The organism is Sorangium sp. So ce363 (assembly GCF_051520435.1).
Classification (GTDB): Bacteria; Myxococcota_A; Polyangia; order Polyangiales; family Polyangiaceae; genus Sorangium; species Sorangium cellulosum_B.
In genome coordinates this window covers 7164803-7222473 of the sequence record NZ_CP150333.1, presented here as the reverse complement: position 1 = coordinate 7222473, position 57671 = coordinate 7164803, and the positions used below count along the sequence as shown (strand labels likewise).

The window sequence follows — 57671 nt, the reverse complement described above, 5'->3', positions numbered from 1 at the left end:
GCGACGATAGCGAAGAAATCCGAACCCCGACACAAGGGACGGCCGCGTGTGGGCGCATGTGCGTCTGCGGCGCCAGCGGCAGGTGTGCAGGTAGGTCGTCGCGAGCGTGTGTCCTCCGCGGCGCGATGTGCTCTGTGGTCGCAGGTAGTCGGTAGAGGAGGGGGAGTGTGCGCCGTCTTCGCAGGTCGCCGATCGCAGGGCGGCCCATCACGGGCGGATTCCGCGGATGACGTCCGGCGCGCCCCCACGCGACCTCTCTGCTGACGAAGCGCTCGGGCGTGGTGATTCCGCGCGTCGCCGGCCGTCGTGATCGGTGAGGCGCGCGCCGGCGGACCGCCCTGCGAGTCGACTCTTTGGCTCAGGCGCGGGACATGCACCCTCGCGCTCCGATTCTCACGGATGCATGAACCTGGAGGAGCGTCGATGGAGAAGCGTGTTCCGCAAGGGAAACTTGGACGCCGGCAATTCGCCGGCGGCGCGATGGCCACCGCGGGGGTCTCGCTGCTCGCAACACCGAGCCTCGCGCTGCCCGACAAGAGCTACGCGGTCTGCGAGTCGATCGGGCCCCTCGCCCTCCCGGCAGGGGCCGCCTACACGCCCGGCATCTCGGTCGACCGGCGCTCGAGGAAGCCGGTCTTCCTGCCCGGGCCGGGCGCCGGCTATGCAGCGCACGCCGTCTCGGAGGTCCTCTTCTGGACGGACCAGCTGATGGAACATGCGTTGTTCATCACGCTGCTCATGCCCGGCGATCACCTCCGCGGGCCTCGGGACGAGGCGCGGCAGTACCAGAACCTCTTCGCCAGGCACTTCCTCGCGGCGCGCGACCGGGGGTATGGCGATTACGGGATCTCCTCGCTCCTCGCCTCGACGCGGTCGAGCGTCCAGCGCTTCATCGAGTACAAGCGCCGCATGCAGCGCGCGCAGGAGAGCGGCTCGCTCCGGAGCCTCGTCTGGCCGCTCTTCTTCGACCACATCGCGCGGGAGGCCGAGCGCTTCGTCGCCCGGCTCGATCGGCTCGCGTACGGCGACATCTCGCTCCAGAGCGACGAGGTCTCGGCGTTCTGGACGACGATCATGGCGGATCACCTCGAGTTCATCGCGCACCTGCTCGACCCGCAGGAGCGCGCGCTCATCGATCAGGCGACCGCGCGCGCCGGGCAGCTGTACCAGGCGCACGCGTTCCGCGTCGACAACGCGCAGCTCGCGACGATGGCCGACGAGGTCATCGACTTCAAGTCGGCCGCGGAGCAGGGCATCGAGACGGGACAGATCAAGAGCATCATCGATCCCGCGCTCGCCGATCACGTGCTCCGCGAGGCGGTGAGGTTCTCCGACGAGGTCAGGCGCGCCCAGTGACGCCCTGGGCGTCGCGTGGCGGGGGCGAGCCCGGCCCCTCCTCCTGCTCGCCGCGCGATGCCTGTACAGCGGCCGCCCGCCGGGATTACCCTGGTCGCGGGTCGAGCGGAGCTCTCCGCCGAGCCCGCGGCGCAGAGGCCGTGTCGGAGGGATGCCATGGATCTGACGGTGGTCGACGAGGGCGGTGTGCAGTTCGTGGAAGGGCCGCCGGACCACGGGCTCATGGAGAGCGTTCGCGACGTCGACCGGGTGATCGAGGCCTGTTTCTCGGGCGGCGTGCGGTGTGCGCTCCTCCACCCGGCGAACCTGACGGCGGCCTTCTTCGACCTCAGCTCAGGGGAGGCCGGGGAGATCCTGCAGAAGCTGAGAAACTACTGGATCCGGCTCGCGGTGGTGTGCCCTCCGGGGGCCGCTGATTTCAGCAGCCGGTTCGGGGAGATGGTGGCCGAGGAGCGCCGCGGCCAGCATTTCGGCGTGTTCGAGACGCGTCACGCCGCGGTCGAGTGGCTCGGCCAGACGTAGCCATGGCGGCCTGGCCGACAGCGCATTGGGCGCCGTCGCCGCCTCCGGCGCAGGCAGACCTCGAGCTCGATCGCTCACCACGCACGCGGGATCACCGGCCGCGGTCGAGGAAGTCCATCAGCCAGGCCATGGCCGGCCGCATCGTGCCGTCCGGGTGCATGAGGCCCGTGTTGTCTAGCCAGGTAGAACCGACGATGTAACCGTAGAAGGTGATGCCTTTGACGGCGCTCTGGTTGTAGAGCATCGTGAACTGCTCCTCCATCACCCTGCGCTGCTCGTCGTCGTCCGCGAGGTCGCCGACCTGAAGCATCCCCCCCCCGAATTTCGGGAAAATTCACAGGGAGGCGGGGAGACGGGGAGAAAAATCCAACCAATCTCCCCGCCTCCCTGTTCAATTCCTCTCGCAAGCTGAACGATCGTGGCCGGCGATCGCCATCGAGCCGGCCGCGCGTCACCGGGGCGCCTCTCTCAGCGCGGAGGCGGGGTGCAGGTGAAGCACCCGCCGCACTCGTAGTGCTGCGTCGTGGCGCCCCACGCGATCCGGTTGTTGCAGCAGTCGCGGCCGTACTGGCCGACGACGGTGGTGTAGCTCTCGTCGCTGTAAAAGGTGCAGTTTCCCCCGGGCGCCGCCGCGCTCGAAGGGACCAGCAGGGCAGTGGTGCCCAACATCGCTGCGCCTGCCGTCAGGGCAGCGAAGAAGTAACGAACGCGGGCAGCAGGGCTGAGACGACGCATGGACGCTCCTCTTGCAATGGGGGCCTGTTTCGGCCTCCGAAGCTATGCGAGACAGCTTAGACCGCTTGCTCGGCTCGAGCAAGCGCTCCGGCCGGAGTGGCCTTTGCGGAGTTCTGCAAAGTTTCATTCGGCGGTGGGAGGCGGCGAGCTCGTGAGCGCGGTTCACGAAGGCAAAAGAGGCATCCTGCTCCGAGGCCGGTGGAGTGATTGCGGTGTCAAGGAAATTCAGTCGCCCCGATCGGGCTGGGCCGGCGTATCGACGCGGTACGTATCGAGAGGGTCGTTGAGACGAGCAGGCGACCGTACCCGGCGTGGCGGCGCCGAGGATGGCTGGACTCGGCCGTGGTAGAAAAGCAGGTGTCCCCCATGACGAGACAGCGCACCGGCCAGCGCGACCGCGTCGAGGAGCGGACCGGCGTGGGGCGCGTCGAGGAAGCGAGCGCCGGGGCTGGGCCGGATCCGGCCTTCGGCGCCCTCGCGGGCGGCGGCGAGATGGGGGCGCTGATACGCTCGATCGACTGGTCGCAGACGGCGCTGGGCCCGGTCGAGGCGTGGCCCCAGTCGCTGCGGACGGCGCTGTCCATCCTGCTCTCGTCCGAACACCCCATGTTCCTCTGGTGGGGTCGGGAGCTCATTCAGTTTTACAACGACGCCTACCGCCCGATCCTCGGATCCACGAAGCACCCGGCCGCCATGGGCCAGGCGGGCCGCGAGTGCTGGCAGGAGATCTGGGAGATCATCGAGCCGATGATCGAGAAGGTCTTCGCGGGAGGGGCCACCTACGTCCGCGATGGCCTGCTCGTCCTCGATCGGCACGGATTCATGGAGGAGTGCTACTTCAGCTACGGTCAGAGCCCCATCCGGGACGAGAGCGGCGCTGTCGCGGGTATCCTCGTCGCGTGCTCCGAGAGCACAGGGTACATCCTTGGACAGCGACGGCTGCAGGTCCTCGGGGCGCTGGCGGCGAGAGCGGCTGACGCCAGGAGCGTTCAGGACGTCTGTCGGGTGATGACGGAGACCCTGGCAGAGGCCGGGCGCGACGTGCCTTTTGCCCTGATCTATCTCGTGGACGACGACGGCGCGCCCGCCCGACTCGCAGGGACCGTCGGGCTCGACCCGAGCCACGCGGCGGCGCCGGCGGCGGTGGAGCTCGGCGCGGCGGCCGGCGCGGTGTGGCCGCTGCACCGCGCGCTGCGCGGGGACGTGGAGGTGGCTCTATCGGAGCTGCCCGCGCGCGTCGGCCCCCTTCCGGGAGGCCCATGGCCGGACGCCCCTCGCCAGGCGGTGGTGCTGCCGCTCCCCCGCGCCGGCGCTGGAGGCCGCCCGGCCGGATTCCTCGTCGCGGGCGCCAGCCCCCGGCTGGTGCTGGACGACGATTACCGCCGCTTCCTGCGGCTCCTGGCCGGCCATGGCGCGGCGGCCCTGCAGAACGCCCGGGCCAGCGAGGAGGAGCGGCGCAGGCTGGACGCGCTCGCCGAGCTCGACCGCGCCAAGACGGTGTTCTTCAGCAACATCAGCCACGAATTCCGCACGCCGCTCACGCTGATCCTGGGCCCCGTCGAGGACGGCCTCTCGGACGCCGAGCACCCCTTGCCCGCGGCGCAGCGCGACCGCCTCGCGATCATCTACCGCAACAGCCTCCGGCTCCTCCGGCTCGTCAACACGCTGCTCGACTTCTCGCGCATCGAGGCGGGCCGCATCCGGGCCAGCTACCAGCCCACCGATCTCGGCTCCTTCACCGCGGAGCTCGCGAGCTCGTTCCGCTCGCTCATGGATCGGGCCGGCCTCGCCCTCACGGTGGAGTGCCCGCCCCTCTCCGAGCCGGCCTACGTCGACCGCGAGCTCTGGGAGAAGATCGTGCTCAACCTCATCTCGAACGCCTTCAAGTTCACCTTCTCGGGGGGCGTCCGGGTGACGCTGGAGGAGACCGGGGGGCGGACCGTCCTGTCGGTCGAGGACACGGGCACCGGCATTCCGGAGGAGGAGCTGCCGCGCGTGTTCGATCGGTTCTACCGCGTCGAGGGGGTCAGGGGCCGCAGCTACGAGGGCAGCGGCATCGGCCTCGCGCTGGTGCGAGAGCTCGCGAAGCTTCACGGCGGCAGCGTCGCCGTGGAGAGCCGCCTCGGCGCGGGCAGCCGCTTCTCGGTCGCGATCCCGCTCGGGAAGGCGCACCTGCCCGCGGATCGCATCGACCTCGCCCCGGCGCCGGCCGCGGAGGGGTGCGGCGCGGCGCCCTTCCTCGACGAGGCCGCGCAGTGGGAACGCGACGTGCCAGCGCCGGATGCCGTGCCGGCGGAGGAGCGCCCGGCCCCGAAGCAGCCGGGGCGCATCCTCGTCGCGGACGACAACGCGGACATGCGCGATTACGTGCAGCGGCTGCTCCTCGCCGAGCGGTGGACGGTGGAGGCCGTGGCCGACGGTCAGGCCGCGCTGGAGAGCGCCCGCGCCCACGTCCCCGACCTCGTGCTCACCGACGTAATGATGCCGCGGCTCGACGGCTTCGGCCTGCTCAAGGCGCTGCGGGCCGACGAGCGCACCCGCGGTGTCGCCGTGATGATGCTCTCCGCGCGCGCGGGCGAGGAGGTGCGCCTCGACAGCCTCGGGGCCGGCGCCGACGACTTCCTCGTGAAGCCGTTCTCCGCGAGGGAGCTCCTCGCGCGGGTCCGCATCCACGTGGAGCTCGCGCGCCGGCGGCGGGAAGCCGAGGGGCAGCGCCAGTACCTGAACGACCTCTTCATGCAGGCCCCGGGGCCCATCGCGATCCTCCGCGGGCCGGAGCACGTCTTCGAGGTGGTCAATCCGCTCTACCAGCAGCTCGTCGGCGGACGAGCGCGCGTGGGGAAGCCCATCCTGGCCGCCCTGCCCGAGCTCGAGGGGCAATCCATCCCGGACCTCCTGGATACCGTGATCCGCACCGGCGAGCCCTTCGTGGGAAAGGAGCTCGCCGTGCGGCTCGATCGCAAGGGCAATGGCACGACGGAGGAGTGCTTCTTCAACGTCGTCTACCAGCCGATGCGCGACCGCGACGGTGCCGTGGAGGGCATCTTCGTGTTCGCCTTCGAGGTGACCGATCAGGTGAGCGCCCGCCGGCGCGTGGAGGCGCTCGTCGAGGCGCTGAGGCTCGCCGATCAGCGCAAGGACGAGTTCCTCGCGATGCTCGCGCACGAGCTCCGCAACCCCCTGGCCGCCATCAGCCTGTCGCTCACGCTGCTCGGCGATCTGGCGGGCGAGGCGCCCAGGTCGGCGCGCTACCGCGAGATCGCCCGGCGGCAGGTGGGCAACCTCGTGCGCCTGGTGGACGATCTCCTCGACGTGTCGCGCATCACGCGCGGCACGGTCGAGCTGCGCCTGGAGGACGTCGATCTCGCGGCGGCGGTGCGGAACGCCGCCGCCGCGGTGAGCCCGGCCGTAGAGGCGCGGCGCCACGCGCTCTCGGTCGAGGTCGGGCCGGGGGACTTCGGCATGCGGGCCGACGCCACGCGGCTGGAGCAGGTGGTCACGAACCTCCTGACGAACGCCGCGAAGTACACGCCGCCGGAGGGAGCCATCTCGGTGCGGCTGACCCGCGAGGCGGCGGGCGCCGCGCCCGAGGCCGTGCTGCGGGTGCGCGACACGGGCCGCGGCATCCCGGCGGCGATGCTCGAGAGGGTGTTCGATCTCTTCACGCAGGTCGATCAGACCATCGACCGCGGCACGGGCGGGCTGGGCCTCGGGCTCACGCTGGTGCGGCGGCTGGTGGAGATGCACGGCGGCAGCGTCGTCGCGGAGAGCGCCGGACCGGGCCAGGGCAGCGAGTTCATCGTGCGCCTTCCGCTCGGCCGGGGCGCGGCGCCGCCGCTCGCGCCCGGGGCGGCGCTCCCGCTCGCGCCCGGCGCCGAGCCGCCCGCCGCCCCGCCGCCGGCGGAGACCGCCGAGCGGCGCCGGGTGCTCGTCGTGGAGGACGTGGAGGACGTGCGCCGGGTGATGAGCGAGTTCATCGAGGCGCTGGGGCACGAGGTGACGGTGGCGGTGGACGGGCCGGACGGCGTGACGAAGCTCCTGGAGCTGCGCCCCGAGGTGGCCTTCATCGACATCGGCTTGCCGGGCATCGATGGCCACGAGGTCGCCCGCCGGGCGCGGGCCGCGCCCGGGGGCGGCGCGCTCTACCTGGTGGCGATCTCGGGCTACGGTGGACCCGAGGACCAGGCCAGGTCGAGGCAGGCCGGCTTCGACCTGCACCTCACGAAGCCCGTGGGCGGCGCGACGCTGCGTCAGGTGCTCGCCGAGCGGCGCGCGTGAGCGAGCGCGCGCCGGCAGGGCCGCGCCCGCTCGCCGCCGGCCGGTCAGCTCATCGCTGCTGCAGCTGCGCGACCAGATCTTCGAGGCGGTCGTAGCTGAGGCCCGCGCCCTTGGGCATCCCGGACGCGAGGACCATGTCGCGCACTTCCGTCGACGGATAGCGCACGGTGGCCGTGAGCCGCGTCTTTGTGCCCTCTTCCGTGTAGGTCGCCGTCACCACCGAGACGGTGTCCGGGAACTGCTCGAAGATCTCGGTGAACACGAGCCGGCTCGGCGGCGTGATCTCCTGGTTCTCGCCGTGGAAGGCGGCCTCGCCGCCCGGGTGGCGGTTCACGAAGCGCCACTTGCCGCCCGGCCGGAGGTCCATCTCGCAGACGGGCACCGAGTAGCCCTCGCCCAGACAGCCCCACCACCGCTTGATGTGCTCGGGCCTCGTCATCGCCTCGAACACGAGGTGCCTCGGCGCGTCGAACAGGCGCGTCATGCGGACCTCGTCCGCCGACGGCGTCGTGACCTGGAAGCTATCGCTGTTCGCTGTTTGGCTCTCGACCATGGCTCTCCTCCTTCTCCTTCGTCGAGGCGCCGGCTACGACTGGATCGCCGCGGGGTCCATCCAGACGACCTCCCAGTGGTGACCATCGACGTCGTAGAAGCTCCAGCCGTACATGAAGCCGTGATCCTGCGGATCCATGGCGTGCGACCCGCCCGCCGCGATCGCCTTCTTCACGATCTCATCGACCTCGGCCCGGCTGCTGCACGAGAGCGCGAACATCCCCTCCGTGTGCGTGCTCGTGTTGCAGATCTCCCGCTTCGTGAAACCCTTGAAGAACGGCTCTGTGAGGAGCATCACGAAGGCTTCCTGGCTGACGATCATGCAGGCGGCGTTGTTGTCCGTGAACTGCGGGTTGAACTCGAAGCCGAGCTTCGCGAAGAACTCCATCGACCGCTTCAGGTCGCGGACGGCCAGGTTGACGAAGATCTTGCGAGCGCTGTTCGTTGTCATGGTCCTCTTCTCCTGTTCGAGCATGGATGCCGGGTGATGCCGGCCACGATCGCGGCCACGGGGGCCGTCGTGCCGGAGTTCACCCCATAGACCCGGGCGCCCGCTGGGACTCATCGGTCGACCGGAAAAAAGATCGCCGCCCCGATCCGGCCGGGCGCGGGGGCTACGCGGGGAGCTCGAGAGGCAGGCCGAACCGCGGGAAGATCGTCTCGGTGTCGAGGAAGGACGTCATGCTGGCGATCCGGTCCCCCGCGAGATCGAGCACGATGAGCGCCCAGGCCCGGTGGCCGCCCTCCGGCGCCGGGCGGTACTGGGCGAACGCCGGCGAGCCGCAGGCGGCCGTCGGCACGAGCCGCGACCCGCGGCAGCCCGCGCCCCGGCCCAGCAGCCACGCGCGGATGGCGTCGGGGCCGCGGAGCCAGAGGGTGAAAGGCGGCATCGACAGGGTCGCGTCCTCGTGCAGCAGCGCCGCGAGCCGGTCCACGTCGTACTGCTCGAAGGCGGTGACGTAGCGGTCGAGCAAGGTGGACTGCGGCTCCGGCAGCGTGGCGCGCACGTCGCCGAGATCGCGGCTCGCGAGCGTCGCCCGCGCGCGCTGGAGCGCGCTGTTGATCGCGGCGACCGAGGTGCTGAGGCTGTCGGCGACCTCCGCGGCGGACCACCCGAGCACCTCCGTGAGCAGGAGCGCGGCGCGCTGCTTCGGCGGCAGGTGCTGGAGCGCCGCGACGAACGCGAGGCGGATGCTCTGGCGGAGCACCACCCGCTCCGCGGCGTCGATGTCCGCCGGGAGGGCGTGCGCGTCGGGGACGGGCTCCAGCCAGTGCGTGCGCGGGCGCGTCTGGAGCTCGTCGTCCACGGTGCCGACCGGGCCTTCCTCGATGGGGCGCGCCCGGCGCGCGCGATCGGCCCGCGCGTCGAGGCAGACGTTCGTCGCGATGCGGTACAGCCAGGTGCGCAGCGACGACCGCCCGTCGAACTTGTCGAGGCTCCGCCAGGCGCGCACCATGGTCTCCTGGACGGCGTCGTCGGCGTCGACCACGGAACCGAGCATCCTGTAGCAGTGCCCGGTGAGCGCCGCGCGGTGTTCCTCGAGCTGGTCCACGCTCCCCGACATCGCGGCGACGGTACCATCGGTTTTCGGGCGGATCCACGGTCACGCTCCCTCGCCGCGCGGCCCGCGCGGCGAGGGCAGGGCGCTGGTGTCGACTCGGGCACTTTTGTCGGCCTGGTCGGTCTGCGGCCGCGCTCGGCCGGCGACACACCCGGGACGGCACGCCGAGCGTCGCGCGGTCACGTCGACGTCGCGCGGTCACGACGCCACGGCCCATCGGCTAGGATGGGCGATGGTCAGGGCGGTGCTGGGTCGCCGCGAGGACTCCGTTCAGCAAATTAGCAACCCTGATACCGGATATGGACGACCAGGAACTGCAGCGCAGAGTTGGCACAGTATTGTGCGGGAAGTGGACGATCGAGCGGTTGTTGGGCTCGGGCGGCATGGCCGCTGTCTACGTCGGCGCGCACAAGATCGGGCGGCGAGATGCCATCAAGATCCTCCACCCCGAGATCGCGCGCATGCCCGAGCTGCGTGCGCGGTTCGATCAGGAAGCGCAAGCCGTCAATCGATTCGTCCATCCCGGCGCGGTGGAAATACGCGATATCGACACGACAGCGGACGGCTGCCCGTTCCTCGTCATGGAGCTGCTCGATGGTGAGTCGCTCGCCGGGTACGCCAGGCGCCTGGGCAGGATGGACATGGCCGAGCTGCTGGCCATGGTGGACGGGCTGCTGGACGTGCTGGCAGCGGCCCATGCGCACGGCATCATCCACCGCGACATCAAGCCGGACAACCTGTTCCGCCTCCGCGACGGGCGCATGAAAGTGCTCGACTTCGGCGTCGCCCGTGTCAGGCAGGCCGCGGCCGACTACGTTCGGACGCGCACAGGAACGACGCTCGGCACGGTCGCCTACATGCCACCGGAGCAAGTCAGAGGCGACGAGATCGATGCGCGTGCCGACCTGTTCGCGGTCGGAGCGACGATGTTTCGTCTGATCACGAAGCGGCGCATCCATGACGCGAGCTCTGACACCGATCTGGTCGTCAAGATGGCCACGCTGCCTGCGCCGCCGCTCGCGAGCGTCGCTCCGGAGACCCCGCAGTGGGTGTGTGCCGTCGTCGATCGCGCGCTCGCGTTCGACCGAGGCGAGCGCTACCCGAGCGCGACGGTCATGCAGCAGGACGTGCGCGCGGTCCTGGCCGGTCAACCGCCCGCTTTTGCTCTGCGGTTCGGCGCGGCCGGGGCCCCCGCGGCAGATCCGCTCAGCACCGCCACGACGGTGTGGATACCACAGGGGCTCGCCCCTTCATCGGCCGTCTCGGTGCGCGCCTCGGGCGCCGGTGGCCTGCATCCCGCCCCGCCGCCGGCAGGTGACATGGGGAGTGTCATCCGCGATGTCTCCGTCGTCAGCGTCCCGAATACGTCGAGCGCGCCGGGCGCCCCGGGCGCGCCGGGCGGCGGATCGGCCGTCGCTCCGGCTCGTGCCCCCGCACCGGCGGCATCGGCGTTCACCCAGGCGACGCAGTGGACGGCGACCACGGTACGTGGACGGAGGCTGCGATGGGCCGTGCTGGCGTTCCCGCTGCTCGCCGCAGGCGTGCTCGCCGCCGTGTATCTGCGTGCGGTGAACGTCGAGTCCGACGCGAAATCGCCGGGGGCGACCGGCGCGCAGCGACCGGCGGCCTCACCGCCCGCCAAGGTTCCCGGCGGCCCGGCGGCGGATCGCCTCCTGGCAAAGGCTCCGGATCCCGGCCCCGAGAAGAAGGGCGACACGAGAGCTCGCCTCCCTGGCTCACCGAGCCGCGGCCCCGAGGAAGGGCGCGGCGCGTCGCAGCGGGCCAGCTGTATGCTGACAAACGACTGCGATCACGTGTGCGATGAAGCTTGCCAGATTGCTTGTCAGGACGGGAGCGTCTGCGACATCGGAGCGCGCCGAGACGCGCTGGTCAACTGCATGGGATCGGGGATGCACAAGATCTGGTGCGAAGGCGATTGCTCGGTCAATTGCATGACGAGCGCTCCATGTTTGGTGTACTGCCCGCCTGGCTCCGATTGCGTCATCGGCACGTGTCTCGGGCAGATAGAAGCGTGTCCTGGCAACGTCATGGCATGCGGGGCCCCGTGCCCCGACTGATCGTCGCGTCGCGCTCGTGCGCTGCTCTCATGGCGTCTGCGAGGAGGGCGCCGCGGCACGCACGCTCAGCCCGCGCCGCGGAGGAGTTGGATGGATATGGACAGGTTCGGCCGTCGTGACGACCTCGCGTCCCCCGCGCAGCGCGGCGAGGATCCCCGCCGCGACGATGCGGAGGTGAAAGAGCCCGCGACACAGCTCTGGGTGCGCTCGCCGCAGGCCACCCCGCCGATCCCCGAAGAGAGGGCTGGCCAGGCCGGACCGGAGCGACAGACGCTGCCGTGGTCGCCGCCGCCCGGGGGCGGCGCCGCACGGTCGTCGCCGGCCGATGCCTCCGCCCAGCCGACCGTACAACGCGCGCTGCCGGCGCGACGGCTCGCGAGGGCCGCTGGTCGGATCGCATCGGCGCTAGGTGCTCTGGCGAGAGCGCTCGAGCGCGCCGTGGCGGTCCGCCGGGCGCGGGATCAAGGGCATCCGCGCTCGCGAAAAGTCCATTGGAGACGACGCTTGCGGCGATGGGCGTGGCGCATCGCGATGGCCGCTTCGACGCTGCTGGGCCTCGGTTTGCTGATGTTTGCGGGGCTCATCTGGTACTACGGCCACGACCTGCCGCGGACCTCGGAGCTGAGGAGCTATCATCCGCCGGAGGTCACGCGCATCCTCGCGCGCGACGGGACACCGCTCGCGGAGCTCTTCGTCGAGCGACGCACCGTCGTTCCGATCTCGGCGGTGCCGACGAGCATGAAGCTCGCCGTTCTGGCCGCGGAGGACGCGAACTTCTACAAGCACGAGGGGCTGAACTACCTCGGCATCCTGCGGGCGCTCCTCGTGAACCTGCGGTCCGCGCAGGCCCGCCAGGGAGGCAGCACGATCACCCAACAGGTGATCAAGAACGTGCTCCTCACGCCGGAGCGCACCTTCGCGCGCAAGATCCGTGAGCTCATCCTCGCGCGCCGCATCGAACAGGAGCTCACGAAGGACGAGATCCTGGAGCTCTATCTCAACGACATCTATTTCGGGCACGGGCGCTACGGCGTCGAGGAAGCCGCGCGGTACTACTTCGGGAAGAGCGTTCGAGACGTGCAGCTCGCCGAAGCGGCCCTGCTCGCAGGTCTGGTCAAGGGTCCCAGCGTCTACTCGCCGCGCGTGGATCTCGCCCGCGCCGAGGAGCGGCGCAGCTACGTGCTCCAGCAGCTGGGCGATAAAAAGTTCGTAGCCCGCGCCGACGTGGACGCCGCCGCTCGCCAGAAGATCGTCCTGGCCCCCCCGCCGGAACACGCTTCCGAGCTGGCGCCCGAGGTCGTCGCCGAGGTCGAGCGCGCGCTGGTCGCCGCGGTCGGCCCGCAGGCCAACCGTGGTGGGTACACCGTGACGACCACGATCGATCCGCAGCTGCAGAGGGCCGCGAGAGCGGCGGTGCGCAGCAATCTCGATGCGTACGCCGCGCGGCGCGGGCTCATCGCTCCGCTGAAGCGTGGCAAGGGAGATCCGGCCCCCTTCGAAGGAACGCCCACGCAGGGCAGCGAGCGCGTCTACCACGGCGTGGTCACGAAGGCCGACGACGCGGCAGGCACGCTCACCGTGCGCGTGGGTACGGCGCAAGGCGTCGTGAAGCTGGAGCGAGCGGCGCGCTACAATCCACGCAACCTGCCCCCGAGCCAGTTCGCCGAGATCGGCAAGGTCGTGCGCGTCACCTTTGCCGGCGGCGACCCGCGCAGCGGACGGCTGGAGCTCGCGCTCGGGCCCCAGAGCGCGCTCGTCGCCCTCGACGTCCGAACGGCCGAGGTGCTCGCGGTCGTCGGCGGCTACGACGCGGCGCGCGGCGCCCTCAACCGGGCAAGGTCGGCGCGCCGCCAGCCCGCCTCGACGTTCAAGCCGATCGTGTACAGCTACGGGATCCAGACGCGGGCATTCACCGCGGCCTCCATCCTCGAGACCCATCCGTCCGCGCTCGGAGGGAAATACAGGCCCGACAACTACGACGAGAGCGACGGACAGGCGCCGCGCCGGCTGCGCGAAGCGCTCGCCCAGAGCGTCAATGTCGCCGCGGTATGGGTCCTCGATCGGCTCGGCCCGGCCAAGGTCGCCGAGTGGGCGCAATCGCTCGGAGTCACGTCGAAGCTCGGCGCGGATCTGTCGTTGGCGCTCGGCGCTTACGAGGTGACGCCGTTCGAGATGGTCGGTGCGTTCAACGTGTTCGCCGCGGGCGGCACGTACCGTGATCCAGCGATCATTCGCAGCATCATCGGCCCGGGCGGCCAGCCGCTGCCGCTGCCCAGCGCGGCGCCAGCGCGCCGGGTGATGGGCGAAGCGGAGGCGTACATCATGACGAGCCTCCTGCGTTCCGTCGTCGACTCGGGGACAGCCAAGCGCGCGCGATCCATGAGCACACCGGTCGCGGGCAAGACGGGCACCTCGAACGCCGCGAAGGACGCGTGGTTCGTGGGCTACTCGACCGACATCGCGTGCGCCGTCTGGACGGGCTACGATGACGCCTCTCCGCTCGGCCCCGGCGAGACGGGCGGCGCGACCTCCCTGCCGGCCTTCATCGCGTTCATGCAGGACGCGCACAAGGCGAGACCGCGCACCGACTTCGCCGCGCCGGACGGGCTCGTGCGCGTGCTGATCGACGCCACGACCGGTCAACTCGCGCTGCCGGGCGCCGCGGGGGCGACCGAGGAGGTGTTCCTTGCAGGCACGGAGCCGGCGGCGTACGCCGAGCTTCCGTCGAGCGGCGAGGCTCCTCGCATCATGTGGCCATTTTGAGCCTCGGTCGGCTCGGGGGCTGCCTGCTACACCCCGTCTGTCGTGCACACCGCGCCAGGCTCGCAGTGGACCACGCAGTCTCCCGAGCCGGGGCACCGCACGTCGCAGTCGCCCCTGCAGACCACATCGCAGTCGCCCGACCCGGTGCAGTCCACGGTCGAGCCATGGCCGACCGTGAGCGTACAGTTGCCCGACCCGGTGCAGGCGATGTCGCAGTCAGGGCCGCAGTCGAAGTCGCAGCTTCCGGAGCCGGCGCACTGGAGACCGCAATCGGCGGTACAGAAGATCGCGCAGTCGCCGGACGAGGGGCAAATGCATTCAGCGCCGTTGCACTCGCACGTCGGGCCCTCGTTGGGATCGCCGATCGTGCAGTCGTCGGGGTCATCGCCGCATGCGGCGATTCCGCCCCAGAGGAGGGCGAGGAGCGATAGAGCGACGACGTGGTGGGTACGAATGTGCTGGCGCATGGATCCTCCGATCGGCGTGGATGAATGCAGGGGCGGAACCGACGACGTCCGCCGAGCTTCGGTGGAGCGGCGCGTTCCTCTCGTCGTGTGGTCATCTGGAGTCTTGGTCCACCCGGGGCCGCGGGCCGCGTTGCACGATCACTCGCGCTGCTCAAGGGTTGGCTCGGGTGCGCTCGCGCCGTTCTCTCCAACGTTGACAACGTACGCGGAGCAGTCTTGCTCGCGAGCTCGCGCCGACATTCGTCCGAGCGAGAGGGTCGCCCAGAAGATCGCGAGCGCGAGCGTGGTAATGGCGATATAGCCAAGATGCGCGCCGATGTAGGCGAGGACGAACGGTACGAGCGCTGCGGCGACCCATACAATTATCTTGAGGCGTGTGCTTGACATGACGTGCCTTCACTTGACAGTTGCGCCAACTGCGCGGCTCGCGGCTTCGAGGATGGGCAGTGGCCGCGTACCCGATTAGGCCAGCGTAGAGGTGCTGGTGCTCTCGATCAGCTCCGGCTGATGAGAGGCTCTCGATCTCAGAGCGCCCGCAGCCGCGGTCAGTCGCACACGACGGGTGGCAGAGCTTCCAGCGGCGCGACACCGTAGTTGTCGAGCAGCGTCGCGTTGCTCGAGGGCACCACCGTTTCACTGCAGAATACGTTTCGTACGAACGCCCCCGCGTTGCCCATGATGCTGACATTGCCCCGGACGAGCGAGAAGCTGATCCCGAAATTGTTGCCTCTCGAGGTGAGATCGCCCGTGATCGTCAGGCCTCGCAGCCGTACCTCCTCGCCTTCCGCCGTGATGCTGCCGTCGATGACCACCGCGCGATCGAGGAAATCCTCGCCGTAGAGGAGCGTGCCCCGCCCGGTGATCGTGATGCTGCCGACGTACGTACCCGGGCGCAGCACGACGACCCGATCGTCCTCGGCCAGGTGGCCCTCGATGTCTGCCAGGGGCACCGACGGATCGAGGAAGATGGCGCCCGATGCCTCGCTGACAGCGTAGCGGATGGGCGTGTTGTCGAAGAAGGCCGCAGCCGAGCCGGAGAACGCGACAGGCGCATCCACGACATCGCCCTCTGCCTGGACTGTATGCGCGATGCTGGCTCCCGAGACATCGAGCTCGATGCCGCCGGGCGCCACGCCCACGACCGCGACGCCGTCCGCTGTGACGTCGCTGTCGCCCGGCGTGGCGGTCACCGTGAGCCCATCGCGCGCGTCCCCGAGCTCGCCGGGAACTCCCGTCGTGTGGGGCGTGTTCACCACCGGGTTGACGATCGCCACGATCGCCGTGGCGCCGGCCGCGACGTCGACATCATCAGGAGTTCCCGTCGCGTCATCACCGCCGCAGCTGACGGAGCCGATGCACGCGAGCGCGAACAGGGCTCGTCGTGCAGAGAGGGCGCGCGACGGGATCGCGCCGCCGAAGCCAGCTTTCTCCTCACATGCGTCGTTTTGTCCAGTCATGGCGAGATGTCCCTCCGGGTGAAGACCTTCACTGCGTGATCGCGCGAACGTGGATCGTCAAGCGGGCCGCGGCGCGGCGCGCTTTCATCATCACTTTCAGCGCCATTTGCCCTTGCCCTTCCACTTGCCCTTTCCCTTGCGGACGACGATGACCCGGCGGCCGTCGTCGTCATCGTCGTCGTGCACCACCACGGTCGGCTTGACGTTGACCTTCACGGCCCACGTGGTGGCCACCAGGATGCCGAGCACGGGCGCGCTCGGGCCGACCACGATCACCGCGCCTGGGTGATAGTTGCAGAGGACCACGTGCGTGTGCCCGCCGTCCTTGAGCACCACCGTGATCTTGGTCGGGTTGACCTTCACCTTCAGCTTGCCCGTGAAGTAGAGCCGATCGGGGCCGGGCGCGAGCACGAGCACGTCCGGGCCCGACGGCGTCTGGATCGCGAGCTTGATCTCGCGCTGGCCGATCGGGACCGGCTTGAGGTCGAGATCCAGCACATACACGCGCACGTCGCCCGTCGCCTTGTCAGCGACGATCTCCACGATGTCGTCCCCGACGGGCTGGAGCACGCCCCCGTTCGGGCCCTTCTTCCCCTCGAGCTTGATCGCCTGGCTCTCCTTTGCGCTCTCCTGGAGCTCCCGGGTTCCGCCGCGCGGCACGTGCAGCGCCCCCTTGAACGGCTCGCCCTTGACCTTGAGCTCGTAGCTGACCTCCGTGAGCTCGTCCTCGAGCGGCGGGATCTTGGCGACCAGGACTCCCCCCGCCTTGGGCTCCGGCACGAGCTCTGCCGTCGCGGGGGCTCCATCCTTGCCAGGCACCTTGACCGTGAGGTTGCCCGACACGCCCTCCTCGATGGGCTTGCCATCGCGGTTCTTGACGAGCGCCGTCACCTTCCCATCCTGGGCTACCGTCATGACGACCGAGCCGGGCTCGTGCTGCTCCGTCAGCGCCCAGTTGTCCTCGATGCTCTCCGCCGTGATCTGCGGCGACTTGCTGCAGGCAGGCGAGGCGAGCGCCATGGAGGCGACCGCGAATGAAAAGAGCACGGATCGGAGACAACGTTGGATTCGCATACAACCCTCTCTGGCAACACCTTGAAGGCTTGATCGCCTCACACCTGCTTGCGCGTCACGGACCAGATGAAGCCGTCGTACCAGAAGTGCAGCAGGGCGACGGTCTGCGTGATCGACCACAGCGCGCGGTCGTCCGCCGGCGCGAGCTCGGCCCAGGCCCCGTAGACGAGGACGCCCCCGAGAAAGACGGCCACCGCGATCGGCTTGCCAGCCCGGAGCGCGTCGAGGCGCAGCCGGCGGCGGAGGCGGCCGCCCTCCGACCACCAGACGAGCGCGAGGTACTGCACGGCGTGGAACAGGTTCATGATGAAGAAGGCCTGTCCCCACGGGTTGAACCCCCACGTGTAGATGGAGCAGAGCCCCGTGCTCACGAACAGCCACACCTTGGGGAACGACACCTGATAACCTCGCCTGTACAGGGAGCGGTAGGCGAGCGCGTAATAGACCAGGAACAAGGTCCCTGCGGCGATGATGGTCCAGCTGATGACGCGGTGGTGGGACTTCATCAGCGCCGGGACGGCGGTGAAGAGGGCGGCGCCTACGTCCTTGAACGCGTCGAAGCTCTCGAAGTGGAGGAGCATCGTCGCGCCGCCCAGAATGGGGCCGGCATAGAGGAGCAGGTTGAGCCCGAGATCCAGCGGGCGGCCGAGCGCCGGCGCGTTCCCTGCGCGCGCGTCGTAGATGCGCCCGAGGCCGAACGTCTGGAGCGCCGAGTGGTAGACGTCCCAGAACACCACGAGGACGGTCACGCACACGACGGCCCACATGGACAGCATCATCGCGGCGAACAGGGCGACCGGCGCCACGAGGAAGCGGAGCCGGTGCCGCCGGAAGATGTCCGCGTTGCCGTGGCTCCGGAGGAGCACCGCGGCGAGGTGGCCATGGATGAGCGTGCCGATGAAGAGCCCCGCCCACGTGACCTTCTCCCCGTGGAGCCTGAACCTCGAGTCGGTGAGCGGCGTTCCGGCGATCAGGGCGCCGACGGCGAGCGCGACGATGGGCGGGAGCAGGAAGAACGCCCAGTCATACCAGCGGCTGACGATGTACGCTTCGCTGCCCGGTAAGGCGAGGAGCGCAGGAGACGCGGGCTCGGCTCTGGCGCTCATGCCGCACGCTCGACCGCCGCGGGCCGCGGCTCCGGAGCTGCCTGCGAGAAGCCGATTGTCCACCCCTGCACGCCGAGATAGTCGACGAGCGAGAGCAGGAAGAGATTCACGCCGAGCATCTCCATCGATTCCTCGACGAAATCGATGAGCCCATAGACGAGGTTGTTGCTCCCGGCCTGTTCGGTCCAGTACCCGAGCGGCAGCTCGAGGACGAGGGCGCCGGTGACATAGATGGCGCCCGAGAGCAAGAACCGGTTCCTGGTGCCGCGCGGGAGATGCGCGAGGAACCTGAGGTACGCGACCGCGAACGCCGCCACCACGACGGCCGCCGGGATCACCCAGCTGAAGTAGAGGACCCCGCCCAGATCGAACCAGGAGCTCGCCGCTTCATGGATCTGCACGACCTCGTCGAACGAGATGTAGAGGAACGCGGCGGCGAGCCCCCACCAGTGCTTCACGAACCGGCCCTCGCGGCGGGCGCCGGTGGCGATCGCCGCGAGGGTGAGAGCGCACGTGAACAGCAGACACGATGTGTACCAGGTGGGTACATTCTGCTCGTAGCTCAGCGAGAGCAGCGGGACGACGCCGCTGCGGCTCCTCAACTTGAGGATCGGCTTGAGCACCTCGACGGCGAGCCCGGCGCTCGCGACGGCCGCCAACAAGGCGAGCAGCGCGACCTGCAGCCTGGCTCTGGCGAGGGTGATCTGCATCGACAAGGAACAGCTACACGAGTGCGTGAGTCGCGGTCAATGTGCCTAGCACCGGTATTGCAGCGCAGGTGCGCCCATGGCGAACGAGCTCAAGCGCGCTCGCACGCCTTCGCGAGGCCATCAACGGCACAACGCCGCTTGCGCAAGAGCGACACCGTTGTTCGTCCTCACGGTAGCCGCTACCCCCGTCGTGCTGACCGCCGTCGTGGCCACGTATCCGGTCGCAAAGCACAACGTCAGGCACGCGGGCGGCAACACAAATCGCAGGCACATGAGCACATATTGCCCCCCCAACCAGGGATTGTCTGAAGGTGCAGTCGCATCGCCGCTCGTCGGCGGCTCAACAATCGGCAGCTCGGCCGCCCGCCGGCGGTGTCGCAGATCGCTTTCGTGAGCCGCAGATGCACGCTCGTGCGACAGCCTATCGCTGGTCTCAGCACGAAAGGGGAGTGTGATGCGTCTTGCGAATTGGCTCGCACCGTCAATACTCGCAGGTGTGCTCGGCCTCGCGTTGCACGCCGGATGCGGCGGTGACGCGGGAACGGGAAGCGGCGGGTCGAACACTGGAGCGGGGCCAGGCACGGGCGGCGGCGGCGCGGGCCTACCGGGCGCAGGAGGCACCGACGGTACGGGCGGCCTCGATGGGAGTGCGGGCAGCGATAGCGGTCCGGGAGGCGGCGTCGCGTGTGCGCCTGCCGGCGCCGCGTGTGACGCAGCGATCGACTGCTGTTCGCTCAACTGCAGCGGCGGTCAGTGCGATCCGGCCGCGGGGTGCGGTCAGATCGACGAAGAGTGCACGGACAACGCCGACTGCTGCTCGAACCTGTGCGACGGCGGCACCTGCACGCAGGGCGGCGGCTGCCTCCAACCGGGCGAGGATTGCTCGGACGGCGGGGGCGAGTGTTGCAGCGGCCTTTGCGAGGACGCGCCTGTGGCCGGCGAGAGGTGGTGTGGTCAGCCGCTCGGTGGCTGCCATGTGGAGGGAGAGGTGTGCTCCAGCAACGCCGACTGCTGCAGTAACCTGTGCGAGGACGGGGGGAACGGCGTGCTCGTGTGCGTGCCGCAGGGGGCGTGCGACCCCGTCGGCGAGGCGTGCAACGGCCCATCGCAGTGCTGTTCGAACGCGTGCATCGAGATCGCGCCCGGGGCCGCGTTCTGCCAGTCCATCGGTGGCTGCAAGCCGATAGGCGAGCTCTGCGCGGACGACGCGCAGTGCTGCACCGAGAACTGCCAGACGGAGCCGAACGGCGTGAAGAAGTGCGGGCAGCCGCCGAACTGCCGTCCGGCCGGTGAGATATGCGACGAGTCGTTCGGGGAGTGCTGCCCCGGCGTGCCGCAGGGCAAGCTGCTCTGCTTTGCGGGCTCGTTCGGCGTGCTCCGCTGCCAGGACCCGTGCTGCGCGCTCGCGGAGGCCGCCTGTGACTCCGACGACGACTGCTGCTCGCGGCGCTGCAATGTCGACGCGGGCCGGTGCGAGAACGGGTTCGCCTGCAAGGTCCACAGCGAGGACTGCGAGGCCGACGCGGATTGCTGCAGCGGCACGTGCTCGTCCGGCAAGTGCGCGGACTGCGCGTGCCGCCCCGAGGGCGAGGCGTGCCGGACGCCCGACGACTGCTGCGGCGGCGTTTGCGCGCCCGATCCGAGCAGCGGCGGCGAGCTGAGGTGCAACCCGAGCAGCGGCGGCGGCGATGGCGGTGGCGGCAGCGATGGAGCTGGCGGCGGCGCCGGCGGCGATGGCGGAGCCGGTGACGGCACGGGCGGCGGAGCCGGCGGCGCTCCGCAGTGCGTGGAGGTCGGGGTCGGGTGTTTCAGCAACGCCGAGTGCTGCTCGGGGCTGTGCAGCGGTGGTGAGATCGCGGCCTGCCTGTCTTCGCCTTGCAAGTCGATCGGCGGGCGTTGCGCGGACTCCGGCGAGTGCTGCTCGGGGATGTCGTGCATCGATGGGGCCTGCTCGCTCTAGTCTCAACTTGGGCACAGCTGCCCGATGTCAGGCAGCTGTGGCCAACTCGAGGCCAGTACTAGTACTACAGCCGCACGTCGCGGAATCTTCGCGGATTTTGATGAACGGGCGGACGATCGTGATGCATGGCTCGTCCGCACACCGGTGAAGCCCAGCTCGTTCGGCGCTCACCGACGTGCGGCTGTAGTACTAGAAGCTACCGCATATCCAAGTGAGGGCGAACTGGGCGCGTTGCACGCACGCCGGCGCGATGTTCTCAGCGCGCTGGCTGCGGCTCGACGGAAGTCGCAGGCGACCCGGTCCGCGATCGAAGAGGCCTCCGGCTTCGAGAGAGCGGTCACCCGCCAACGCGAAAAGCTCATGCTGGCCGAGCATCTGCAGCTGCATCAGATCGCCGAGCGCTGTCCGGTCTGCGACGCCCCCTCCGAGCGGGGACGGGAGACGGCGCGCGCGCTGCAGGCGACCTTGTCGAAGGTGCGTGCGGAAAGCGCTGCAGTCGAGCGCGTGAAGCCTAAACTGATCGAGCATGATCGAGCGCTCGAGCAGGAAATCGGGACATTAAACGTCGACCTCCCCTGCCCGATCGGGAGAAGGGACGGCCTCTTGGGTGGAAGCGAGCGCCGCTTCCCGCTGCCCCAGTATCGCCGCCCGAGGAGCCGTCGATGCCGGACACGGTGCGCTGCGGGGTCGTGCGTGACAGCGTTTGGACGAGCTCAGCGCGGTGTAGACAATGTTACACAGTCGAGTGAACTCGTTGGAGCTGGTGGCCTTTCGCGATCGCTCCTGGTGAACGGGATGGTACCATCCGCCCGCTCGATGGACGACGAGGAGCTCGCGGCGCGGCGTATCGGCACCCAGATCGGGACCTGGACGGTGGAGCGCGTGCTCGGGGGCGGCGGGATGGCGAGCGTCTTCCTCGGCCGGCGTGCGGACGGGCAGGTCGCGGCGGTGAAGGTCCTGCACCCGTCGCTGAGCCAGATCGAGGAGCTCCGGAAGCGCTTCCTGCGCGAGGGCCCGATCGGCAGCGCCCTGGCGGCTGTCGGCCCGCTCTGCGAGGGGCTGCCGCTCGTGCTGGAGTCGGGCGTCGCGGACGACGGCGCCGCTTACCTTGCGATGGAGGTGCTCGAGGGCGAGACGGTCTTCGACCGCATGGCCCGCGTGGGGACGCTCGCGGTGGGCGAGGTGCTGGCGCTCGCCGAGCGGGTCCTCGATGTGCTGGTCGTGGCGCACGCGTACGGCGTCGTTCACCGGGACATCAAGCCTGAGAACCTGCATATCGGGAGCGATGGGCGGGTGAAGGTGCTCGATTTCGGGATCGCCCGCGTGCTCGATCCGCTTCCTTTCGGGATGGGGGAGCTGCCGGAGAAGACGGCCACGAAGACGGGCGTGGCGCTCGGCACGAGCGAGTACATGGCGCCAGAGCAGGCGACGGGGATGGTCCGCGAGATCGACGGCCGGACCGACGTCTTCGGCCTGGGCGCCACGATGTTTCGGCTGCTCTCCGCTCGCGCGATCCACGGCCACGTGGCCGAGGCGCGCCTGCTCATCGCCGCGGCGACGGAGCGGGCGCCGTCGCTCGCGCAGTGCGCGCCGGACGTGCCATCGGAGGTGTGCGACGTCGTGGATCGCGCCCTCGCGTTCCACAAGATCGAGCGTTACCCCGACGCGGCGACGATGCGCGCCGACGTCCGCGCGGTGCGGGCGGGCCGCCTGCCGCCGTACGTCGTGGCCGTCGAGGAAGGGCGGATCCCGGCGGGGGCCCCGCTTCCTCGTCGCTGAGGGATCCCACCTCGTGGAGGGCGCCCTGCGCGGCCGTGGCGCGCGTCAGCGGCGGGGAGACCGAACCGAGGGGGGCTCATGGAGCTGCCGTCGAGCGACGAGCCTGCTCCCTCGATGTGGCCTTTTTGAGTCTCTGTCAGCTGAGCAGGATGGCGATCAAGAGCGCGACGCTGAGCAAGAGCGATACGACGATGGACGCAATGAGCCACGGCCGCATCGCCGGCGAGGTCCACCTGGACGCGAGCGATGTCGCGCTCGTCTGGCGCCCCGGAGCACTGGGCTGCATCGCAACGGTCGGCTCGATCTGCCTCGGCGCGCCCTCCATCGCCGCAATGGCCCCGTCGATGGCCGCGATCACGTTGGTAGCCGTCGGATAGCGTTGGATTGGGTCTCGCTGGACGAGCCGCATCACGAGCGCCTCCACTTCGGGGCGGATACCTGATCCCGGAGCACGCTGGCGGAGCGGGGGCGCATCCTCGAGGAGCCGCTGCCGGAAAGAAGATTGGCCGTCGCTCGCGTCGAACGGGCTTCTCCCGGACAGCATTTCGTACAAAATGATTCCAAGCGCATAAAGATCTGCGCGAGCATCGACGGCATCCATGCCGCGCACGGCCTCCGGCGCGAGATAACTGAGGGTGCCGAGGACCTGGTCGGCAGCGGTGAGGTCCTGGCCTTTGCGCGCGGCCTCGCGGCTCTCGGTGGACAGGAGCTCTACGTTCACCTTGGCGAGGCCGAAATCGATGAGCTTCACCTGATCACGGGCGCCGAGAAGGATGTTCTGCGGCTTCACATCGCGGTGCACGATCCCCTTCGCGTGCACCGCCTCCAGAGCAGACGCGATCTGCCTCGCGATGTGGAGCGCGCGTCGCGCGGGGAGCGGCGCCGAGGCGATCACGTCCTGGAGCGGGGTGCCCTCGACATACTCGAGGACGAGAAAATGCGACCGATCCGCGAGCTGACCGAAGTCGTTTGCCGAGACCACGTTCGGATGCTGGATATGCGCCCCCGCGATCGCCTCGCGCTCGAACCGCGCCACGATCTGGGGGAGGTTCCGGGCGCTCGGCTGGAGGACTTTGATCGCGACCTGCTTGCGGAGGTGCACCTGCTCGCCGCGGTACACGGCTCCCATGCCGCCCTCCCCGATGAGCTCGTGGACGCGGTACCGCTCCGAGATCAAGCTCCCGATCAGCGCTGGCGCGTTGTCGTCTGAGCGCACCAACGTGGGTGCGTCGTCCGACCACGGCCGCGCCGCAGTCTCGATTTCCTCCACCAGCGCCGAGCTTGTGAGCTCAACGACGGAGGCGTCGCGTTGTTTCCCGAGCATCCGCACCGTGACGTCGTCGGTGCTTGAGCGCCCCTTGGGTGGGATTGTCCCTGGCATGCCGGGGAGTGTACACGCACAAAGGTGCTGAGAGCCGAGGAACCGCACCGCCGTCCGAGTGGACATCATGCTCAATCCACCCTCCGCACGGAAAAGCTGTGCAGTTCCGCGATATTCGTGGATCTGGCTCCGTACGCCGACATCAGCCTACAAGGATGTCCACAGTGCATCGAGCCGTAGCTCGCTGGTCGCCGCCCGTATCGCCGGAACCTCCAGCCCCGCCCCGAAGGCGTGATGAAGACATCGGGGGCCAGCGATCGAAGAGTTGGGCGGCGGCGTGCTCTTCGGCATGCCGGGACGGTACAAGACAAGGCCGCCGCCTCACAAAGCGATTACCATTGAAGCTCGGAGGGGTGGTAGGCTTTGAGGCCGTCAATCGGAATGGGCCCGTCGGGGGTGCCGATGCACACTTTGACGCCCTCTTCGTTCGTGCGTACTGGATAGGCATGCTTCAGTTTCGACGTGACGCAAAATGGATATTTGCCGTCTTTGACGAGGAGGCGATATTTGCCATTGGGGGCGGGCCGGCGCGTCGATGAGGGCCCGGTGGTCGAGGATGGGGTCGAGGATGGGGTCGAGGATGGCGTGCTGGTAGCGGAAGACGTGGCCATCGCGCGAGAGCTACCGCTCGCCTTGTCCTCTTGCGATGTCTCATCGTCCGCGCTCTCACGAGTGTCTTCGGCGGAGTCTTGCGAACGAACAACGAAGAAGACAGCGGCGAGGCAAACGGCGACAGCAAACGAGCCAATCACTGCAATCATCAAGAATGGAGAATTCGAGCTCGCTCGTGGGCTGGTTGCAGCAGATTGAGGCGGCGCGGATACGACCATCGGTGCCTGCATCGCTTGGCCGGGAGCAGGAGCAGCCATCGTCGGGCCATCGACGCTGATTGGAGACGACACGTCGGCTCGGATCGACACGGGGGCTGGCGCGTGAGGGGTAGCATCGGCGCCCAGAACTCGCTTGATGTCTTCGCGCATGGCGCGGGCCGTTGGATAGCGGCGCGATAGATCGAAAGCGAGCGCGCGATCGACGATGGCGCAGACCTCTGGGCTGACAGAGGGGGCAACGGTGCGCAGGGCCGGCGCAGGCTGCGTCGCCATTTTGATGAGGAGCTCGCTTTCCATGGAGCCCTCGTGCACATGGCGTTTTGTCAGGATTCGAAACATCGTCGCGCCAACGGCGAAGACGTCGGCCCGCCCATCGATCTGGCCGCCCGTGATTTGTTCGGGCGACATGTAAGGTATAGTCCCGAGCATCGTGCCGGTGCGTGTATGAACATTGGAGCCCCCCTGTTTCATTCGAGCGATCCCGAAGTCGAGGACTTTGACGCCGCCTGAGGAGGTCAAAAATAGATTATCAGGTTTGATATCTCGATGAACGATGCCGAGCCCGTGCGCGACTTCGAGCACTTCGAGCACGGTCGAGACAACGCGGAGCAGCTCGCGCTCCTCGATGCCGCCGGAGCCGCGGGCGCGCTTGCCGAGCGATTCACCATCGAGCAACTCCATCACCAGGAACGGCGAGCCATCTTCGCTCGTATCAATGTCGAGGACATTGACGGCTGCGGGGTGACCGAGCTGGTTTACCGCGAGCGCCTCTTGCTCGAACCTGGCTCGAAGCTCCTTGGAGACCGCGATTTCCGGATGGAGGATTTTGATCGCGCAGCGCCGGCCGATCCTGTGTGTCGCCTCGTAGACCGCAGCCATCCCGCCGACGCCGATAAGCGAATCGATGCGCCATTTGCCCCGGAGGACCGTTCCGATTCGTGCTGTACAGTGTGCTAGCTGGGGATCATCATTCATCGAGGTTCAGGCTCCAATGTATCCCGGATGCGAGGAGCTGAACAACATGCTCGGCGTGGCCACGGGGAGCGCCGGCGCACGCCCTCGCGCTTGCCTCCCCGGCACAGGCCTGCTGGTTGCCGACAACACGTTGCCGGAGGCCTCCGGGGCGCTTCGGCACGCAACCACTGCGCACGGGCGATCTCAGCAGAGCCCGCGGGCGGGATCGCGACGGTTCGCCCCCGCAAAACCGTCCCGCCAGGGCTCGCTGGCACGCGGAGCCAGGCGCGCTCCTGATCCAGCCCCGGATCCGCGCCGGAGCCGCAAACGCCCGCGCCGGCCGCTTCCCACGCCCGGCGGTCCGGGCGAGCATCGCGCCATGAGCATCGACCGCGCCGTGCTGGAGCAGCTCGATCGGGTCGGCGCCCGCCTCTCCGAGGGCAAGGCGCTCCGGCTGCTCGAGGACATCGCCTGGCCTCGCGAAGTCGAGGAGCGCTTCTTCGCCGCCGGCGGGGATCGCCTCCCCGAGGTCGAGCACCGCGTGGATCGCGACGGGCTCGCTCGGCGCATCGCCGAGCTGCGCGAGCTCCTCGGATCGATCGACGGCGACGCGCCCGCGCTCGACTGGCTGCGGGACAACGTCCGCGCGCAGATCCAGGCCGCGGAGCTGCTCGAGGCGGCGGGGACCCGCGAGTTCTCCGAGCGCTCGCGGGCGCTCTACGGCGGCGCGCGCTCGCGGTTCTTCGGCGGCGAGGTCCGCAACATCGACCTCGCCGAGCACCTCACCGCGCGCCTGCGCGTCCACGGCTGGGACGAGGCCAGCGATCCCGACGAGGATCCGCTCGACGCCGGCGCGCTCCGGGAGTTGCTCGCCGCCCGCGTCGCAGCGCGGACGCCGACGCTCGACCTCGAGATCGTGCTCGACCCGCGGATCACGGCCAAGGTGGTGGCGGGCATGAGCCGCGTCCGCATCCGCCCGGAGGCCACGTTCGCGTCCTGGGAGGCCGAGGGGCTGTGGCACCACGAGGTGGAGACGCACGCGCTCACCGCGCACAACGGCGCGGCGCAGCCGCGGTGCGCGTTCCTGCGGTCGGGCGGCCCCCGCACCACGCGCACGCAGGAGGGGCTCGCCATCTTCGCCGAGCTGTACAGCCGCTCGCTCTCCATCGGCCGCCTCACCCGCCTCGCCGAGCGGGTGCGGCTCGTGGACATGGCCGAGCAGGGCGCGAGCTTCCTCGATCTCTACAGGTACCTGCGCGAGCGCGGCGCCGGGCGCCGCGACGCCTATTTCGACGCCCAGCGCGTCTGCCGCGGCGGGCTCGTCGAGGGCGGCGCGCCCTTCACGAAGGACGCCTGTTACCTGGCCGGTCTGCTCGAGGTCTATGCCTTCCTGGCCGCGGTCCTGCGCGGCGGCCTGCGCGACGAGGTGGAGCTGCTCGTCTGCGGCCGGATCGCGCTCGACGACATCGCGGTGCTGGCGGAGCTGCGCGCGGCCGGCGTGCTGGAGCGGCCGCGCTACCTGCCGGGCTGGCTTCGCGCCTGGCAGACGCTGCTGCCCTATTTCGCGTTCACCTCGTTCATGGATGGCATCGATCTCGGCCCGGTGGAGCGGCACTTCCAGGAGCTGCTCCGCGTGGCCGCCGAGGCGCGGCCGGTCGGGGACGGGGAGGGGAGCAAGCGCCGCGGCCGGCCCCGGGAGGGGTGAGGGCGCCGCGATCGCGGGCGCAGGCCGGGCGAGCGGGACGCGACGGATGTCCCTGCGCCACGGTTGAGGTATGCCGCTCGCTGATGGGACGAGTCCATTCCCGTTTCGCGCATCCCTCCGCGCCCCCGGCGCGCATGTCCTCCACTTCTTCCGCGGCCGCGGTGCGCCGCCGCCTCGTCGCGTGGGCGCTCGCCCTTGCCGGCGCGGTGCTCGCGTCGAGCGCGGCCGCGCAGACGCCGCCCCCGCAGCTCGCGCCCTCCGCGCCCCCTGCCGCGCCGGCCGTGGCCGCGCCGGCCGTGGAGGAGCTCCCGCCGCAGGCCATGTGGGAGGCGACGGTCGCTGCGTACGAGGCGAGGATCGAGGCGCTCAAGTACGAGGCGGACGCCATCCACGATTTTGTTGACTCCGAGGACATGCGAGACGCCCGAGGGCGCCAGATCGAGCTGGAGATCGAGGCGACGAAGAGAGAGCTCCGCAACTTCATGGAGCGGACGACCGAGCGGAACAGCACTGTCATGATGGTCTCGGGGATCGTCCTCGCGAGCCTCGGAGCAGCCGCCCTCGTCACCGGCGCCGTGCTGATCACCGCGAACCACGACGAGGCCGTCACGAAGCACCGCGACGGGTACACGGTGGCCGTGGCGACGGCGGCCGGGGGCGTGGCCGCCGTTGGCGCCGGCCTGCCGCTCTACGTGATCGGCAAGAAGCGGGTGCTGCGGAAAGGGCTCGATATGCGCGGGCTGGCCGCTGCGCGCCTCCTCGTCGGTCCGGGCGCCGTCGTCGCGTCGCCTGGAGCGGTCCCCCTTGGCCTGGGGCTGCGCATCGCGTTCTGAGCTGCGGCTCGGCGCCCAGGCGCGCCCGCGCGCTCCTGTGGCTCGTGAGGCGGAGAAGAAGCGGAAGCGGAAGCAAAAGGAGGACACGAACGCTCCGCGAGGACAGCGCGAGATCACCACGCGCACAGCTCTCCTCCACAGACGCAGAAAGTGCTGGGCGATCTCTGGCTCCGGTGCTAGCGTTGTTGTCGACGCGTCGCCCGCGTCAATCATGAACACTCCCTGCTGATACCACCGCTCCGTCACGCGGCCCCGAGGGGTGAGCGCCTGTTGCCCAGGTAGGCACGGCGACCCTCTGCCGCCGCGCGTGAGCAGCCACGACGGCCGCCCGCGGAATCCCCGCGCGGGCGTGGGTCGTGTGCTCGTGGGGACGGAGCGTGGTCCAACTGCGAACGAGTCCGATGCGCTGGAGGTCGTTGACCTCGCGGTCGCAGCCCCTCGCTCGCTGGCCGCTCGCGCGAAGCACCGAGCCGGATGGTTCGTGGCGCGGCGGGCCGACTCGCCATCTCTCCTGACGGCGAGGCGCTGAGGCGCCTTGCCAGGGGGCGTGTGGTGATGCGGACCGCCCTGCCCCGGCGATGCGTGGAGGTGCGTCCATCGCGCGAGAGCGCCAGTCGAGCGGCCTTTGGGCGGCGTCCGGAGCCAGCGTCCGTCGCGGCATCGGTGTGCCTGCAATCCGGGGTCGTACGATGAATGGAGGGTGTATGAGAGCTGGTTCTTCGAAGGGTTCGTTCAGCCTTGGTGCTCTTTCTGCCGTGGTGATGAGTGATCGAATGGAGGATTCTATGACGGAGCGACCCGCGCATCTCCCCGAGCGCGCACTGCAGCTCGGTTCGGCCAAGACGCCCGAGCAGCGCCCGCCGCAGGCGGGGCATGCCCCGGCGCCGAAGCCCGCGCACAGGGAGCCCCGCCCGCCGAGCAAGCTCCCGAACCAGGACCGCTCCCGGCCGGCGCTGAACATCCCGCAGCGCCGCCGCATGGGCGTGCAGCGGTAGATCCGCCGCCGCTCCGGCGCCGGAGCGCCGCGAACGGCGGCGGTCCGGCCGTGCGCTCCGGCGGCGTGGAGCCGGAAGGCCTAGACTTCCGCGACTCCACGCCGTCCGGCAGCGCGCTGACGGCTCCGATCGTGATTGGGCCAGGGCGAGGGCTGCGGTAAGACCTCGCCACCCGCGCGGCCCAGCAGCCTGTGGCCCTGCAGAGGTCCGATCATGATCCAAGCCGAACCGTTCGAAGCTCGCCTCGTCGCCGTCCGGCCTCTCAGCCCCTTCGTGCGAGAGCTCTCGTTCGAGCGCGCTGACGGCAGGGCGTTCCTGTTCGAGGCCGGGCAATGGGTCAACCTCGTCCTCCCGCTCCCGGGCGGTGAGGTGAAGCGCGCCTACTCGATCGCCTCTGCCCCCGACGGCTCGCCTCGCTTCGATCTGGCGGTCACCCGCGTGGAGGGCGGGGCCGGCTCGGAGTACCTGCACCGGCTGGAGCCCGGCGCGACGCTCCGCGCCGTCGGCCCGCACGGGCTCTTCACGCGCGATCCCGAGAGCCCTGCGCCCTCGCTGTTCGTCGCCACCGGCACCGGCGTCACGCCGCTCCGGAGCATGCTGCAGGCGTCGCTGCGCGCCGGGGTGGCCGCGCACCTGTGGATCCTGTTCGGCGCGCGCTTCGAGGAGGACATCATCTACCGCGACGAGCTCGAGGCGCTCGCGCGCGGCTCGGACCGGATCCGCTACGAGATCACGCTCTCGCGCGGCGGCCCGTCCTGGTCGGGCCGCCGCGGCTACGTGCAGGCGCACGTGCCCGAGCTCTACCGGGAGCTGGCCGGGGCGAGCGGGGATCCGGCCCCGCATGTCTTCATCTGCGGCCTCGATCGGATGGTCTCGCTCGTGCGCGAGCTCGCCCGCGGCGAGCTCGGCGTCCCCCGCAAGCACGTCCACGTCGAGCGCTACGACTGAGCCGCCGCCCCGGCGAGCGCGTCCACGTCGAGCGCCGCGGCGGAGCCGCCGGCCTCTCCAAGGAAGGAGCCGCCGATCTCGGGCGGACGCGAGCGTGGATCGCCCTCCGGTGACGCGGCGCGCCTTGAGCGTTACCCTGGGTACGACGTAGGATGCGCGCCCCCGCGGGCGGTACCTGCGGGGTCAGTTCTGCAGGTGATCACGTGACGACCAAGAAGACGTTCCGCACCATCGATCCAGCGACGCTCCCGAAGCATTTCGACTCGCCCGTCGCCGAGCAGCGCCTGGCCGACGCGTGGGAGGCCGACGGGACGTACCGTTATGACCCCTCGCGCCCCCGCGAGGAGACCTTCGTGGTCGACACGCCTCCGCCGACCGCCTCGGGCTCGCTGCACATCGGCCACGTCTTCAGCTACACGCACACGGACGTCATCGTCCGGCAGCGCCGGATGCTCGGCTTCAACATCTTCTACCCCATGGGCTGGGACGACAACGGCCTGCCCACCGAGCGGCGCGTGCAGAACTATTTCCACGTCCGCACGGACGTGCGCACGCCCTACGAGCGCGGCCTCTCGCTGCCGCAGGCGGCGCCGGAGGCGCTCAAGAAGGAGCAGCCGCGCATCGTGTCGCGGCCGAACTTCATCGAGCTCTGCCACAAGGTCACGCGCGAGGACGAGCAGGTCTTCAAGGCGCTCTTCCGCCGGGTGGGCCTCTCGGTCGACTGGCAGTACGAGTATGCCACCATCGATGATCACTGCCGCAGGACGGCGCAGCTGTCGTTCCTGGATCTGCACGAGAAGGGCCACCTCTACTCGGTCTTCGCGCCCACGATGTGGGACGTCGATTTCCAGACAGCGGTCGCGCAGGCGGAGGTCGAGGATCGCCCGCAGTCCGGCGCGTTCCACGACATCGCGTTCGCCGTGGAGGGCACGGGCGAGCAGCTCGTGATCGCCACGACGCGCCCGGAGCTGCTGGCGGCCTGCGTGGGCGTGACGGCGCACCCCGAGGATCCGCGGTATCAGCACCTCTTCGGCAAGACGGCGCTCACGCCGATCTTCCGCGCGCCGGTGCCCATCTTCCCGAGCACGCTCGTGGATCGCGAGAAGGGCACGGGCATCCTGATGGTCTGCACCTTCGGCGACGCGACGGACGTGATCTGGTGGCGGGAGCAGAAGCTCCCTCTCCGGCAGATGCTCGGCAAGAACGGCCGACTCCTCCCGGTGACGTTCGGGGAGGGCGACTTTCAGAGCCGCGATCCGGCCGCCGCGAACGCCGCGTATGCCCCGCTCCAGGGCAAGGGGGTGAAGCAGGCGCGCGCGGCCGTTGTCGAGCTCCTCCGCCGCGAGGAGCACGCGGCGGCGCCCGGCACAGGCCCGGCGCTGCGGGGCGAGCCGAAGCCGATCGAGCGGGCGGTGAAGTTCTTCGAGAAGGGCGATCAGCCGCTCGAGTTCGTGCCCACGCGGCAGTGGTTCGTCCGGCTCGCCGACAAGAAGGAAAAGCTCCTCGAGTTCGGCGACAAGATCGAGTGGCACCCGGATTTCATGCGCCTCAGGTACCGCAACTGGACCGAGGGGCTCCAGGGCGACTGGTGCATCAGCCGCCAGCGGTATTTCGGCGTGCAGTTCCCGGTCTGGTATCCGCTCGACGCCGAGGGCAACCCGGATCACGGTAGGCCGCTGCTCGCGACGCGCGAGGTGCTCCCGGTCGATCCGACGGTCGACGTGCCGCCCGGGTACGATGCGTCTCAGCGGGACAAGCCGGGCGGGTTCACGGCGGAGTCCGACGTGTTCGACACGTGGTTCACGAGCTCGCTCACGCCGCAGATCAGCTCGCACTGGGGCCTCGACGAGGGGCGCCACGCGCGGCTGTTCCCGGCCGATCTTCGCCCGCAGGCGCACGACATCATCCGGACGTGGGCGTTCTACACGATCGCGAAGGCGATGCTGCACGAGGCGTCGGTGCCGTGGCGTCATATCGCGATCTCGGGGTGGATCCTCGACCCCGATCGCAAGAAGATGTCGAAGAGCAAGGGCAATGTCGTGACGCCGATGCACCTGCTCGACAACTACTCGTCGGACGCGGTCCGCTACTGGTCGGCGAGCGCGCGGCTCGGCACGGACACGGCGTTTGACGAGAAGGTGCTGAAGATCGGCAAGCGCCTCGTCACGAAGATCTGGAATGCGGGCAAGTACGTGCTCAGCCAGTCTGCGGAGGTCCATCCGGTCTCCGAGGAGCTGGATCGGGCGTTCTTGCACAAGCTGTCGGCGGTGGTGGCGGACGCGACGCGCTCGTTCGAGGCGCAGGAGTTCGCGGCGGCGCTCGAGCGGACGGAGGATTTCTTCTGGCGCTGGTTCACCGACGCTTACCTCGAGCTGGCCAAGGCGCGGGCGCGCGGCGAGGGCGGCGCTGGTGATGCGGCGCGGGGCTCGGCGGTGGCTGCGCTGCGGCTCGGGCTCTCGGTGCTGCTGCGGCTGTTCGCGCCGGTGCTCCCGTACATCACCGACGAGGTCTGGGCCTGGGTGTACGCGGAGGAGACGGGGCAGCGGTCGATCCACCGGGCGAAGTGGCCGGCGGCGGGGGATTTCGCGGAGGTCGCGGCGCCGGCGGACGCGGGGCTCCTGGAGCTGGCGGCTGCGGCGATGGCGGCGGTCAACAAGCGGAAGAGCGAGCTCGGCGCGAGCGTGGGGCGCGTGGTGACGGATCTGGCGCTGGGGGCGAACGCGGCGACGCTGGCGCGGCTGAAGCCGGCGCTGGGGGACGTGCTCGCGGCGGTGCGGGCGGGGGCGCACGAGCTGGTGGAGCGGGCGGAGCTGGCGGACGGCGAGGTCCAGGTGGTGCGCTGCGAGCTGGAGGTGACGGCTGCGGCGGCGGCCGGGACGGGGGAGGCTGCGGCGGCCACGGAGTAGCCTCCGGATCGAGGCTCCTGAACGACGAGCGCGCTCAGGCGCGGATCACGACGACCTCGCGACCGGCAGGGGTCAACGCGTGCTCGCGGCGCGTGCGCTCGGCGATGGGGGGCTGTCCCGCGCGCTGGTCGAAGAGGATCAGCCATCCGCGCTGGAGCCCCAGCCCGGCGAGGTACTCATCCAGCTGGGCAAGCCCCTCGGCAAGGGGATCCGGGCGGCCGTCGCGCCAGACCTTGAGCTCGATCGCGAGCGTTTCGCCCGCATAACGGACGCAGAGATCCATCCTGCCCCGGCCGATGGCGTACTCGCGATCGATGGTGCCGCCGCCGTTCACGACGCGGTGGAGGAAGGCCATGACCACGAGGTGCGGGGCGATCTCGTGGTAGGGCGCCGCCCTGAGCAGCGGCTCACCGTGCTGGCGCCAGAAGGAGAGAAAGGCGTCGAGCAGGCGATCGGCGTCGAGGCGGCCGTCCTGAGTGAGCCAGGTCGCCGGGATGCGCGGCAGCGAGTCGCGCACCCCGCTCGCGAGCTCACGGACGATGATCTCGCGGTAGATGGGGTTGGCGATGACGAGACCGCCTTCCGCCGTTCGGCGCACGAGGCCCAGGTCGACCGCGAAGCGCCGGTCGTCTTCGGGCACATCGCCGAGGGTGGTGCCGGCGAGCATGGGCTCGATCACGGCGCGGATGCGCGGCTGGCGCAGCCGGTCCACCAGGCTGTCGAGGTGCGTGTCCTGCCGCTCGATGAGGATCTCCCTGGCGCGATCGACGTCCGCGGCCGTGATGGGCAGCGCGCGATCCTTGACCAGGACATCGACGAGCTGGCGGGCGAGCGCGTTCACGAGCCATGGCTGACCCTGGGTGAGCTCGAAGGCCCGGTCCACGGCGTCCGGACGGAAGACCTGGCCGGTTTCGGCCGTGTGCTGGGCGTAGAGCGCCGCGACCTCGTCGTGCGTGAAGTTGCGCAGGGTGAGGGACTCGACCTTGATGTTGAAGGGGCTCGACGTCCCGAGCCTGTCGCTGCCGCCGGACGTGACCTTGTAGTCGCGCACATCGCGCAGGCCGACGAGCGCGAGCGCGTGCGGGAAGTCACTCGGGCGATCGGGATAGCCGCTGCGGATCTGGCGCAGCAGGGAGACGAGCGTCGCGTCGCGCAGGGCGTCGGCCTCATCGAGGAAGACGACGAGCGGACGCGGCGCAGCCTTGGCCCAGGCGCGCAGGGCCGCTCCGATGCGCTGGCCGGGGGGGGCATCGGGGAACGGTGGCGGCCGCAGATCGGCCGGGAGCTGCGAGCCGGCGGTGCCGCGCCATTCGGCGAGCATCGCGAGCTCGGCTGCGCCAGGGTCGTCGGGGAAGGGAGCGCCGATTTCCGCCGAGACGAGGACCGCCACATAGCGCCCTTCGGCCGTGAGATCCCGGGCGAGCGTACGCAGCGAGGTCGTCTTGCCGATCTGCCGTGGCGCATGCAGGACGAAGTAAGCCTTGCGATCGACGAGGTCGCGCACCCCGGGCAGGCGCTCCTCTGGCGGGAGCATGTAGTGATCGGCCGGATTGCAGGGGCCTGCCGTGTTGAACCAGCGGTGCATCGCGGCGGTGAGCCTAAGGGCGGCGGCTCCGGGTGGCCAGCGCGGCGACGCCGGTCGCGTTCGCCCGGCGGCGTCGAACCTCGATGAGATAGGATGCGTGGCAATGTCGAACGGGCGATTCGGGAGCGGCGCGGCGGGGCTGGGCGCAATCGCCCTGGCGGCGGCGATCGGTGGCTGTAGCGGCGCGTCGCCGGCGCAGCCGCAGCCGACGCAGCTCACGCCGGCCGCCCCTCCGGAGGCCTGGCCGCCGCCGGGGGCGCTGCTGGCGAAGCCGGAGGGGCATCTGGCGAAGGTGAACTGCCTGGCGTTCTCGCCGGACGGTCGGCAGATCGTGTCCGGGGGCGAGGATGGGGTGCTGCTCGTCTGGGATGTGGCGACCGGCCAGGTCGTCCAGCGGCTGGAGGGGCACGGAGGATGGGTTCGTGGCTGTGCGTTCCTGCCGGACGGGCGCGGGGTGGTGAGCGGCGGCTGGGGCGGCGAGGTCTTCGTCTGGGACCGCAAGAGCGGCGAGCGGCGGCGGCTCGGAGCCCTGGGCCCGACCGATGCCGTCAATTCGCTCAGCGTGCGACCGGATGGAGGCGAGATCCTCGTCGGTACGCTCTCCGGAGGGGTGAGGGCCCGAGCCCGACCTCCGCGCCCGCGCGCTCCGCCCGCGCGCCCTGCTGATCGGCAACGCCGCGTACCGCGCCCCGGGCGTCAAGCGCCTCCCGGGCGCGCTCGCCGACGTGGACGCGATGCGCCGCGCCCTGCAGCGCAGCGACAGCTGGGCCCTCGACGACGACCGCATCAAGGCCTCCAAGGACCTCGACGCGGCCAACCTCGAGCCGACCGTCACCGCTTTTCTCGCCGGCGCCGCCGAGGGCGAGACGCTGCTCGTCTACTTCGCCGGCCACGGCCTCGATCAGCGCGGCGAGGGCTTCCTCCTGCCCGTCGACTACGACCCGGCCCGCCCCGCCGATCCGCGCAACGCGCTGCCCGCCGCGCGCCTCTTCCAGGCCATCGCCCGCTCGAAGGCGGGGCGCGTGCTGGTCATCCTCGACGCGGGCCGCGCCGGCGCCTTCTCGCTGCCCGAGGATCTCGGGGTAGAGCACGACCACAGCGAGCGCATCGGCGTCGTCACCGCGGCCAGCGCCGGCAGCGACGCCGCCGAGACGCCGCGCGGGGGCGTGTTCACGAAGGCGCTCGTCGGGGCCTGGACCGACCCGGCGGCCGTGGATCCCGAGCGCGAGGCGGTCACGCTCGGCCTGGCGTTCAACCGGGCGCAGGGCCGCACCTACGCGCAGCGCCCGCGCCTCTTCGGCAGGCTCGATACGCTGCCGCTCGCGTGGCCGCTGCGCGGGGCCGCCGAGGCGCCCGCGGTGATGGCGAGCGAGGAGGCCGCCGCCTCAGGCACCACGCTCGCGCGCGTGAAGGGGACGGTCCTCGGGACAAGGCCGCTCACCGCGCTCGGGCGCCGGATCGACGGGACCCTGGAGGTCGAGATCGCCTTTGGCCAAGATACGGAGTCCGTGCGCATCGGCGTGTACGCGGTCGACAAGGCGCCTCCGGCGGCGCGGCCCGAGGTGTTCGCGCCGGGGCCATGGAAGGGCGGCCAGGTCCAGCGCCTCCGTGTGCCGCTCAAGGATCACGAGCCCGGCGAGTACCGCGTCGAGGTCGAGCCTTGTCGGGCGGGAACGGCGTGCGGACACGAGCCTGCCTCGACATTCCGGATCCGACTCGGCGGTTGAGATCACGCCGCGCGCTGCCCTGCGCGGCGGGCGAGGAGCTCGATGCCCGGGCACCGGAACGCGCTGTCGTCGCGAATGTCCCCGGGCGCCCGAGCACCAGAGCGCGTTGTGGTCGCTCTGCGATCCAGGTGCCCGAGATCGGCCACATGCAGGGGTGATCGTGGCGTAGATTACATTTGCTACCGACAGGGTACCGTGATCCTGCGGGTGAGGGCCGTCGCTGGAGGCCCGTGTGAACGACATCGCAGGCGCAATGCGCGATTTGGACGTGGTCGAGGATCGGTTCGAGATCGAGCGGTTCGCCGGATCCGGCGGGATGGGGGAGGTCTATCGCGCGCGTGACCGGCGGTCGGGGGAGGCGGTCGCGCTCAAGGTGCTGCACAGCGCGAGCGCGGGCGATCTGCGCCGGTTCGCGCGGGAGGCGAAGGCGCTCGTCACGCTCCGGCTGCCAGGGGTCGTGCGGTACGTGGCGCACGGGACGACGGGCGCAGGACAGCCGTACCTGGCGATGGAGTGGCTGGAGGGCGTGACGCTGGAGCAGAGGCTCGCTCAAGGACCGCTCTCGATGGCGGAGAGCGTGACGCTGGCGGCGCAGGTGGCGACGACGCTGGGCGCGGTCCACCAGCAGGGCATCGTCCACCGCGACCTGAAGCCGAGCAACCTGATGCTGGTGGGCGGCGCGGTCGAGCGAGCGACGCTGCTCGACTTCGGCATCGCGCGCGAGCTCTGGCTCACGCAGAGCCTGACGGCGCCCGGAGCGATCCTTGGGACGCCCGGGTACATGGCCCCCGAGCAGGCGAGCGGCGAGGCGCCGGTGGACGCCCGCGCGGATGTATTCGCGCTCGGGTGCATCCTGTTCGAGTGCCTCGCGGGGCGCCGGCCGTTCCTGGGCGACAACCTGCTGTCGCTCCTCGTGAAGGTCGTGTTGGAGGAGCCGCCGCGGCTCGGGGAGCTGCGCGACGGCATCCCCGAGCTGCTCGAGCGCCTCGTGGCCCGGATGCTGTCGAAGTCGGCGGAGCACCGGCCGCGCGACGGCGCCGCCGTCGCGGCGGAGCTGGCTGTCTTCGCCGGCGAGGGGCTCGCCGCGGGAGGGAGCGCGGTCGCGGCGCCACGCGCGCCCGGCGAGGAGATCACGACGTCGGAGCGGCGGGTCATGTGCGTCATCCTGGCCGCCCATGGCAGCGAGGAGACCGGCGCGACGCTGGCGGAGGCCGATGGGGTCGCGCAGGCCCAGGCGCTGCGGGACATCGCGGCGCGCCACGGTGGGAGGCTCGATTTCCTGCAGTCGAAGTGGCTGCTCGTCGCGCTGTCGGGGGCCGAGTCTCCGACGGACCTCGCGGTGCGAGCGGCCCATTGCGCGCTCGCGCTCCGGACCGTGGTTGGCGGCGCGCCCATGTCGGTCGCGACGGGGCTGGCGGAGATCGAGGGGAGGCTGCCTGTCGGTGAGCTGGTCGATCGGGTGGCCCAGCTGATCGTGGGGCGCGACGGCCCGCCGTCCGGGGGTATCCGGCTCGACAGCGCGACGGCGAGCCTGCTCGCGAGCCGCTTCGATACGGCGCGGGGGCCCGGAGGATGCTGGCTGCGCGGCCGGAAGGAGGAGCCGGACACGGTGCCGAGGCTGCTCGGGAAGCCGACGCCGTGCGTGGGGCGCGAGCGAGAGCTCTCGCAGCTCGCGGCCGAGTGGCGCCATTGCCTGGACGAGCCCGCCGCGAGCGCGGTGGTCGTCGTGGGGGCCGCGGGCATGGGCAAGTCGCGCCTCGCCTGGGAGTTCCTGCGCGCCATCAAGGAGCAGCGCGAGGCCGCCGAGGTCTGGATCGGCAGGGCCGATCCAATGGCGGCCGGCTCGGCGTTCGGCTTGCTCGCCCAGGCGCTCCGCCGCGCCATGGGGCTGCTCGACGGCGAGGCGCTGGAGGTGCGGCGGAGCAAGGTGCTGGCGCGGGTAGAACGGCTCGACGGGCTCGGGAGCAAGGGGCCGCACGTGGCGGCGTTCCTCGGCGAGCTGGTGGGGGCGCCCTTCCCTGACGAGGGCGATGTGCAGCTGCAGGCGGCGCGCCAGAGCCCGGTGCTGATGGGCGACCGCATCCGCCAGGCGTTCGAGGACTTCGTTCGGGCCGAGTGCGAGCGGCAGCCGGTGCTGCTGGTGCTGGAGGATCTGCACTGGGGCGACCTGCCGACGGTGCGGCTGATCGACGTGGCGCTCCAGCACGCGAGGGACCTGCCGCTGCTGGTGCTGGCGCTGGCGCGCCCCGAGGTGGACGAGCTGTTTCCGGAGCTCTGGCGCCAGCGGGTCGGGCTTCGGCTGCGGCTCGCGGCGCTGCCCCGGCGCGCGAGCGAGCGGCTGGTGCGGGAGGTGCTGGGCGACGGCGTGAGCGCGGCGCAGGTGGACGAGCTGCTGGCGCGCGCCGAGGGCAACGCGTTCGTGCTGGAGGAGCAGATCCGCGCGGTGGCCGAGGGGCGGGGCGAGGGGATGCCGGAGACGGCGCTGGCGATGGTGCAGGCGCGGCTGGAAGCGCTGGGCGTGGAGGAGCGGCGGGTGCTGCGCGCGGCGAGCGTGTTCGGCGAGACGTCGTGGGAAGGTGCCATCGCGGCCTTGGTGGGCGGCGCGCCGGTGGCGCAGCCGCTCGCGGAGCTGGGGCGGCGGGAGCTGTTGGTGCGGCGGCGCGAGGCGCGGATCGCGGGCGAGGTGGAATACGAGTTCCGGCACGCGCTGGTGCGGGAGGCGGCCTACGGCATGCTGACCGAGCGCGACCGCCGCGTCGGGCACGGCCTTGCGGGCGACTGGCTGGCCCGCGCTGGCGGGGCGGACGCGACGGTGCTGGCGGAGCACTTCGAGCTCGGCGGCGCGCCGGCGCGGGCGGCGGAGGCGTACCTGCGCGCGGCGGAGGAGACGCTCCGGGGCGGCGATCTCGACGCGGCGATCGCGCGGGCCGACCGGGGTCTCGGCTGCGGCGCGGCCGGGGACGCCGCCGGCAGGCTCCGCTGGGTCCAGGCGGAGGCTCATGTGTGGCGCGGCGATCTCGCGCTCTCCGCGGAGCGGGGGAGCGAGGCGCTGGGCCTGGTGGAGCGCGGCTCGGCCGCGTGGTTCTTGGCCATCATCCCCCTGGTATGGGCCACGTCCAAGCTGGGGCGGCTGGACGAGGTTGAACGCTGGACGACCGAGGCGGTGGGCGTGGCCGCCTCCGGCGACGCGCAGGACGCAAAGCTCCGCTGCCTGTCCGCGGGCGCGAGCGCGCTGTCGCTGGGGGGGCGGTACGCCGAAGGCGCCGCGCTGCTCGATGTGGTCCAGCGCGCCCTCGCGAGCGCGGAGACGACGGATATCGAGGTGGTCGCGCACCTCCACGACGCGCGCGCGGCCCATGAGATGTGCAGAGGCGACCTGGGCTCCTGTGCCGCCAGCCAGGAAGCCGCGTTGCTCGCCTTCGAGCAGGCTGGCGATCATCGCAACGCGCTCAGCGCCCGGGCGAGCCTGGGCTCCGTGTGCACGGAGCTCGGCGACTTCGAGATGGCCCAGTCGATGCTGCGGGCAGCCATGGAGGCGGCCGACCGGATGCACCTGGACGAGCTGAAGGTCGCTGTGCAGGCCAACCTCGCGCACGCGCTCGGGTACCGTGGCCAGCTCGCCGAGGGGCGGGCGCTCGCCGAGGAGGCGGTCGCGTCGAGCCAGGGGGCGGGCATGGTGCGCACGGAGCTCTTCGCTCGCTGCTACCTGGCGAAGATCGCCCTCGCCATGGGCGATTTCGAGGCCGCCGAGCGCGAGGCGCGCGCGGCCATCGCGCTCTTCGAGAGCGCGCCGACGCTCTGCGTGCAGGCCTTCTCCCTCCTCGCGCGCGCGCTGCTCGGGCTCGGGCGCACCGACGAGGCGATCCGGGCTGCCGCCGAGGCGAGCGCGCGGCTCTCGGAGTTCGGCACGCTGGAAGAGGGCGAGTCGCTCGTCCGCCTGGCGTATGTCGAGGCGCTCGCCGCGAGCGGGAGGCGCGCCGAGGCCGAGGTCGCGATCGCGGCGGCCAGGACGACGCTGCTCGCGCGCGCCGAGCAGCTCAGCGATCCGGCCTGGCGCGAGCGCTTCCTCCGCGACGTGCCGGACAACGCCCGCACGCTCGAGCTCGCGCGGCAGTGGCTCGGCGGCTGAGCCCGTGGTGCACGAAGCGGCACGCCGCTGTCGGCGCCACGGGCCCCTCTCTTGCCGGCGCTTACTTCGTGGCGAGCTTCGTCAGGTCGAGCATTTCGTCGACGTCCGGCATCACGATCAGGTCGCACCGCCGGTTCTTCTGCTTGCCGGCCGGTGTGTTGTTGTTCGCTATCGGGTCCGTGTCCGCGAACCCTGCCGCGCTCCAGTGCCTCGTCGGCAGCTGGCCCTCCTTGCCGATCAGGAACAGCAGCACGGCCCGGGCGCGCATCAGCGACAGCCCCCAGTTGTCCTGGAACGGGCCGCTCTTGTACGGCTGGCTGTCGGTGTGCCCGGCGACCTGGTAGTCGCGGTCCACGAGCGACTTGTCGCCCCGGATGACGTCCGAGATCTTCTTCAGGATCTGCTGGCCCTCCTTGCTCAGCGTTTCCTTGCCCGAGTCGAACAGGACGTCTCCGGGCAGCGAGATGACCATCCGGTTCCTGCGGACCTGGACCTCCAGGCCGAGCTTGACGAGCTCCTCGAGCTTCTTCCGGAGCAGGTCGAACCGCGCCTGGATCGCCTCGAGCTGCTTCGCGCGCGCCTTGTACTCGGCCAGCGCCTTCTCGCGGTCCTCCAGCGTCGAGCTCATCTTCGAGATGTCGGCGCCCTGGTCCGCGAGCTTCTTCTCGAGCTCCTCGACGCGCTGCTTCGCGTCGGCGAGCTCCTTCTCGAGCTCGGCCTCCCTCTTCTGGCTCCGGTTCTGGAGCTGGTTGTACTTGTCGAGCTGCGACTTCCACTCCTGCTCGGAGTGGCCGCAGCCCGCGGCGAGCAGCGACGACAGCGCGAGGGGTAGTGCAATGAGTGTCCGGTTCATGAGCGCTTTCTCCATGGCTCCGTCGGCGGGAGCGGGATGCTGCGGGCGAGAGCGTCGCTCAGCTCGGGCGAGAGATCCAGAGGGGAGGACGGCGAGATCCGCCCGTCCGCGCGGCCGTGCGCTGCAGGTGAGGCGGGATCGGGGCTCCGGCGGCGCAGGTGAGAGCGGCGGCGGCGCGGCCGGCGACGGCGCTGGCGCGAGCGGGGACGCCGGCGGCGGCGCAGCCGCGGGCGTTGCTGGCGCGTCTTGGGGCTTCGTCAGCGCGTTGCCCACCCCCGACCGAGGTTGAGGCGGCCCCGACCGAGGTTGAGGCGGCCCCGACCGAGGTTGAGGCGGCCCCGACCGAGGTTGAGGCGGACCCGACCGAGGTTGGGCGGACCCGCCAGCCGTCGCTGCCAGCCGACCGGGGTTGAGGTGGCCGGTGGCCCCTGCTCCGGTGCGTCCCGGGTGTGCATCCGTGACCGGGTTCCAGGGCCTGGGGCCGAGCGGTGCCTTGACCACACAGGCCGGGCGTGAGACATCGGCCCCCGGCCTCCGGGTCACCGAGAGCTCGGATCTTCAACCTCTTCCTGCGCGCGGGGCGAAAACGCGCGAACGAAACCAAGCAGATGCCCATCTCGTCGCGGTCTCCGGGTACGTCGTGCCGCCCTGGCACCCCTCGCCGTCGCCTCCGGTCGGGCCTCGCGCTCGCGCTCGTGCTGGGCGCGTCTTCCGCGTCCGCCCAGCCGGCACGCCGGCCGGCCCAGCCCGCCGCGCCGGCCCAGCCCGGCGCAGCGCAGCCCGGCGCAGCGCAGCCCGCCGCACCGGCCCAGCCCGCCGCGCCGGCCCAGCCCGGCGCCGCGCCGGCCGCCGCGCCGGCCCAGCCCGGCGCGACGCCTGCGCAGCCCGGCGCGGCGCCGGCCGGCGCCGAGACGCCCGAACCCCCGGCGGCGCGCCAGCCGCTCCTGCCGCCGGCCGACACGGCCGCTCCCTCCGCGCCGCAGCCGGCCACGCCGGCGGCCTCGGAGGCGCCCGCAGCCGCTGCGGCGGCCGAGCAGCCCGAGCGACAGGCGATCCAGGCGGAGATCGGCGCCCGGCCCAGCGAGGTCTACGCCGAGGACTGGTGGTCCCACGCGCGACCGACGTTCGAGTTCCACGGCTACTACCGGCTCCGTTGGGAGCTCTTCAACAGCTTCGCCCTCGGCCGCATCGACCCCCGCAATCAGGCGCTCTGGCCGCAGCCGGCCGACGACTCCTACAAGGGGAACGCGGTCTCGCTCTGCAACCCGAGCGAGACCACGAGCGGCGGCACCCGCTCGTTCGACTCGTGCACGAACGACACCCAGGCCGGCGCGAACATGCGGTTCCGTCTCAATCCCGAGCTGCACATCAGCGACAACCTGCGCATCCTCACTCAGGTCGATCTCCTCGACAACGTGGTGCTCGGCTCGACCCCGGACGGCTACGCGAACCAGCCGGCGGCGGGCGGCGGCTACCAGGTCGCCCGCCGGGGCGGCTACTCGCCGCTCGGGGCCTTCTCCAGCACCCAGTGGGCGCCCAGCGCCGGCATCAACTCGACGAAGGACTCGATCTCCGTCAAGCGGATCTGGGGAGAGTACATGACCCCCGTCGGTCTCCTCCGCTTCGGCCGCATGCCGAACCACTGGGGCCTCGGTATGGTGGCGAACAGCGGTGACGGGTACGACTCAGACTACCAGTCGACCGTCGACCGGCTGATGTTCGTCACCGGCATCAAGAAATACGACATCTACTTCGCCGGTGCGTGGGACTGGGCCAACGAGGGCGCGACGAGCGCATCGATCCAGGACCTCGAGGGCCAGCCGTACGACCTCGCCCAGTCCGATGACGTCGATCAGTACGTGTTCGTCGCCGTCCGCCGCAAGAATCCCGAGCTCCAGAAGCTCGAGCTCGCCCGCGGCAACATGGTCATGAACGGCGGCGTCTACTTCGCTTACCGGCAGCAGACGCTGGCGAACGACATCACCGCCGGCGACACCACGGCCGACTTGTCGGCGTCGCTCGGCCAGAGCGCCGACAACGTCGCTGCGGGGTACGTGCATCGGGGTGCGGAGATGATCATCCCCGACGTGTGGTTCCAGCTCCTTTACAAGAAGTTCCGCTTCGAGCTCGAGGCGGCGATGATCTACGGATCCCTCGATCTGCGCGGGCAGGACGAGAGCGATTATGCGAACGTCATCTCGCCGAAGGACACCGGCTGGGGCGTCCGGCAGTTCGGGCTCGCCACGCAGGCCGAGCTCACCGAGATGGAGGGCCGGCTGCGCGTCCACTTCGGCTTCGGGTACGCGACCGGCGACGACGACGCGCCCGCCCTCGAGCCGCGGGGGACGCAGCTCGGGGCCATGGATCCCCAGAGCTCGACCGATCGCACGTACTCGACATTCCGCTTCCACCCCGATTACCGGGTCGACCAGATCCTCTTCAGGAACATCCTCTCTCGGGTCCAGGGCGCGTATTATTTCCGCCCTGGCGTCGACTGGGACTTCGCCCGCGACAAGAACGGCCAGCGCGCCGGCGTCGGCGCCGCGGCCATCTGGAGCCGCGCCTCCGAGTTCCTCCAGGCTCCCGGCAACTCCCGGGATCTCGGCATCGAGCTGAACGCGCAGCTGTACTTCCAGTCGAAGGACGGGACGCTCAACGACGACCCCGACAAGATGGGCGGCTTCTACACGGCGGTGCAGTACGGCGTGCTGTTTCCTCTCGGCGGGCTCGGCCAGCTCAGGGGTGAAGACGCGGTCCAGAAGATCGATCTCGAGACCGCACAGACGGTGCGCTGGTATCTCGGTATCCTCTTCTGAGCCGAACCCGCCCGGCGCTCAGCCAGCCTCGCGCGTCGCCGCGTGTCTGGAAATGAGCGCTCGGGGCGGCGAAGCGGCGCGGAACCGTGCCAAACGGTGCGAAACGGCGACGTCGTCGCTCTCGTCATGAGTCCTGCATGAGCCATCCGGGGCCAAACAGCCCTTGATCTCGCGACCGTCCTGGCCAAGGATAGGATTGTCTGGACGCCAGGCGCGTCGCGATACTTCCCTGGTTCACCGAGGAGAACGGGTGGCGCGAGCCGCCGTTCTCCGGAGGGACGTGATGGTTCGTCGTCTCTTCATTGCGATGTTCTTGGCGGCGTCGATGGTGCTCGGGTCGACCGCCCTGTCCGTCGCCCAGGACGCAGACACGTCCGCTTTCCGCGACATCGCGGTCGGCAAGGACTATCGGCTCCGTGTCGCGGCGGCGCTGTCGCTCAGCAGGTCGAAGAGCCCCGGCGCGCGGCCCGCCCTCGAGAAGGCGCTCAGGGATCCGCACCCGGCGGTGCGCGCGTCGGCCGCGGCGGCGCTCGGCGCGCTGGGCAACCCCGCGGCGGTCCCGGCGCTCAAGGCGGCGCTCAACCTCGAGCCTGCCCCCAACCTGAAACGCCCGATCGAGGCCGCCATCGAGAAGCTGTCGCGCTCGTCGTCCAGGGCGCGCTTCCTGGTCAGCCTGGGCAAGTTCGAGAACCGCTCCGGCGTGAAGGACGCGAAGCTCGGATCGCAGCTCAAGCAGCAGACGCGCAACCGCGTGGCGCAGTTCACCGACATCGAGATCGTGGCCGACGGCACGGACTTGGCTGCGGAAGGCAAGAGCCGCAAGCTGCCGGCCTTCACGCTGGACGGCTCGGTCACGCACCTGAGCAAGCGCCATGGGGCGGACGGGGTCGGCTTCGCCGCCAAGGTCGAGTACGTGATCCGCGAGATGCCGAGCCAGACGCTGAAGGGCTCGATGACCGGCTCGGCCCAGGCGCTCGCCGAGGCGAAGCGCGTCCAGGGCCTGAGGGAGCTCGCCCAGCTGCAGAGCGACGCCGTCGCGGGCGCGATCGAGAGCGCGCTCCAGAGGGCGCCGCTCGCCCTCGAGGCCGCCTCCGGCAGCAGCGTCGTCGCCTCCGGCCGCTGACCCGGCGGTCCCGCCTCGCCGGCGTGGGCCGGCGCGCCCAGCGGGCCCGGCGCGGGCCGGCTCGCACGCCGGCCCGGCGCAAACCGGCCCGGCACGCGCGTCTTCGGCGGCGGGCGTCGCGGGCGCGCGTCGAGCAGGCGGAAGCCGCTCTCCGGTCGTGCTAGACCGCGCGTCCTCCTATGTCCATCGCAACGCCTGCCAGCTCTGACCTGCTCCGCCGCACATTCCTCGAGTTCTTCGCCCAGCGCGGGCACGAGATCGTCCCGAGCGCGCCGCTCGTGCCCCAGAACGATCCGACGCTGATGTTCGTGAACGCGGGCATGGTGCAGTTCAAGGACGTCTTCACGGGCAAGGACAGGCGCCCGTACCAGCGCGCCGCCTCGAGCCAGAAGTGCATCCGGATCAGCGGCAAGCACAACGATCTCGAGAACGTCGGCGTCACCGCGCGCCACCAGACGTTCTTCGAGATGCTCGGCAACTTCAGCTTTGGCGACTACTTCAAGGAAGACGCGATCGCCTTCGCCTGGGAGCTCCTGACGAAGGTCTACGATATCTCGCCGTCGCGGCTCGTGGTCACCATCTACAACGGCGAGGGGGGCTTCCCGGCCGACGACGAGGCCGCGGCGATCTGGCGCAAGGTCACGGGCTTCGGCGACGACCGGATCCTCCGGCTCGGCCTGGCCGACAATTTCTGGACGATGGGTGACGTCGGCCCGTGCGGCCCCTGCTCGGAGATCCACTTCTTCCACGGGAAGGAGCCCGACGTCGCGCGCTTCGGCGAGGAGCCGCGCATCGACGGCACGGGCTGGACCGAGATCTGGAACAACGTGTTCATGCAGTACGAGCGCGCCGAGAAGGACGGGCCGCTCGTGCCGCTGCCGGCGCCGAGCATCGACACCGGCATGGGCCTGGAGCGGCTCGCGAGCGTGCTCCAGGGCGTGACGTCGAACTACGACACGGACCTGCTCCGCGGGCTCGTCGACAAGGCCGCCGAGCTCAGCGGCAAGCCGTACACGGGGGGCAGCGCCGACGACGACGTGTCGATGCGGGTCATCGCGGATCACGCGCGCACGGCCGCGTTCCTGATCGCCGAGGGGGTGATGCCCGAGAAGCAGCGGCGCGAGTACGTGCTCCGCCGGGTGATGCGCCGCGCGATCCGCCACGGGCACCGGCTCGGGATCGATCGGCCGTTCCTTCACGAGGTCGCGCTCGAGGTGGTCCGCCGGATGGGCGAGACGTACGCCGAGCTCCGCGACCGGCGAGAGCTCATCGCCCGCGTCACCGAGGACGAGGAGGTCCGCTTCCGCTCCACGCTGAAGCGCGGGATGAAGATCCTCGACGAGCGCTTCGACGAGATGCGCTCGTCCGGCGAGCGGACGCTCCCGGCCGCCGCCGCGGCCGATCTCTACACCACCTACGGCTTCCCGCTCGATCTGACCCAGGTCATCTGCGCGGAGTCGAACTTCGGCGTCGACGTCCAGGGGGCCGACGCGATCATCAAGGGCGCTGGCGAGGCGGACGGCCCGATCGATCCGACCGCCGCGGTGGACCCAGCGCACCGCGAGGCCCGCGCCAAGCTCGCGCAGCCGGTGGTGTTCACGGGTTACGAGCACGAGGAGGGCGACAGCGAGATCGTCGCGATCGTCCGGGTCGACGTCCAGGGCGAAGGCGACCGGGCGCGCAAGGTCCGTGCGCTGGTCGAGCGCGCGGAGGCGGGGGCGACGGTCGAGATCGTCGTGCGCGAGACGCCGTTCTACGCCGAGTCGGGCGGTCAGGTCGGCGACGTCGGCGAGGTGACGGCGGACGGGGCGCGCGTCGAGGTGAAGGACACGCAGAAGCCGCTCGCCGGGCTGGTCGTGCACGAGGGCGTGGTCAGCGAGGGGGCGCTCGCCGTGGGGCAGCGCGTCCACCTGAGGGTGGACCACGCGGCGCGGTCGGCGACGCGGCGCAACCACTCGGCCACCCACGTCCTGCACTGGGCGCTGCGCAAGGTGCTCGGCGAGCACGCGCAGCAGAAGGGCTCGCGGGTCGGCCCGGACGTCCTCCGCTTCGACTTCACGCACAACCGGCCCCTCACCCGCGAGGAGATCTCGCGGATCGAGGATCTGGTGAACGAGAAGATCCTGACGAACGCGAAGGTGACGACCGAGATCCTGCCGATGGACGAGGCGCGGCGGCGAGGCGCGATGGCGATCTTCGAGGAGAAGTACGGCGACACGGTGCGGATGCTCACGATGACGCCCGAGGTGGTGGAGCTCTGCGGCGGCACGCACGCGTGCGCGCTGGGGGACATCGGGCTGTTCAAGATCACGAGCGAGGGCGGCGTGGCCGCGGGCGTGCGGCGGATCCTCGCGTCGACGGGGCTGAACGCGCTCGCGTACGCGCGGGGCGTCGAGGCCGAGCTCGCCCGGGCGCGCCAGGTAGCGAAGGCGCAGGGCGGCGATCTCGCCGAGAAGATCGGGAAGATCGTGGCGCACGAGCGGGAGCTCGAGAAGAAGGTCGCCGAGCTCGAGCGGCGGATCCTGGAGGGAGCGGGCCCCGCGCAGGGCGGCGGCGGCGGCGGCATCGACGCGATGCTGGACGGCGCCCGGGACATCGGCGGGATCAAGGTGCTCGCGCGCCGGGTGCCGGACGGCACCAACCCGGGCGCGCTGCGCGATCTCGCGGAGAAGCTGCGCGACAAGCTCGGCGATCGCTCGGCGGTGCTGCTCGGCGCGGCCGTGGGCGACAAGGCGCAGCTCGCCGTGATGCTCTCGAAGTCGGCCACCGAGCGGCTCAAGGCCGGCGAGCTCATCAAGCCGATCGCCCGCATCGTGGGCGGCTCCGGCGGCGGCCGCCCGGACATGGCGCAGGCCGGCGGGACCGACGTGGCGCAGCTCGACGCGGCGATCGCGGCGCTCTACACCGAGGTCGAGCGGGCGCTCGCGTCGTAGCGCGCGTTGCCTGCGCCCTGCCGGGACAGTCGTTCAGGCGTCACGCCACTTGGTGCGGGCGAGCGGGAGCAGCTTCGGGGCCTTCCCCCCCCGCGCGGGGCGCGCCGGCAGCCGCGCTGGCTCGCCCGGCGCGGCCGCCCGGGGCCGCGCGCCGCGGGCGTGAGCGCCGATGGTCGCGCGCACGATCGGCGGCAGGAACACGGACTCCAGATCGACGCGCGCGAGCGCGGCCGCGACCGTGGCGATGCGATCCGGCAGCGACGCGTTGGCGTCGACCAGGATGATCCGCCGGCCGAGCACCGTGCAGAGCCCGCCCCGCGGATTGCGCGCGTCCGACAGGTGCGGATCGAACGCTTCCATCCTGACGGCGATGCCGACCTTGTCCGCCGCCAGGGTGAGCTCGTCGAGCAACCGCGAAAGCTCCACCCACATAGCGTAACCCTCCTGTCCGGCAGATGGCAAAGCGCAAAAGCGCTGTTGCCCGCGCCGCGCCGCGCCACCGCTGGCCGGGCGAGCCGCGGCCGTGTGACGACCGCGCGACGATCGGGGTGCGCCGTCCGGGAGCGCCCGTCCACGCCCGGTTACACGCGGTTAGGCGTGGTTGCGCACGGTTACGCTTGATTGCGCATGATTACGCGCAGTTGCGCATGATTACGCGCGGTCACGCGCGGTTACGCATGATTGCGCGCGGTCATGTACGGTGATGCCCGGTCCGTCCGGCGCGCTCCGGCCAATCGCTTCCTCCATCATCGCATGGCGCTCCTCGGCCGCGCGGTGGTGGTGCGGTCGTGCGGCGATGCGGTGAGTCGAGGGAGAGCCTTCGACTCCTGGACTCCCGGACCTATCGACACACTCAACACCTCAACGGATCAACGCATCAACTCCTCTTCTCCCGTGGTCTTCTCCCGTGCTCCGGACTGGCCGACATCCGCTCACGAGCCACATCGATGCTCGTCCAGGGGCCCGCGCGCGCCGTTGACTGCGCGCCGAGCGTTCATCCAGGCTGCCGTTGCCGGCCGCCGCGCGCTCGCCTCGGCGCGGCGCCCGGTCGATCCGGGCCTCGCGCCGCCCGGCCCCCGGTTCCGTGCCCTAGAGGTCGGTCAGCGGCTTCTCTTGAGCCGGATCGCGCGTCCCGTTGACCGCCGTTTCCGAGCGTGCTACGAGCAGGCCGTTCCGCGCGTCGTGGTCGAGTGGGAGCGAATGTGCGTTTCCCGGCTGCGGTGGGGTATCCCGCGCGCTTCGTCAGCCACTTTGGACGGGGCGGCCGCGATGGGGACGACGAGGGCGCCCGCCGGGCGGCGCGCCCGAAGGGCGAACAAAGATGACGTTCACGGATGCAGCCGCCGAGGTGCTTCGCCTCATCGGTAGACCGCTTCACTATAAAGAGATCACCGATATCGCGATCGAGAAGAACCTCCTTAGCCACGTTGGAAAGAGCCCAGAGGTGACGATGGGCGCCCGCCTGGCGGCGACGTTGAAGAAGGACACGGCGGACAACCCCCTGGTGCGCGTGAAGCCGGGCGTGTTCGCGCTGCGCGAGTGGGACGAGAAGACCATCAAGTCCGGGCTCGACGGCAAGAAGGCGAAGCGCGGCGGAAAGCCCGAGGCGGCCAAGGCGCGCAAGGACGAGGAGCAGCCGACCCTGTTCGATGCGGGCGCCGACGACGACGCGGTGGAAGAGAGCGATCTTGGCGCTCCCGCGGAGCTCGAGGCGGAGCGCGGCGCGGTCGAGGTCGAGGGCAGAGCCGCCGCCGCGGCGGCGCAGGCTGCGCCTGCGATCGACGATGAGGACGAGGACGACGAGAAGGTCGCGGCCGGCGCGACGAGCGCGGCCGGGCTGAACGGCGTGGAGATCGCGGCAGCGCGCGAGCCCGTGCCGCCGCCGACGCCGTCGTCCCCGCGCGCCGCGAGCACATACATCGACGAGGAAGAGGGCGAGCTCGACGACGCGGAGCCGCCGGGCCCGGACGAGGCGATGCGGGCCGAGGCCGTCGCCGGCGCCGCGGAGCTCTTCGACGAAGAGGACGACGACGATCAGCCGATCCTCGGCGGCGAGGACCGCGCGACGCCCGGCTCGTCGGGCGAGCAGGGCGAGGGCCGCCGCCGCCGCCGCCGTCGCCGCCGCGGCCGCGGGACCGCGGAGGCCAACCCGAGCACCGGTGGGCTGCCTTCCTACGTCGCGACGCCGGTGTTCGAGGCGCGGCGCGAGAACGGCCGCGAGCCGCCGCGCTCCGACCGGACCGAGCGCTTCGATCGTCCCGAGCGAGGCGAGCGCACCGACCGGGCCGAGCGCACCGACCGGGTCGAGCGCACCGACCGGGTCGAGCGCATCGACCGAGCGGACCGCCCCGACAGCTTCGGCGCCGAGCCCGTCTACCGCGGTCCGCAGGTCATCGAGCTCACGGGCGGCGAAGGGCACGCGCTCGACGACCTCGCCGGCCGTGATCTCGCCGATGCGGTCGCCGGCATCCTCTCGACCTTCGATCGGAACGCGGGCGCGGTCTCGCTCCGGCAGATCGCCGAGACGGCGCAGCGCCGCGGCCGCCTCGCCGGCGACGTGCAGCTCGTGCAGTCCCAGGTCGCGGCCGCCGTGCGCGCCGACAACGCGCGCCGCACCGCCGCGGGGCAGCGGCCCCGCTTCCGCTTCGCCGGCGGCAGGATCGCGCTGACGGACTGGCTGCTGCCGGGCGACCTGGCGCGGCTGGAGCAGGAGGCGCTCGCCGCGGTGGAGCGCTACCGCGATGCCGCGCGGCGCGCCTTCGTGCGCAAGCTCTCCGAGCTCCCGGGCCATGCCTTCGTCGAGATCTGCGTCCTCGCCCTCGAGCGCATCGGCATCGGCCAGCTGCGCGCGGTGCGCCGCGCCGGGGCGCCGGGCGGCGAGAGCCACTTCTCCGGCGCGCTCCGCACGGCGGGTGATGAGATCAAGCTCGCGCTGGTCATCCGGCGGGACGGCCGCGAGGTCGGCCGCGAGCGGGTCACCGAGCTGCGCGGCTCGCTCCACCACTACGGCCCTGCGACCGCCGGCTGGATCCTGACCGCCGGTCAGATGCTCTCCGGTGCGCGCGAAGAGGCCGCGATCGTGGGGACCGCGCCCATCTCCCTCTTCGATGGGCTCGCGGTGGCTCGCCTCTGCGAGGACAACGACGTCGCCGTCCTCCGCGCCCGCCTCCCGATCGCGATCCCCGACGTCGATCTGCTCGAGGCGCTCCGGGCGTCCTGATCCCGCTCGCGCGCGTCCGGCCGGGGGCTCGCTCCGGGCCGGACGCGCGGCCCTCCTCGCCGCCGTCTTCCGGGCCCTCGGCCCTCCCTCGACAACCCTCCTCCACGGCCACGCCCCTCGCGCCGCTCCGGCGGATGGGCCCGGCGCCGCTTCCGCGGTTGACGGGCTCGGCGATCCTTGCCAGCGTCCGCGCCCATGCGCCATCGCGCGATCGCCTGGGCCGCGCCCCTCGCCGTGCTCGTGACCGGCTGTGCCTCCGTGGATCCGCCCGCGTCCCGGTTCCCGAGCGCCGACGCGGCGCTCGACCGGATGAAGGCCTCCTATGCCTGCGTGAACGGCGTCCAGGGCACCGCCAAGGTCGACCATTTCTCGCGCCAGGGGCGGCTCCGCGGGGACATGTACATCCTCGCGGTCAATCCGGATCGGGTGCGCTTCGACGTGGTGAGCCCGTTCGGCGCGACGCTCTTCACGCTCACGTCGAATGGCACCCAGTTCCATATGCTCGATGTCGGGGAGAAGCAGTTCCTGCACGGGCCCGCGAGCACGTGCAACCTGGCGCGGCTCACCCAGGTGCCCATCCCCGGGCACGCCCTCGTCTCGCTGCTCCGCGGCGAGGCGCCGGTGCTCGCTCACGAGCCGCACGGCGCCTCGATAGCCTGGGACGGCGACGGGTTCTACCGTGTGCTGATCCAGGGCTCCCGCGACGCGGTGGAGGAGATCCACCTCGAGCCGCACCCCCGCGACTTTCTCGCGCCGTGGAGTCAGCAGCGCCTGCGCGTCCGCGAGGTCCGTGTCGCGCAGCGCGGGACAGACCTCTATCACGTGGAGCTGAGCCATCACGAGGCCATCCGCACCGCGCCGCCGCGCGTCGATCCGGAGGGGATCGACGATCCGATCCCGCCGAGCGGCGGCGCGTGCATGGCCGAGATCCCCCGCTCGATCCGCATGCGGGTGCCCAACACCGAGGACGACATGATCTTTCAGTACAAGGAGGCGAAGTGGAATCCGCCCCTCATCTCGGGGGCATTCACGCAGCCGGTCCCGGGCGGCGTCGTCCGCCGTCATGTCGATTGCCAGGATTAAGGTGCTCTGAGCAGGCGCGTTCAGGTGGCTCCTGAAAGGACAAAGGACATCACGGGCGGCGCAGGCTGGCTTATGGCAGCGCTCGCCTGATGGCGTGGACGCCGCTCGTTCGAACGTCTAGACAGACGCAATCCACCTCGCCGTGGCGGGAGGAGTCGGCGATGGACGTCGAGCCGGGAACGATCGTCGGCGATAAATACCGCCTGGAAGGGCCGCTCTCGCGGGGCGGGATGGGCTCGGTGTGGCTGGCCCGGCACCTCCAGCTGGGGGCGCCGGCGGCGATCAAGTTCATGGATCCGGAGCACGCGGCCTCGCCGGAGTTCCGCGCGCGCTTCTACCGCGAGGCGCGGACCGCGGCGAACCTCGGTAGCCCGCACGTCGTGAGCGTGCAGGACTACGGGATCTGGGGGACCGTCCCGTACCTCGTCATGGAGCTGCTCCGGGGCGAGGATCTCAGCCGTCGCCTGAGGCGGGTCCGCCGCCTCTCCCTCGCCGAGGCAGCGCGCATCGCGGTCCAGACCGGCAAGGCGCTGCGCCGCGCGCACGAGTGCGGGCTCGTCCACCGCGATCTCAAGCCCGGCAACCTGTTCCTCTCGCGCGTCGACGAGGACGAGGAGATCGTCAAGATCCTCGACTTCGGCATCGCCAAGCAGCTCACCGGCAAGCTCCTCACCGACGAGACCACGAGGACCGGCGAGCTCCTGGGCTCGCCGTTCTACATGAGCCCGGAGCAGGCGCGCGGCGACAGGAACCTCGACGCGCGGAGCGACCTGTGGTCGCTCGGGGTGATCCTCTTCCGCGCGGTCACGGGCAAGCTCCCGTTCGAGGGCGACGTGCTCGGCGCGGTCCTGTCGCGCATCCTCGTCGAGCCGATCCCGCTCGCGACGCACCTCGCGCCCGACGTGCCGGCCGATCTCGACGTCTTCTTCCTGCGCGCCCTCTCGCGCGACAGAGCCCAGCGGTTCCAGTCGGCGCAGGAGATGGTGCACGCCTTCGTCGTCGCGGCGGGCGATCCGGGCATCCCGCTGCCCGTGCCCTCGGCGCCGCAGCCGGCGCCCGTGACGTCGCGCACGGGGACGCTGCTCGGGCTGTCGCCGGGCGGCGCCGGCGCGCTGGAGGGCTCAGGGGAGCTCGCCCCGCTCTCCCGACCCGGGGACCAGGGCCCGCGCCCGCGGCAGGACACGCTCGCCTCGCTGGCCGATCCGTCCCAGCCCGGCACGCTGACGGCGGCAGCGGCCGGCGAGGTGCGCGCGGACCGCAGGCCTCACGCGAGCGCGACGCTCCGCTGGCTCGTGGCGTGCGGCGCGCTGTCCGCGATCAGCGCGACGGTCGCGGTCACGGCGCTGCGGCCCGTCGGCGTGGAGGGCGCCGCGCCCCACCACGTGATCGCGCCGATCGAGCCCGAGAGCGTGAGCCCGGCTGCGCCGTCTCTGGAGGTGGTCCGCGCATCGACCCCTGTGATGGCACGCTTGCCCTTGGCCGAGGACGTGCCCGCCGCGGACGCCGCGCTGCTCGCGGCCACGGCGGATCCGGCGGCGTCCGCCGAGCGAAAGGCCCCGCCGGCTCCGTCGGCCCCGCGCCGGGGCCCGCGCCGCTCGCGCGAGATCATCGACCCCTGGCAGCGAAGGTAGCGCGCGGCCGCACCGGTCCGACGAAGCCGGCTACGCGAGCGCGTCGCGGATGCGGCGCGGCGCGTCGGTGATGAGCCCGTCGACGCCGAGCGCCGCGAGGTCCTGCGCTTCCCGCGGGTCGTTCACGGTCCACACGTTGATCACGCGGCCCTGCCGCTTCAGGAGCGCGATGCGCTCGGGGGACGCGATCGTCCGCTCGATGTGCGCGGCGAGCGCCCCGAGCGCCGGCGCGAGGCGCACGGCCGCGTCGTGGTAGCGGCTCCGGTGCACGAGGAGCGCGCGCGGGACGGCCGGCACCAGGGCGCCGAAGGAGGCGATCATGACCGGATCGAACGACGAGACGAGCAAGGCGTGGCGCGGATCCCAGGCGCGCACGAGCCGCGCGGTCGCGAGCACGACGGCGGTGCGATCGGGCACGTCCCGCTTCATCTCGATGTTGACGGCGAGCCGCCGGCCGCGCGCGAACGCGAGCACCTCGGACAGGAGCGGCACCCGGTCGCCGCGGAGGTCGACCCGCCGGAGCTCGTCCCAGGGGAGCGCCGCGGCGGCGCGCGGGTCCGCGCCCTCGGTCACCCGCGCGAGGTCCGGGTCGTGCAGCGCCACGAGCTCGCCCGAGCCGCACACCCGCACGTCGAGCTCGATCCCGTCGGCCCCCTGCGCCGCGGCTTCCTCGAAGGCGGTGAGGGTGTTCTCTGCGGGGGCGCCCTCGCCGCGCACGCCCCGGTGCCCGAAGAGGAGCGGCGCGCGCGTGGCCGCCGCGCGTGATGACGCTGCCCGCCCCGTCTCGCGCGCGCTCCTGCGGAAGCGCTGCTCGGCCCAGGTCACCGCGCGGGCTCCCCGTCGAGCTCCTCGGCGACGGCGCGGGCCGCCTCGCGCGCGCGCTCGAGCGCGGAGAGCGGGAAGGACGCCGCGCCGACCGCCGGGTGCCCGCCCCCCTCGTAGCGGCGGCAGATGGGGGCGATGTCGCGATCGCGAGGGACGCCGCACCAGGGGTTGTAGCCGACCGAGAGCTTGTAGTGCTGCTTCTGCCGGGAGAGCGTGACCGAGTACACGCAGTCCGGGTACATCGCGTACGTCATGAACTTGCCGACCGCCTCGAGCGGCGCGTCGGAGAGGTCGACGAGCACCACGCGGCCGAGCTTCCGCGCGCCGCGCTCGATGCGCGTGACGAACGTCTGCCGCGAGACGGAGAGGGGACGCCAGAGATCCTGGATGTCCGCCTCGCGCGCCACCTCGCTCACCGGCCGCTCGACGAGCCGGGGCACCACGGAGGCGAGGAACGGCCCGTCCCCGTGGTGCTCCACCACGGAGGCGAGCTGCATGATCGGCTCCTCCCGGCTCACGGCGGCCTCGGCCGTGGGGAAGCGCGCGGTGTCGATGAGGTCGGCCCACCGGATGAGCTCATCGGCGCTGGACATCTCGACGCCGAAGTGATCGCGGGCGACGTCCGCGATGAGCTTCGTGCACGAGCCGTAGGCGGCGTCGTAGAAGACGTGAGGCGCGTCGCCCGCGACCTTCGCGCGCGACGCGCCGGCGAGCGCCGCGTCGCGCTCCTCGTCCGAGCCGAACCCGGTGACGTGGTGGTCGAAGTACCACGTCAGCTTCTTCGTCGGCGTGTAGCGGAAGTCGAGGATCGCGTTCTCGTCACCGTCGAGCCACGAAGGCGGGATCATCGTCATGCCCGGGCCGTAGCCGCAGGATCGGTACCGCAGCGCGAGCGGCTCGCCGGGGCGGAGCGCCTGCATCAGGCGGGTGAACAGCGCCGCGCTCGCCATGCCGTCGAAGCAGTGACCATGCGTCGCGACGACGATGTCCCTGGGTTTCATCGGGCGAGTGGGTAGCACGACCCACGGCCGGCCGCTCGCAGGCCGAGCGCGGCGCGGCGGTTCTGGTAGGCTCCGCGCGGTGCGGCGCGCTCTCGCTCTCGTCGAACTGCATCCGTTCGGGCCGGCGCGCCGCCTGCTCGCTACGTCGCTCGCGCTCGCCGTGTCGGCGTGCGGCGGAGGCCGCGCCGAGGTCCTGCGCCCTAGCCCGCCGCCTCCGCCGGCCTCCTCGCCCGCGCCCGACGCGCCGCGGAACCCGCCGCCTCCGCGCGACGCGCCCGAGCCGGACCCGGAGGCGTCGCGCCTGTTCCTGAGCCGCGCGGCGGAGCAGCGGCCCGCGGCCAGCGCGCCGGTGCCGCGCGTGACGGCGCTCGCGCTCGCCAACACCGCGCGCGGGGAGGCGAGGGGCCTGGCGCCCCTCGGCGACGTCGTGTCGCTCGCGATCGCGGAAGGGGAGAGCGCCGCGATCCCCGTGCGCGTCCCGCGCGGTGTTGGCGAGTGCGCGGTGTTCATCGCGCAGGGCGGGCTCGGCGTGATCGAGGTCGACCTCTTCGTCACGAAGGGCGCGCCGCCCGCGCTCGAGATCGTCGCCCAGGACGCGGACCGCGGGCCGGTCGCGGTGATCGGCGGCCGGGGAGCGTGCCTCTCGGCGCCCGGCGCCGCGCCGCTCGCCGTGGAGCTCCACGCGCAGGTGCGGCGCGGCGCGGGCGTCGTGCTCGTCCAGGGCTTCCGGGGCGCGCGCCCGGCCCCGCCGCCCGGCGCCGCGCCGCCCGGCGCGACCCCGCCCGACACGGCGCCGCCGAGCGCCGCGCCTCGCGTGCCGCCCCGGTAGCGCGGCGACCGCGCCGGGAGCGGGCGGCCGCGCGCTCCTCGTGCCGCGGTCCTCATTTCGCGCAACTCGTCCCGGGCGTCGGTCGACACGCCGCGTATGGCGTCGATCGAGATCCAGCCCGCAGATCCCTCCTACCCCGCGCAGCTCTGGGCCCTCGTGACGGAGACCGAGGCCGCGCCGCCGACGCTCTACCTCCGCGGCGCGCTCCCGGCGTGCCCGGGCGTCGCGATCGTCGGGACGCGCGCCGCGAGCGACGAGGCGCTCCGGTTCACCCGCGCGCTCGCCGCGGCGCTCGGCGAGGCGGGCTTCTCGATCTGGTCGGGCGGCGCGCGCGGCGTCGACGCGGCCGCGCACGAGGGCGCGCTCGACGCGCGCGCGCCGACGGTCGTCGTCGGCGGCGGCGGCCACGCGCACCCGTACCCGCGCGAGCACGCGGCGCTGTTCGCGCGCGTCCTCGCCGCGGGCGGCGCGCTGCTCGCGCGCGTCCCCGACGACACGCCGCCGCTGCCGGCGCTGTTCCTCCAGCGCAACGCGGTCCTCGCCGCGCTCACGCTCGCGACCGTCGTGGTCGAGGCGGGGGTCGAGAGCGGCGCCCGCTCCGCCGCCGCGGCGGCCCGCCGCCTCGGCCGCCACCTCTGCGTCGTCCCCCACGCCCCGTGGAGCCCGCGCGGCGTGGGCTGCGCGCTGGAGCTCGTCTCCGGCGCGCGCCCTATCACGCGCGCGGCCGACGTGATCGACGTTCTCGGCGGGCAGGCGCCTCCGCCCCGCCGGCGAGCGCGGCGCTCGGCGCGCAACAGGTCGCCCGGCGGGGGCACGCTGCCGCTCCCGGAGGCCGCCTTCGGGGCGCGGACGGGCGTTTCGCCCGAGGAAAATGGGCCACGTCCGTCGATGAGCGCGGCCGAACGTGCGGTCCTCGACGCCCTGGACGCCCGGCCGGCGCACGTGGATGAGGTCTGCGAGAGGAC

The 57671-nt window shown here is 71.3% G+C and carries 40 protein-coding genes and 1 pseudogene (1 of these 41 cut by a window edge); 23 read left to right on the top strand and 18 right to left on the bottom strand.

What is annotated here, in order from left to right; translation table 11 throughout:
• The first annotated feature begins 423 nt into the window (after window positions 1-423).
• Both WMF12_RS27110 and WMF12_RS27105 read left to right on the top strand, forming a co-directional pair.
• Entirely contained in the window at window positions 424-1356 is a 933-nt protein-coding gene (locus WMF12_RS27110; protein WP_437850121.1) for a DUF2935 domain-containing protein, read from the top strand.
• Between the two features lie 156 nt (window positions 1357-1512).
• Window positions 1513-1878 (top strand): DUF4180 domain-containing protein, encoded by a 366-nt coding sequence (locus WMF12_RS27105; protein WP_437739577.1) that lies wholly within the window; start codon window positions 1513-1515, stop codon window positions 1876-1878.
• Between the two features lie 91 nt (window positions 1879-1969).
• Here the strand turns inward: WMF12_RS27105 and WMF12_RS27100 are convergent, their stop codons facing one another.
• Window positions 1970-2188: a hypothetical protein gene (locus WMF12_RS27100; protein WP_437850120.1), complete on the bottom strand. Its 219-nt coding sequence runs from the start codon at window positions 2186-2188 to the stop codon at window positions 1970-1972.
• Window positions 2189-2346: 158 nt separating this feature from the next.
• Window positions 2347-2613, bottom strand: a complete 267-nt coding sequence (locus WMF12_RS27095) for a DUF6289 family protein (protein ID WP_437850119.1) — start codon at window positions 2611-2613, stop codon at window positions 2347-2349.
• 366 nt (window positions 2614-2979) lie between these two features.
• On the opposite strand from WMF12_RS27095, the gene WMF12_RS27090 reads away from it, so the two are divergent.
• Window positions 2980-6891, top strand: coding sequence for an ATP-binding protein (locus WMF12_RS27090; protein WP_437850117.1), 3912 nt, complete (start codon window positions 2980-2982; stop codon window positions 6889-6891).
• 49 nt (window positions 6892-6940) lie between these two features.
• Here the strand turns inward: WMF12_RS27090 and WMF12_RS27085 are convergent, their stop codons facing one another.
• From WMF12_RS27085 to WMF12_RS27075, 3 genes are all read right to left on the bottom strand, one after another.
• Window positions 6941-7444: an SRPBCC family protein gene (locus WMF12_RS27085; RefSeq protein WP_437739573.1), complete on the bottom strand. Its 504-nt coding sequence runs from the start codon at window positions 7442-7444 to the stop codon at window positions 6941-6943.
• Window positions 7445-7477: 33 nt separating this feature from the next.
• Complete coding sequence (locus WMF12_RS27080) at window positions 7478-7894, bottom strand: VOC family protein (RefSeq protein WP_437850115.1); 417 nt, start codon at window positions 7892-7894, stop codon at window positions 7478-7480.
• 163 nt (window positions 7895-8057) lie between these two features.
• A complete protein-coding gene (locus tag WMF12_RS27075; RefSeq protein ID WP_437850114.1) occupies window positions 8058-9008 on the bottom strand; it encodes a sigma-70 family RNA polymerase sigma factor in 951 nt (316 codons plus the stop codon).
• A 296-nt stretch (window positions 9009-9304) separates the two neighbouring features.
• Between WMF12_RS27075 and WMF12_RS27070 the strand changes: the two genes are divergently transcribed.
• Together WMF12_RS27070 and WMF12_RS27065 are read left to right on the top strand one after the other, a co-directional pair.
• Window positions 9305-11083, top strand: a complete 1779-nt coding sequence (locus WMF12_RS27070) for a serine/threonine protein kinase (RefSeq protein WP_437850113.1) — start codon at window positions 9305-9307, stop codon at window positions 11081-11083.
• Window positions 11084-11614: 531 nt separating this feature from the next.
• Window positions 11615-13846: a penicillin-binding protein 1A gene (locus WMF12_RS27065; RefSeq protein ID WP_437850112.1), complete on the top strand. Its 2232-nt coding sequence runs from the start codon at window positions 11615-11617 to the stop codon at window positions 13844-13846.
• A 26-nt stretch (window positions 13847-13872) separates the two neighbouring features.
• Here the strand turns inward: WMF12_RS27065 and WMF12_RS27060 are convergent, their stop codons facing one another.
• From WMF12_RS27060 to WMF12_RS27035, 6 genes are all read right to left on the bottom strand, one after another.
• Entirely contained in the window at window positions 13873-14313 is a 441-nt protein-coding gene (locus WMF12_RS27060; protein ID WP_437850111.1) for a hypothetical protein, read from the bottom strand.
• Between the two features lie 138 nt (window positions 14314-14451).
• Window positions 14452-14700, bottom strand: a complete 249-nt coding sequence (locus WMF12_RS27055; protein ID WP_437850109.1) for a hypothetical protein — start codon at window positions 14698-14700, stop codon at window positions 14452-14454.
• A 158-nt stretch (window positions 14701-14858) separates the two neighbouring features.
• The gene (locus tag WMF12_RS27050; protein WP_437850108.1) at window positions 14859-15770 is read right to left on the bottom strand and encodes a hypothetical protein; all 912 of its coding nucleotides are present in this window, start codon (window positions 15768-15770) and stop codon (window positions 14859-14861) included.
• 96 nt (window positions 15771-15866) lie between these two features.
• Window positions 15867-16817, bottom strand: a complete 951-nt coding sequence (locus WMF12_RS27045; RefSeq protein WP_437850107.1) for a hypothetical protein — start codon at window positions 16815-16817, stop codon at window positions 15867-15869.
• 65 nt (window positions 16818-16882) lie between these two features.
• On the bottom strand, window positions 16883-17950 hold the full coding sequence (locus WMF12_RS27040; RefSeq protein WP_437850105.1) for a hypothetical protein: 1068 nt from the start codon (window positions 17948-17950) through the stop codon (window positions 16883-16885).
• Window positions 17947-18660 carry a hypothetical protein gene (locus tag WMF12_RS27035; protein WP_437850104.1) on the bottom strand — a complete coding sequence of 238 codons (714 nt, stop codon included), beginning with the start codon at window positions 18658-18660 and terminating at the stop codon, window positions 17947-17949. The genes WMF12_RS27040 and WMF12_RS27035 overlap by 4 nt, the downstream gene beginning before the upstream one ends.
• Before the next feature lie 496 nt (window positions 18661-19156).
• Here WMF12_RS27035 and WMF12_RS27030 point away from each other — a divergent pair, with 496 nt between their 5' ends.
• Both WMF12_RS27030 and WMF12_RS27025 read left to right on the top strand, forming a co-directional pair.
• A complete protein-coding gene (locus WMF12_RS27030) occupies window positions 19157-20620 on the top strand; it encodes a hypothetical protein (RefSeq protein WP_437850102.1) in 1464 nt (487 codons plus the stop codon).
• Window positions 20621-21415: 795 nt separating this feature from the next.
• A complete protein-coding gene (locus tag WMF12_RS27025; protein ID WP_437850101.1) occupies window positions 21416-22399 on the top strand; it encodes a serine/threonine-protein kinase in 984 nt (327 codons plus the stop codon).
• 136 nt (window positions 22400-22535) lie between these two features.
• On the opposite strand, the gene WMF12_RS27020 is transcribed toward WMF12_RS27025, so the two are convergent.
• Window positions 22536-23528: a serine/threonine-protein kinase gene (locus WMF12_RS27020; RefSeq protein ID WP_437873902.1), complete on the bottom strand. Its 993-nt coding sequence runs from the start codon at window positions 23526-23528 to the stop codon at window positions 22536-22538.
• A gap of 584 nt (window positions 23529-24112) precedes the next feature.
• A complete protein-coding gene (locus WMF12_RS27015; RefSeq protein ID WP_437850100.1) occupies window positions 24113-25585 on the bottom strand; it encodes a serine/threonine protein kinase in 1473 nt (490 codons plus the stop codon).
• A 358-nt stretch (window positions 25586-25943) separates the two neighbouring features.
• Between WMF12_RS27015 and WMF12_RS27010 the strand changes: the two genes are divergently transcribed.
• From WMF12_RS27010 to valS, 5 genes are all read left to right on the top strand, one after another.
• Entirely contained in the window at window positions 25944-27269 is a 1326-nt protein-coding gene (locus WMF12_RS27010; protein WP_437850099.1) for a flavohemoglobin expression-modulating QEGLA motif protein, read from the top strand.
• A gap of 134 nt (window positions 27270-27403) precedes the next feature.
• Window positions 27404-28102: a hypothetical protein gene (locus WMF12_RS27005; protein WP_437850097.1), complete on the top strand. Its 699-nt coding sequence runs from the start codon at window positions 27404-27406 to the stop codon at window positions 28100-28102.
• Between the two features lie 785 nt (window positions 28103-28887).
• Entirely contained in the window at window positions 28888-29097 is a 210-nt protein-coding gene (locus tag WMF12_RS27000; RefSeq protein WP_437850096.1) for a hypothetical protein, read from the top strand.
• Between the two features lie 213 nt (window positions 29098-29310).
• Window positions 29311-30045, top strand: a complete 735-nt coding sequence (locus WMF12_RS26995; RefSeq protein ID WP_437850095.1) for a ferredoxin--NADP reductase — start codon at window positions 29311-29313, stop codon at window positions 30043-30045.
• Window positions 30046-30248: 203 nt separating this feature from the next.
• Window positions 30249-32951, top strand: coding sequence for a valine--tRNA ligase (valS, locus tag WMF12_RS26990; protein WP_437850094.1), 2703 nt, complete (start codon window positions 30249-30251; stop codon window positions 32949-32951).
• 34 nt (window positions 32952-32985) lie between these two features.
• On the opposite strand, the gene WMF12_RS26985 is transcribed toward valS, so the two are convergent.
• Window positions 32986-34536 (bottom strand): ATP-binding protein, encoded by a 1551-nt coding sequence (locus tag WMF12_RS26985; protein ID WP_437850093.1) that lies wholly within the window; start codon window positions 34534-34536, stop codon window positions 32986-32988.
• A gap of 103 nt (window positions 34537-34639) precedes the next feature.
• Here WMF12_RS26985 and WMF12_RS26980 point away from each other — a divergent pair.
• The 3 genes and pseudogenes from WMF12_RS26980 to WMF12_RS26970 all read left to right on the top strand — a co-directional run.
• Window positions 34640-35020, top strand: a pseudogene (locus WMF12_RS26980) (WD40 repeat domain-containing protein); the annotation flags it as partial.
• Window positions 35021-35195: 175 nt separating this feature from the next.
• On the top strand, window positions 35196-36263 hold the full coding sequence (locus tag WMF12_RS26975) for a caspase family protein (RefSeq protein ID WP_437873901.1): 1068 nt from the start codon (window positions 35196-35198) through the stop codon (window positions 36261-36263).
• 253 nt (window positions 36264-36516) lie between these two features.
• Entirely contained in the window at window positions 36517-40392 is a 3876-nt protein-coding gene (locus tag WMF12_RS26970; protein ID WP_437850092.1) for a protein kinase domain-containing protein, read from the top strand.
• Between the two features lie 61 nt (window positions 40393-40453).
• On the opposite strand, the gene WMF12_RS26965 is transcribed toward WMF12_RS26970, so the two are convergent.
• Window positions 40454-41245: an OmpA family protein gene (locus tag WMF12_RS26965; protein WP_437739554.1), complete on the bottom strand. Its 792-nt coding sequence runs from the start codon at window positions 41243-41245 to the stop codon at window positions 40454-40456.
• Window positions 41246-41853: 608 nt separating this feature from the next.
• Between WMF12_RS26965 and WMF12_RS26960 the strand changes: the two genes are divergently transcribed.
• The 3 genes from WMF12_RS26960 (at window position 41854) to alaS (ending at window position 48117) form a co-directional block, all read left to right on the top strand.
• The gene (locus WMF12_RS26960; protein WP_437850091.1) at window positions 41854-44061 is read left to right on the top strand and encodes a TIGR04551 family protein; all 2208 of its coding nucleotides are present in this window, start codon (window positions 41854-41856) and stop codon (window positions 44059-44061) included.
• 283 nt (window positions 44062-44344) lie between these two features.
• Complete coding sequence (locus WMF12_RS26955; RefSeq protein WP_437850090.1) at window positions 44345-45184, top strand: HEAT repeat domain-containing protein; 840 nt, start codon at window positions 44345-44347, stop codon at window positions 45182-45184.
• A 179-nt stretch (window positions 45185-45363) separates the two neighbouring features.
• A complete protein-coding gene (gene alaS, locus WMF12_RS26950) occupies window positions 45364-48117 on the top strand; it encodes an alanine--tRNA ligase (protein WP_437850089.1) in 2754 nt (917 codons plus the stop codon).
• A 33-nt stretch (window positions 48118-48150) separates the two neighbouring features.
• On the opposite strand, the gene WMF12_RS26945 is transcribed toward alaS, so the two are convergent.
• Window positions 48151-48549, bottom strand: a complete 399-nt coding sequence (locus tag WMF12_RS26945) for a hypothetical protein (protein WP_437739549.1) — start codon at window positions 48547-48549, stop codon at window positions 48151-48153.
• Window positions 48550-49438: 889 nt separating this feature from the next.
• Between WMF12_RS26945 and WMF12_RS26940 the strand changes: the two genes are divergently transcribed.
• The 3 genes from WMF12_RS26940 to WMF12_RS26930 all read left to right on the top strand — a co-directional run bounded on the left by WMF12_RS26940 (window position 49439) and on the right by WMF12_RS26930 (window position 54051).
• Complete coding sequence (locus WMF12_RS26940; protein WP_437850088.1) at window positions 49439-51337, top strand: HTH domain-containing protein; 1899 nt, start codon at window positions 49439-49441, stop codon at window positions 51335-51337.
• 195 nt (window positions 51338-51532) lie between these two features.
• Complete coding sequence (locus tag WMF12_RS26935; RefSeq protein WP_437850087.1) at window positions 51533-52420, top strand: LolA family protein; 888 nt, start codon at window positions 51533-51535, stop codon at window positions 52418-52420.
• 161 nt (window positions 52421-52581) lie between these two features.
• On the top strand, window positions 52582-54051 hold the full coding sequence (locus tag WMF12_RS26930; protein WP_437739546.1) for a protein kinase domain-containing protein: 1470 nt from the start codon (window positions 52582-52584) through the stop codon (window positions 54049-54051).
• 30 nt (window positions 54052-54081) lie between these two features.
• On the opposite strand, the gene WMF12_RS26925 is transcribed toward WMF12_RS26930, so the two are convergent.
• Together WMF12_RS26925 and WMF12_RS26920 are read right to left on the bottom strand one after the other, a co-directional pair.
• A complete protein-coding gene (locus tag WMF12_RS26925; protein ID WP_437850086.1) occupies window positions 54082-54876 on the bottom strand; it encodes a glycerophosphodiester phosphodiesterase in 795 nt (264 codons plus the stop codon).
• Window positions 54873-55877, bottom strand: coding sequence for a hypothetical protein (locus tag WMF12_RS26920; protein ID WP_437850085.1), 1005 nt, complete (start codon window positions 55875-55877; stop codon window positions 54873-54875). Before WMF12_RS26920 ends, WMF12_RS26925 begins: the two co-directional genes overlap by 4 nt.
• Window positions 55878-55956: 79 nt before the next feature.
• Between WMF12_RS26920 and WMF12_RS26915 the strand changes: the two genes are divergently transcribed.
• Window positions 55957-56706: a hypothetical protein gene (locus tag WMF12_RS26915; protein WP_437850084.1), complete on the top strand. Its 750-nt coding sequence runs from the start codon at window positions 55957-55959 to the stop codon at window positions 56704-56706.
• A gap of 96 nt (window positions 56707-56802) precedes the next feature.
• Window positions 56803-57671, top strand: the 5' portion of a protein-coding gene (locus tag WMF12_RS26910; protein WP_437850083.1) for a DNA-processing protein DprA. It continues 103 nt past the right edge of the window; 869 of the gene's 972 nt are visible here — the first part of the coding sequence; its start codon is at window positions 56803-56805; the stop codon falls past the right edge of the window.

Coding starts and splice junctions, on each gene's coding strand:
- WMF12_RS27110 (WP_437850121.1), top strand. CDS start 424: ATGGAGAAGCGTGTTCCGCAAGGGAAACTTGGACGCCGGCAATTCGCC.
- WMF12_RS27105 (WP_437739577.1), top strand. CDS start 1,513: ATGGATCTGACGGTGGTCGACGAGGGCGGTGTGCAGTTCGTGGAAGGG.
- WMF12_RS27100 (WP_437850120.1), bottom strand. CDS start 2,188: ATGCTTCAGGTCGGCGACCTCGCGGACGACGACGAGCAGCGCAGGGTG.
- WMF12_RS27095 (WP_437850119.1), bottom strand. CDS start 2,613: ATGCGTCGTCTCAGCCCTGCTGCCCGCGTTCGTTACTTCTTCGCTGCC.
- WMF12_RS27090 (WP_437850117.1), top strand. CDS start 2,980: ATGACGAGACAGCGCACCGGCCAGCGCGACCGCGTCGAGGAGCGGACC.
- WMF12_RS27085 (WP_437739573.1), bottom strand. CDS start 7,444: ATGGTCGAGAGCCAAACAGCGAACAGCGATAGCTTCCAGGTCACGACG.
- WMF12_RS27080 (WP_437850115.1), bottom strand. CDS start 7,894: ATGACAACGAACAGCGCTCGCAAGATCTTCGTCAACCTGGCCGTCCGC.
- WMF12_RS27075 (WP_437850114.1), bottom strand. CDS start 9,008: ATGTCGGGGAGCGTGGACCAGCTCGAGGAACACCGCGCGGCGCTCACC.
- WMF12_RS27070 (WP_437850113.1), top strand. CDS start 9,305: ATGGACGACCAGGAACTGCAGCGCAGAGTTGGCACAGTATTGTGCGGG.
- WMF12_RS27065 (WP_437850112.1), top strand. CDS start 11,615: ATGGCCGCTTCGACGCTGCTGGGCCTCGGTTTGCTGATGTTTGCGGGG.
- WMF12_RS27060 (WP_437850111.1), bottom strand. CDS start 14,313: ATGCGCCAGCACATTCGTACCCACCACGTCGTCGCTCTATCGCTCCTC.
- WMF12_RS27055 (WP_437850109.1), bottom strand. CDS start 14,700: ATGTCAAGCACACGCCTCAAGATAATTGTATGGGTCGCCGCAGCGCTC.
- WMF12_RS27050 (WP_437850108.1), bottom strand. CDS start 15,770: ATGACTGGACAAAACGACGCATGTGAGGAGAAAGCTGGCTTCGGCGGC.
- WMF12_RS27040 (WP_437850105.1), bottom strand. CDS start 17,950: ATGAGCGCCAGAGCCGAGCCCGCGTCTCCTGCGCTCCTCGCCTTACCG.
- WMF12_RS27035 (WP_437850104.1), bottom strand. CDS start 18,660: ATGCAGATCACCCTCGCCAGAGCCAGGCTGCAGGTCGCGCTGCTCGCC.
- WMF12_RS27025 (WP_437850101.1), top strand. CDS start 21,416: ATGGTACCATCCGCCCGCTCGATGGACGACGAGGAGCTCGCGGCGCGG.
- WMF12_RS27020 (WP_437873902.1), bottom strand. CDS start 23,528: ATGGGAGCCGTGTACCGCGGCGAGCAGGTGCACCTCCGCAAGCAGGTC.
- WMF12_RS27015 (WP_437850100.1), bottom strand. CDS start 25,585: ATGAATGATGATCCCCAGCTAGCACACTGTACAGCACGAATCGGAACG.
- WMF12_RS27010 (WP_437850099.1), top strand. CDS start 25,944: ATGAGCATCGACCGCGCCGTGCTGGAGCAGCTCGATCGGGTCGGCGCC.
- WMF12_RS27005 (WP_437850097.1), top strand. CDS start 27,404: ATGTCCTCCACTTCTTCCGCGGCCGCGGTGCGCCGCCGCCTCGTCGCG.
- WMF12_RS27000 (WP_437850096.1), top strand. CDS start 28,888: ATGACGGAGCGACCCGCGCATCTCCCCGAGCGCGCACTGCAGCTCGGT.
- WMF12_RS26995 (WP_437850095.1), top strand. CDS start 29,311: ATGATCCAAGCCGAACCGTTCGAAGCTCGCCTCGTCGCCGTCCGGCCT.
- WMF12_RS26985 (WP_437850093.1), bottom strand. CDS start 34,536: ATGCACCGCTGGTTCAACACGGCAGGCCCCTGCAATCCGGCCGATCAC.
- WMF12_RS26970 (WP_437850092.1), top strand. CDS start 36,517: ATGCGCGATTTGGACGTGGTCGAGGATCGGTTCGAGATCGAGCGGTTC.
- WMF12_RS26965 (WP_437739554.1), bottom strand. CDS start 41,245: ATGAACCGGACACTCATTGCACTACCCCTCGCGCTGTCGTCGCTGCTC.
- WMF12_RS26960 (WP_437850091.1), top strand. CDS start 41,854: ATGCCCATCTCGTCGCGGTCTCCGGGTACGTCGTGCCGCCCTGGCACC.
- WMF12_RS26955 (WP_437850090.1), top strand. CDS start 44,345: ATGGTTCGTCGTCTCTTCATTGCGATGTTCTTGGCGGCGTCGATGGTG.
- alaS (WP_437850089.1), top strand. CDS start 45,364: ATGTCCATCGCAACGCCTGCCAGCTCTGACCTGCTCCGCCGCACATTC.
- WMF12_RS26945 (WP_437739549.1), bottom strand. CDS start 48,549: ATGTGGGTGGAGCTTTCGCGGTTGCTCGACGAGCTCACCCTGGCGGCG.
- WMF12_RS26940 (WP_437850088.1), top strand. CDS start 49,439: ATGACGTTCACGGATGCAGCCGCCGAGGTGCTTCGCCTCATCGGTAGA.
- WMF12_RS26935 (WP_437850087.1), top strand. CDS start 51,533: ATGCGCCATCGCGCGATCGCCTGGGCCGCGCCCCTCGCCGTGCTCGTG.
- WMF12_RS26930 (WP_437739546.1), top strand. CDS start 52,582: ATGGACGTCGAGCCGGGAACGATCGTCGGCGATAAATACCGCCTGGAA.
- WMF12_RS26920 (WP_437850085.1), bottom strand. CDS start 55,877: ATGAAACCCAGGGACATCGTCGTCGCGACGCATGGTCACTGCTTCGAC.